The 56855-nt window shown below is 66.1% G+C and carries 55 protein-coding genes, 1 tRNA gene and 1 pseudogene (1 of these 57 running past the window's edge); 34 read left to right on the top strand and 23 right to left on the bottom strand.

Translation table 11 applies throughout. The annotated features are described in order from the left end of the window. From A6A04_RS12525 to A6A04_RS22380, 3 genes are all read left to right on the top strand, one after another. A partial coding sequence (locus A6A04_RS12525) for a hypothetical protein (RefSeq protein WP_216636107.1) occupies positions 1–411 on the top strand: 411 nt, incomplete at its 5' end. A gap of 13 nt (positions 412–424) precedes the next feature. Beyond that, the gene (locus A6A04_RS12530) at positions 425–1939 is read left to right on the top strand and encodes a VWA domain-containing protein (protein WP_068493376.1); all 1515 of its coding nucleotides are present in this window, start codon (positions 425–427) and stop codon (positions 1937–1939) included. Between the two features lie 61 nt (positions 1940–2000). Next, positions 2001–2450, top strand: coding sequence for a hypothetical protein (locus A6A04_RS22380; RefSeq protein WP_156612591.1), 450 nt, complete (start codon positions 2001–2003; stop codon positions 2448–2450). Between the two features lie 103 nt (positions 2451–2553). On the opposite strand, the gene A6A04_RS12540 is transcribed toward A6A04_RS22380, so the two are convergent. The 3 genes from A6A04_RS12540 to A6A04_RS12550 form a co-directional block, all read right to left on the bottom strand. Next, a complete protein-coding gene (locus tag A6A04_RS12540; protein WP_068493380.1) occupies positions 2554–3969 on the bottom strand; it encodes a plasmid recombination protein in 1416 nt (471 codons plus the stop codon). A 469-nt stretch (positions 3970–4438) separates the two neighbouring features. After that, positions 4439–4750 (bottom strand): hypothetical protein, encoded by a 312-nt coding sequence (locus A6A04_RS12545; RefSeq protein WP_068493381.1) that lies wholly within the window; start codon positions 4748–4750, stop codon positions 4439–4441. Between the two features lie 11 nt (positions 4751–4761). Beyond that, positions 4762–6297, bottom strand: coding sequence for a virulence-associated E family protein (locus A6A04_RS12550; RefSeq protein ID WP_068493383.1), 1536 nt, complete (start codon positions 6295–6297; stop codon positions 4762–4764). A 224-nt stretch (positions 6298–6521) separates the two neighbouring features. Here A6A04_RS12550 and A6A04_RS12555 point away from each other — a divergent pair, with 224 nt between their 5' ends. From A6A04_RS12555 to A6A04_RS12575, 5 genes are all read left to right on the top strand, one after another. Next, the gene (locus A6A04_RS12555; protein WP_068493385.1) at positions 6522–7397 is read left to right on the top strand and encodes a PD-(D/E)XK nuclease-like domain-containing protein; all 876 of its coding nucleotides are present in this window, start codon (positions 6522–6524) and stop codon (positions 7395–7397) included. 13 nt (positions 7398–7410) lie between these two features. Next, entirely contained in the window at positions 7411–8169 is a 759-nt protein-coding gene (locus A6A04_RS12560; protein WP_068493386.1) for an RAD52 family DNA repair protein, read from the top strand. 58 nt (positions 8170–8227) lie between these two features. Continuing rightward, positions 8228–8482 carry a hypothetical protein gene (locus A6A04_RS12565; RefSeq protein ID WP_068493388.1) on the top strand — a complete coding sequence of 85 codons (255 nt, stop codon included), beginning with the start codon at positions 8228–8230 and terminating at the stop codon, positions 8480–8482. Positions 8483–8572: 90 nt separating this feature from the next. Then, complete coding sequence (locus A6A04_RS22700) at positions 8573–8788, top strand: helix-turn-helix transcriptional regulator (protein ID WP_068493389.1); 216 nt, start codon at positions 8573–8575, stop codon at positions 8786–8788. After that, positions 8785–9198 carry an HIRAN domain-containing protein gene (locus tag A6A04_RS12575; RefSeq protein WP_068493391.1) on the top strand — a complete coding sequence of 138 codons (414 nt, stop codon included), beginning with the start codon at positions 8785–8787 and terminating at the stop codon, positions 9196–9198. The genes A6A04_RS22700 and A6A04_RS12575 overlap by 4 nt, the downstream gene beginning before the upstream one ends. Positions 9199–9533: 335 nt before the next feature. Here the strand turns inward: A6A04_RS12575 and A6A04_RS12580 are convergent. From A6A04_RS12580 to rsmI, 6 genes and pseudogenes are all read right to left on the bottom strand, one after another. Continuing rightward, a pseudogene (locus A6A04_RS12580) lies at positions 9534–10178 on the bottom strand (magnesium chelatase domain-containing protein); the annotation flags it as partial. A gap of 714 nt (positions 10179–10892) precedes the next feature. Then, positions 10893–11837, bottom strand: coding sequence for a glutathione synthase (gene gshB, locus A6A04_RS12585; RefSeq protein WP_068493394.1), 945 nt, complete (start codon positions 11835–11837; stop codon positions 10893–10895). Between the two features lie 18 nt (positions 11838–11855). Next, positions 11856–12695: a transglutaminase family protein gene (locus A6A04_RS12590; RefSeq protein WP_245651191.1), complete on the bottom strand. Its 840-nt coding sequence runs from the start codon at positions 12693–12695 to the stop codon at positions 11856–11858. After that, positions 12692–13300 (bottom strand): BON domain-containing protein, encoded by a 609-nt coding sequence (locus tag A6A04_RS12595; protein ID WP_068493398.1) that lies wholly within the window; start codon positions 13298–13300, stop codon positions 12692–12694. Before A6A04_RS12595 ends, A6A04_RS12590 begins: the two co-directional genes overlap by 4 nt. Before the next feature lie 61 nt (positions 13301–13361). Continuing rightward, positions 13362–13754 (bottom strand): YraN family protein, encoded by a 393-nt coding sequence (locus A6A04_RS12600; RefSeq protein ID WP_068493400.1) that lies wholly within the window; start codon positions 13752–13754, stop codon positions 13362–13364. After that, positions 13751–14572: a 16S rRNA (cytidine(1402)-2'-O)-methyltransferase gene (gene rsmI / locus A6A04_RS12605; RefSeq protein WP_245651192.1), complete on the bottom strand. Its 822-nt coding sequence runs from the start codon at positions 14570–14572 to the stop codon at positions 13751–13753. The genes A6A04_RS12600 and rsmI overlap by 4 nt, the downstream gene beginning before the upstream one ends. A gap of 251 nt (positions 14573–14823) precedes the next feature. Here rsmI and A6A04_RS12610 point away from each other — a divergent pair, with 251 nt between their 5' ends. Continuing rightward, on the top strand, positions 14824–16008 hold the full coding sequence (locus A6A04_RS12610) for a penicillin-binding protein activator (protein WP_068493402.1): 1185 nt from the start codon (positions 14824–14826) through the stop codon (positions 16006–16008). Between the two features lie 132 nt (positions 16009–16140). On the opposite strand, the gene hemW is transcribed toward A6A04_RS12610, so the two are convergent. The 4 genes from hemW to A6A04_RS12630 form a co-directional block, all read right to left on the bottom strand. Continuing rightward, positions 16141–17253 carry a radical SAM family heme chaperone HemW gene (gene hemW, locus A6A04_RS12615; protein ID WP_068493405.1) on the bottom strand — a complete coding sequence of 371 codons (1113 nt, stop codon included), beginning with the start codon at positions 17251–17253 and terminating at the stop codon, positions 16141–16143. Further along, positions 17241–17837, bottom strand: a complete 597-nt coding sequence (rdgB, locus tag A6A04_RS12620) for an RdgB/HAM1 family non-canonical purine NTP pyrophosphatase (protein WP_068493407.1) — start codon at positions 17835–17837, stop codon at positions 17241–17243. The genes hemW and rdgB overlap by 13 nt, the downstream gene beginning before the upstream one ends. Continuing rightward, positions 17834–18553: a ribonuclease PH gene (gene rph / locus A6A04_RS12625; protein ID WP_068493408.1), complete on the bottom strand. Its 720-nt coding sequence runs from the start codon at positions 18551–18553 to the stop codon at positions 17834–17836. The genes rdgB and rph overlap by 4 nt, the downstream gene beginning before the upstream one ends. Before the next feature lie 140 nt (positions 18554–18693). Then, on the bottom strand, positions 18694–19152 hold the full coding sequence (locus A6A04_RS12630) for a hypothetical protein (RefSeq protein WP_068493410.1): 459 nt from the start codon (positions 19150–19152) through the stop codon (positions 18694–18696). Between the two features lie 114 nt (positions 19153–19266). On the opposite strand from A6A04_RS12630, the gene hrcA reads away from it, so the two are divergent. Beyond that, complete coding sequence (gene hrcA, locus A6A04_RS12635) at positions 19267–20325, top strand: heat-inducible transcriptional repressor HrcA (RefSeq protein WP_068493412.1); 1059 nt, start codon at positions 19267–19269, stop codon at positions 20323–20325. A 19-nt stretch (positions 20326–20344) separates the two neighbouring features. Continuing rightward, a complete protein-coding gene (gene grpE, locus A6A04_RS12640) occupies positions 20345–20974 on the top strand; it encodes a nucleotide exchange factor GrpE (RefSeq protein WP_068493414.1) in 630 nt (209 codons plus the stop codon). A gap of 61 nt (positions 20975–21035) precedes the next feature. Here the strand turns inward: grpE and A6A04_RS12645 are convergent, their stop codons facing one another. From A6A04_RS12645 to tsaD, 4 genes are all read right to left on the bottom strand, one after another. Further along, positions 21036–21485 carry a helix-turn-helix domain-containing protein gene (locus tag A6A04_RS12645; protein ID WP_068493416.1) on the bottom strand — a complete coding sequence of 150 codons (450 nt, stop codon included), beginning with the start codon at positions 21483–21485 and terminating at the stop codon, positions 21036–21038. An 87-nt stretch (positions 21486–21572) separates the two neighbouring features. After that, positions 21573–22370: a 4-hydroxy-tetrahydrodipicolinate reductase gene (gene dapB / locus A6A04_RS12650; protein ID WP_068493418.1), complete on the bottom strand. Its 798-nt coding sequence runs from the start codon at positions 22368–22370 to the stop codon at positions 21573–21575. Positions 22371–22474: 104 nt separating this feature from the next. After that, positions 22475–23023 (bottom strand): transcription elongation factor GreB, encoded by a 549-nt coding sequence (gene greB / locus A6A04_RS12655; RefSeq protein ID WP_068493420.1) that lies wholly within the window; start codon positions 23021–23023, stop codon positions 22475–22477. Between the two features lie 100 nt (positions 23024–23123). Then, entirely contained in the window at positions 23124–24179 is a 1056-nt protein-coding gene (gene tsaD, locus A6A04_RS12660) for a tRNA (adenosine(37)-N6)-threonylcarbamoyltransferase complex transferase subunit TsaD (protein ID WP_068493422.1), read from the bottom strand. A gap of 51 nt (positions 24180–24230) precedes the next feature. On the opposite strand from tsaD, the gene hemC reads away from it, so the two are divergent. From hemC to cobN, 8 genes are all read left to right on the top strand, one after another. Next, positions 24231–25175 carry a hydroxymethylbilane synthase gene (hemC, locus tag A6A04_RS12665; protein ID WP_068493424.1) on the top strand — a complete coding sequence of 315 codons (945 nt, stop codon included), beginning with the start codon at positions 24231–24233 and terminating at the stop codon, positions 25173–25175. Positions 25176–25300: 125 nt separating this feature from the next. Continuing rightward, positions 25301–26050 carry a uroporphyrinogen-III synthase gene (locus A6A04_RS12670; protein WP_068493426.1) on the top strand — a complete coding sequence of 250 codons (750 nt, stop codon included), beginning with the start codon at positions 25301–25303 and terminating at the stop codon, positions 26048–26050. Beyond that, complete coding sequence (locus tag A6A04_RS12675; RefSeq protein ID WP_068493429.1) at positions 26047–27072, top strand: COG4223 family protein; 1026 nt, start codon at positions 26047–26049, stop codon at positions 27070–27072. Before A6A04_RS12670 ends, A6A04_RS12675 begins: the two co-directional genes overlap by 4 nt. Then, entirely contained in the window at positions 27069–28346 is a 1278-nt protein-coding gene (locus A6A04_RS12680) for a heme biosynthesis protein HemY (protein ID WP_068493431.1), read from the top strand. The genes A6A04_RS12675 and A6A04_RS12680 overlap by 4 nt, the downstream gene beginning before the upstream one ends. Further along, positions 28343–28948 carry a c-type cytochrome gene (locus A6A04_RS12685; protein ID WP_068493433.1) on the top strand — a complete coding sequence of 202 codons (606 nt, stop codon included), beginning with the start codon at positions 28343–28345 and terminating at the stop codon, positions 28946–28948. The genes A6A04_RS12680 and A6A04_RS12685 overlap by 4 nt, the downstream gene beginning before the upstream one ends. After that, positions 28945–29478, top strand: a complete 534-nt coding sequence (gene cobU, locus A6A04_RS12690; RefSeq protein WP_068493435.1) for a bifunctional adenosylcobinamide kinase/adenosylcobinamide-phosphate guanylyltransferase — start codon at positions 28945–28947, stop codon at positions 29476–29478. The genes A6A04_RS12685 and cobU overlap by 4 nt, the downstream gene beginning before the upstream one ends. 2 nt (positions 29479–29480) lie before the next feature. After that, entirely contained in the window at positions 29481–30485 is a 1005-nt protein-coding gene (gene cobW / locus A6A04_RS12695) for a cobalamin biosynthesis protein CobW (protein WP_068493437.1), read from the top strand. A 7-nt stretch (positions 30486–30492) separates the two neighbouring features. Further along, a complete protein-coding gene (gene cobN, locus A6A04_RS12700) occupies positions 30493–34185 on the top strand; it encodes a cobaltochelatase subunit CobN (protein WP_068493439.1) in 3693 nt (1230 codons plus the stop codon). 66 nt (positions 34186–34251) lie between these two features. Here cobN and A6A04_RS12705 read toward each other — a convergent pair whose 3' ends face one another. Together A6A04_RS12705 and A6A04_RS12710 are read right to left on the bottom strand one after the other, a co-directional pair. Further along, positions 34252–34587 carry a PilZ domain-containing protein gene (locus A6A04_RS12705; protein WP_068493441.1) on the bottom strand — a complete coding sequence of 112 codons (336 nt, stop codon included), beginning with the start codon at positions 34585–34587 and terminating at the stop codon, positions 34252–34254. Between the two features lie 165 nt (positions 34588–34752). Continuing rightward, positions 34753–34829, bottom strand: a tRNA-Pro gene (locus A6A04_RS12710). Between the two features lie 194 nt (positions 34830–35023). On the opposite strand from A6A04_RS12710, the gene A6A04_RS12715 reads away from it, so the two are divergent. Then, the gene (locus A6A04_RS12715) at positions 35024–35314 is read left to right on the top strand and encodes a hypothetical protein (protein WP_068493443.1); all 291 of its coding nucleotides are present in this window, start codon (positions 35024–35026) and stop codon (positions 35312–35314) included. 138 nt (positions 35315–35452) lie between these two features. On the opposite strand, the gene glnA is transcribed toward A6A04_RS12715, so the two are convergent. Together glnA and A6A04_RS12725 are read right to left on the bottom strand one after the other, a co-directional pair. After that, positions 35453–36865 carry a type I glutamate--ammonia ligase gene (glnA, locus tag A6A04_RS12720; protein WP_068493445.1) on the bottom strand — a complete coding sequence of 471 codons (1413 nt, stop codon included), beginning with the start codon at positions 36863–36865 and terminating at the stop codon, positions 35453–35455. A gap of 71 nt (positions 36866–36936) precedes the next feature. After that, on the bottom strand, positions 36937–37275 hold the full coding sequence (locus A6A04_RS12725) for a P-II family nitrogen regulator (protein ID WP_068493447.1): 339 nt from the start codon (positions 37273–37275) through the stop codon (positions 36937–36939). Between the two features lie 303 nt (positions 37276–37578). Here A6A04_RS12725 and A6A04_RS12730 point away from each other — a divergent pair, with 303 nt between their 5' ends. Together A6A04_RS12730 and A6A04_RS12735 are read left to right on the top strand one after the other, a co-directional pair. Continuing rightward, complete coding sequence (locus A6A04_RS12730; RefSeq protein WP_068493449.1) at positions 37579–39606, top strand: elongation factor G; 2028 nt, start codon at positions 37579–37581, stop codon at positions 39604–39606. Positions 39607–39817: 211 nt separating this feature from the next. After that, positions 39818–41509: a methyl-accepting chemotaxis protein gene (locus A6A04_RS12735; protein WP_068493451.1), complete on the top strand. Its 1692-nt coding sequence runs from the start codon at positions 39818–39820 to the stop codon at positions 41507–41509. 15 nt (positions 41510–41524) lie between these two features. Here A6A04_RS12735 and A6A04_RS12740 read toward each other — a convergent pair whose 3' ends face one another. Beyond that, the gene (locus A6A04_RS12740; RefSeq protein ID WP_068493453.1) at positions 41525–42448 is read right to left on the bottom strand and encodes an adenylate/guanylate cyclase domain-containing protein; all 924 of its coding nucleotides are present in this window, start codon (positions 42446–42448) and stop codon (positions 41525–41527) included. A gap of 116 nt (positions 42449–42564) precedes the next feature. Between A6A04_RS12740 and trpS the strand changes: the two genes are divergently transcribed. The 12 genes from trpS (at position 42565) to A6A04_RS22930 (ending at position 56164) form a co-directional block, all read left to right on the top strand. Next, positions 42565–43563, top strand: coding sequence for a tryptophan--tRNA ligase (trpS, locus tag A6A04_RS12745; protein ID WP_068493455.1), 999 nt, complete (start codon positions 42565–42567; stop codon positions 43561–43563). Then, the gene (locus A6A04_RS12750) at positions 43560–44555 is read left to right on the top strand and encodes a DUF2333 family protein (protein WP_245651193.1); all 996 of its coding nucleotides are present in this window, start codon (positions 43560–43562) and stop codon (positions 44553–44555) included. Before trpS ends, A6A04_RS12750 begins: the two co-directional genes overlap by 4 nt. A gap of 96 nt (positions 44556–44651) precedes the next feature. Further along, the gene (locus A6A04_RS12755; RefSeq protein ID WP_068493457.1) at positions 44652–45587 is read left to right on the top strand and encodes a sulfite exporter TauE/SafE family protein; all 936 of its coding nucleotides are present in this window, start codon (positions 44652–44654) and stop codon (positions 45585–45587) included. After that, a complete protein-coding gene (locus A6A04_RS12760) occupies positions 45587–46348 on the top strand; it encodes a TIGR02186 family protein (protein ID WP_068493458.1) in 762 nt (253 codons plus the stop codon). The genes A6A04_RS12755 and A6A04_RS12760 overlap by 1 nt, the downstream gene beginning before the upstream one ends. Before the next feature lie 12 nt (positions 46349–46360). After that, positions 46361–46828: a universal stress protein gene (locus A6A04_RS12765; RefSeq protein WP_068493460.1), complete on the top strand. Its 468-nt coding sequence runs from the start codon at positions 46361–46363 to the stop codon at positions 46826–46828. A gap of 242 nt (positions 46829–47070) precedes the next feature. After that, positions 47071–47619, top strand: coding sequence for a NifU family protein (locus A6A04_RS12770; protein WP_068493462.1), 549 nt, complete (start codon positions 47071–47073; stop codon positions 47617–47619). A gap of 235 nt (positions 47620–47854) precedes the next feature. Continuing rightward, positions 47855–48715, top strand: a complete 861-nt coding sequence (locus A6A04_RS12775; RefSeq protein ID WP_245651194.1) for a glucosaminidase domain-containing protein — start codon at positions 47855–47857, stop codon at positions 48713–48715. Positions 48716–48778: 63 nt separating this feature from the next. Next, a complete protein-coding gene (locus tag A6A04_RS12780) occupies positions 48779–50296 on the top strand; it encodes an Lcl C-terminal domain-containing protein (RefSeq protein ID WP_068493464.1) in 1518 nt (505 codons plus the stop codon). Positions 50297–50298: 2 nt separating this feature from the next. Further along, positions 50299–53325 carry a CHAT domain-containing tetratricopeptide repeat protein gene (locus tag A6A04_RS12785; protein ID WP_068493467.1) on the top strand — a complete coding sequence of 1009 codons (3027 nt, stop codon included), beginning with the start codon at positions 50299–50301 and terminating at the stop codon, positions 53323–53325. A gap of 60 nt (positions 53326–53385) precedes the next feature. Next, positions 53386–54321, top strand: a complete 936-nt coding sequence (locus tag A6A04_RS12790; RefSeq protein WP_068493469.1) for a glycosyltransferase family 2 protein — start codon at positions 53386–53388, stop codon at positions 54319–54321. After that, the gene (gene mtnA / locus A6A04_RS12795; RefSeq protein ID WP_068493471.1) at positions 54318–55406 is read left to right on the top strand and encodes an S-methyl-5-thioribose-1-phosphate isomerase; all 1089 of its coding nucleotides are present in this window, start codon (positions 54318–54320) and stop codon (positions 55404–55406) included. Before A6A04_RS12790 ends, mtnA begins: the two co-directional genes overlap by 4 nt. Before the next feature lie 143 nt (positions 55407–55549). Beyond that, positions 55550–56164 carry a hypothetical protein gene (locus tag A6A04_RS22930; RefSeq protein WP_068493473.1) on the top strand — a complete coding sequence of 205 codons (615 nt, stop codon included), beginning with the start codon at positions 55550–55552 and terminating at the stop codon, positions 56162–56164. An 80-nt stretch (positions 56165–56244) separates the two neighbouring features. Here the strand turns inward: A6A04_RS22930 and typA are convergent, their stop codons facing one another. Further along, positions 56245–56855, bottom strand: the final stretch of a protein-coding gene (gene typA, locus A6A04_RS12805) for a translational GTPase TypA (protein WP_068493475.1). 1210 nt of this gene lie beyond the right edge of the window; 611 of the gene's 1821 nt are visible here — the last part of the coding sequence; the start codon falls outside the window, past its right edge; its stop codon occupies positions 56245–56247.

Genomic DNA, 56855 nt, shown 5'->3' on the forward strand with positions numbered 1-56855 from the left:
GATCTCACCCGGACCAAGGACGCTCTCGACGAGAGCATCACCACTCTCTTGTCTCGGCAGCGTGAGATTGAGGCGGATATGGCCGAACTGGATCGGGACATCGACGAGCGTCGCCGGGAAAGGGTGGCGGAAATGGAAGCGGCGGTAGCCGCGCAGAAGGAATTGGCGCTGTCCAAGATCATGGCGTGGACGGAGTCCGAGAAGTCGCGGCTTCAGGAACGGTTCGAGAGCAGTTACCAATCCGAGGTCACCGACCTGCGGCGTCAGTTGATCGAAAAAGTTACTGCCGAATTCGACAGCATCCATGAATACTTTTCGGCCTTTGCCTCGGAGCGCAAGCTCATGGCCGAGACTGAAATCAAGGAGTTCCTAGCGGAGAAGCGTTCGACCATCCTGTCCAACCTCGAATAGACGGGAGGCGAACATGCTTGCTCGCACCATCCGAACTGTCGCCTTGATTGTCTGTGTTCTGGTTGGTTCGGTCGGATCGGGTTCGGCCCAGGAACAACCGGACATCATGATCCTGTTCGATCAATCGGGGTCGGTTGGAAAGCATGATCCAAAGCTTGCCTCAAAGGCTTGGCTTTTGACCTTCCTAAAAACGTTCGACAATCCCTATAAAATCGAAGTCGTCGGCTTTGATGAAGCCCTATACCGTAACCTTGCAGTTGAGCGCGATACCGCCACCGACATCAAGGCCCTGAACCAGGCGATCGACGAAATCGAGATGGTCGGCAAGGCGACCGACCTGGAGATGCCATTTCGGTATCTTCTGAATTTTGCCAAACCCATGACCAAATTGGCGATCATCATATCCGATGGCGAGCCAGAAATTTGGGATGCCAAGCTGGGCTATCTCAGCAAGGAAGTCCAGGGCGATGCCCGCTATGATGACCTGAACCGCCAGTATCGGCAGATGAAGGATGCCGGGGTCTCTAAGCGGAAGCGGTTTGAGAAACTCGGCGCACTTTACCACGCCCGCAATATCGAACTGATCGAAGGCCAGTTGCCGGGCATCGCCAAGTTGATCGGAGATAGGCTTATCATCTGGGATTTGTCGGGAACCTCCTACTATCTCAAAACCTGGGCCAAGGCTGCGGGAGCCCAGTATCTGCCCATGCGTGTTGCCGCTCAGGAAAACCCTGTCGAGCAGTTGCAGAAGGCCATGACGGCCTTACAGCAGCATTCCAGCGCCATCGTCAAGGAGGCTCTGCCTGACGACCATGAGCACCGGGCGGCAGTCGCCTTGACTGCTATTCCCGAGATCGCGGCAAAGGTTCAGCCCAAGGAGATTCCAGCCCCCAGGCCGCCAGATCCACCCGTTGAAACGAAAGCACCAGAACCGGCACCGCTACAACCCGTGGCTCCGTCACCTTCAAAAGACGACCAGCCCTCATCCTGGTTGATCGTGCTGGTGCTGCTGGGAGGAGCCGCCGGGGTTTATGCTTTCTTCCGTCGGCGAGCGCCGGTTGCTTCGTCGGCCAAGGCTGGTCCCGCCATACCCTTGGACCTTGCATCTCAATATATCGACACCAAAGTCAAGAACGCGCTCGATGATGCAGAGAAACTGCGGCGTAAGCTGCTCGTCAATGAGAGCGGCGCGGTCAATGTCGAGCGACGGTTTTCATTGCGCGTATCTGTTCCGCCCGGAGCCATGGAGGTTCAATGGATCAGTGAGGATGGCGACAAGCGGGAAACCCCCGCAATCGACATCTCCATGCATGGCGTCAAATTCGAAACATATGGAGCCGGGATAGCCTCGGTCACCGCAATCATCTGTCCGAAGATGGAGGTGGTGCTGGCCGTGAAGAAATTCGAGGAAATCCGCCGTGACGGAAGCCGCGCTGTAGCCCTGCTGATCGAGTTCGATAACAATCTCGACGACTGGATGCGGTGGGTGGAAATCATCACCCGGATTGATCAGGCTGTCACGAAGTGATTGGACCACGACCGTGGCGGAAACCCGCCCTAAACCTGTGGCCACCAAACAGGAGATTTCCATGAGCAATCTGATTGATGACACTCTGGATTTCGTGGGGCATGAGCTTCAGATTGCTCGTGATCGGGTTGAAGGTCTTGCCCATGCCCTTGGCGCTTCCGTCCTGCCCTCCCCTCCGGAACCAAAACAGAAGCCGCCAACAGCGAAACAGGTTCATGAGCTTGAAATGCGCCTCCATGAGATTGAGGTCAAGCTCAGGGCAACCCAGCGCGAACTAGGGCTGAAGAAAGCCGCAAACGAAGGTCTGATGGCCCAGGCAAACGTCCTGAAAGACGCATTGAAAGCTGCTTACCCGAAAAGCCCACTGTTGGGATCGAGTGGAAAAACTTGGAAATCTGGACCGATGGCAGGAAAGCAAAAGTCCCAGTTACGTGTTGTCTGGGAAAAAGCTTTCGACAAAGAAGCCAAGCGCCTTGGGGCAGTCGATCCTCAGAAGATCCGGCTTTCCTGATTTGGGAGAAATTTCACGCATCGAATGCCTCTTCTGGGTCATGAAGGACCGATGGACGAGAACCTGTTGGACGGCCGCAATGTATGAAAGCGGCCATCTGCCGCTATCTTTCCCGCCCCCTCTCCCTTTCCGGCTCCGTCATGGCCATGTCTTGGACAGTGAGCAACGTGTCACGGAGCCATCGAACAGCCTGCCGGTGACGCTGATGGAGAGCGACGCCGCCATGAAGGCGGATCCAAGCCCCAATTCCCTCGGACACAAGCCGGGAGGGATTGACCAGGATGGAAACATGCCCCAGCAACTTGGCGCCAACCTCCATGAGATACAGCATGCGTTTGCGCGCCCGCGTCACCATGGCGGCCTGCCAGCCGCCAAATTCCTTCAATTCATCGGCATATTCACCGAGATGCCGTTCGTACTTGGCCCATTCTTCGTCGCCTTTGCCATTGCGCAGAGCTTCCACGGCCCGCGTGTCAGACTTCCACGACTCGAATTCCTGCCTGAGGCCGTGGCGCTCCAAGAATGTCCCAAGATCCTTCTTTTGCGCCGTGAGAATATCGCGCTGGGCTTCCAAATCAGCGAGGACAACCAAGTGCTTTTGCACCGCTTCCTCGCCCCGGTCGCGCACCTCCTGGGCTGCGGCTTCGGCGGCCTGCGCCTTGGCGCGTGACACGACCGCCTCCTGTTCGGCGGTCTTGGCGGTAAGGGCGGCCAGTTCGGCGGCATGTCGCAATGCCTGCATTTTTGCCTTCTCCATGATTGCGATGTTGCGGGCGTGATGGGCCTCCACTAGCCTCTCGACGGCGGAAGCTTCGTGCTCCCTGATTCGTGCATAGAATTCACGGATCGGCTGATGGTGAGCCCGGCTGTGACGCTGGCCTCGATTCAACCCGAGTGGCGCCATGACATCGGCATAGCGATCCTGCCGGGCGGCGAAGGCCTCCTTGCCGCCTCCCATGACCTTGTCATGGTTGAGAGTCCAGCCGGTGGTGGTCGCCGCCTTCGTCCCGTCCTTGCGGGGTCGGCCCCGGCCTTTCTTTTCCACCTCGACGGCGGTGGCGCACCAGACATGGGCGTGACAAACAGACTCGTCGTGGTGAACAACGACGGTGACCAGATTGTCACCGAATTCAGCACGTAGAAAATCCAGCGTTACCGACCGCCACATCGCCAGCCGATCTGGATCGCAGTCTCCGTCGCGCCCAGAATGGCCGTTGCCGGCGAAATATGTGCTGGAAGCCGTGAGGAGCAGTTCCCGAGCCACCACCTGGCCGGGCTTCGGCTCCAGCCCCACGGTGGCGAGACGGGTCCGAACGTCCTCGACCACGTCGCCGCGGCCGACCAACACCTCGTTCAGCGGGGAACGATCCGGGGCGATGTTGGCACCCAGCCATGGCGCATCGCGCATGGTGTGCTGGGCAGCTTGGCGCAGTTCCCCCCAGGTGTGGCTCTTTCGACCATGCCGCAAGATGCAAAATGGCCCCTTATCGCCGTCGTTGTCATTTGCCTCTATTGCCATGGCTTCCCCCGCAAAACCTCCCCGCCGTCGACATCGGGCGAAAAATGAAACTGGCAAGGGGAAAAATGTAGCTCGCCTAAAAGGCGGCACCTACGCCGTCGGGATTCGCTTCACGAATGCCGACCGTAGGCCAAGGGGAACCCTGGACCTGTAAAAACCGAAACATCCAGCGGCGCCGATCCATCTCCCAATCGGCGATGGAAGAATGCGGAGAGCGCGAACATCGCGCCCATGCCCAGCGCGCCGGGTGTCACCGGTCACCACATGGCAGGGGCGGTTTTGGGACTACCAGAGAGGTTGATCGAATTTATCGACACTGAATTCGTCCTTACGAATATAAAAATACTAGTGACAGTGGTGACAGGACTGAAATCGCACGTTTTTTCGTCACCACTCTGTCACCAGTCGGGGGATGGACTGGTGACGCGAAAAGGGCCTCGAAAGCGGCCCTCTGTCCGGCCCGTCGCTCTCAAAGACCGCAGTCAATCACTGCTTCAACCCTTTGATGGGCGGAGGCGCCCTCCGTAAGAAGTGCGAAGGCCAAGCGTCGTGCTTCCATCTCGCCCCCGGCGATAAGCTCGGCCAGATCAAACCATATCAGCCTATCTTTGGTATCAAGGCATTCCGGCATGGCGGCCACGTGGCCGAAGATGTCCGCGTCGGTCTCGTCGAACTCGATGTCTCCGACAGGACGGACGGTGACCAGCCACTGCCAGGGGCCGTCTCGGTCAACTGACACATGGAACCGGCCATTTGCGGCCACTGCGTTGATGATGGACATGGTCATTCTCCTCAAGCGCGGATGACGGTGGGGTTCAGTGAGACGACATTGGTGGCGCCGTCCGGCCAAGCATAGACCCAGGTCCGCCCGCCGCTCGGCGTCCGCCGCTGTTTCCTGACCATGCCGATGCGCTTGAGGATACGGGCCACGCGATTTTGATCGACCTGAGTTATTTCGCGATCAACCTTCATGACAGCATTGCGCAGGATGTCATGAACCGAAACTTCGCCCATGCCGGGGTCCGCGACATGGTTGGCCACGACCTCGTGCCAAGCGTCCCGGTCCATCCGCTCGTCCTGCTGCTCGCGGGCGAACTCCTCTTCCGACTTTGTGAGGTGTGCCTGCTCGCCGGTCTCCATGAGAATGACCGCTTCGGCCAGGAGCTGCGGGAGCGCCTCCCGAAATCCGTCGATATCGAGATGGCCCTCGGCGGTTACCGCCCGGCACACCACCGGCCAAAACCGACGCCCGCCGGTCTGGTCCTTGATGTAGCCGACACCGTCGGGATTGAATGTCCCGAGAAACACGCATCGGCGCTGAAATTCGGTGTCCCGGCGGCCATAAGCACGCCGGAAGCGATCGGTCTCGGTGGCGAGAAACGCCTTGGCGGTGCTGCTGTCCTTGCGGGTCATGGCGTCCAGTTCGGCAACCTCGACGATCCAGGAACCCCGGAGCCCTTCGCGGCTATCCTTGCTGCCCATGTCCGCCAGCGTGCCGTTGAAGAAGGCGCCGTCACCGCCAAGGACGCGGGCGAAGGTCGATTTGCGTAGGCCTTGGTCCCCTTCCAGCACGAGCATGGTGTCAAACTTGGTGCCCGGCCGCAGCGCCCGGCTGACCGCGCCGATGAGGAATCGGCGCGCCACCGCCCGCGTGTAGATGGAGTCCTCGACGCCGCAATATCGGGTGAGCCAGCCGTCGATACGGCTTTCGCCATCCCAATCGGTGGTACGGATCCAGTCGGCCAGGCTATCGAATTTGAAGTCCTCGGCCACGGCTTCGACCGCCTTGGCCACGACCTCGGCATTGGCGAAGATGTCCATGGATTGCACCCAGCTCGTTGCCTTCAAGTCATCGCCATCGGTCCATGGCCGGGGCTTGAACCCATCGACAGCAACCCAAGGCGCAGCCCGCATCATCATGATCGTATCGCGGAATTCGTCACGGGCGATGGCTCTGGCCATGGCATCGTCATGTTTGAGCGCCAGTTCGACATTGTACTGCACCGCGCGGGCTTCGCCGGTGACCGTCCTCTTCAAGTCGGCGCGCCAATCGCCGGACTCAAAGACCGGGGCAGCCGCAACGGGCTTCGCGGCCATGGCCTTGCAACTCGCCATCACGGCGACCTTGAAGTCACGGGTCTCTACCCGACGCCCGATGACGTTGACCAGCATGTCGTAGGCTTGGCGGCTTTGATTGCGGATCAGGACCGCCCGTTGGATACATTCCGGACTATCGAGATATTCCCGGCCGCTCACAATATCGCGGGCGAGATCCAAGGCGGCTTGGTCGGCATCGGATGGGGGCGCTTGTTGGGGCATGGAATTCATCGGCTGTCTCCTTGGGGATTTTTCGCTCGGCTCGCACCTCGCACGATGAAGATGTGTCCCTATCGACGCCATCGAGTCCCACGGCGTCGATTTTTGTGCCCTCGCGTCTAAAAAAATTCGCGCCGAGTGATCGCCATTGCGCCGACGAACCCATTGTTCTGATGCGCGATGAAGCGCCTGCCTTGGATACCTCTGGGGCAGCACCTGATCACCAGGAGTCGGATATGACCAATCCCCTCATCACCACTCCCGGCCTCGTAGCCGGAATCGCAATGGACGCCTATCACCGTAACATCTGCGACGCGCCATCGCTGTCCAGCAGCATGGCCCGCACAATCGTCAACGAATGCCCTGCGTTCCTGCACGCAAACAGCTACCTCAATCCGAACTTCACGCCCGAGCCGAAGGAGCATTTTGAGTTCGGTACTGCCGCGCACCTGATGTTCATGGAGCCGGATCAGTTGGCTGAGCGCCTCGAGATCATCAACGCCCCGGACTGGCGCAAGAAGGACGCCCAGGAGGCCCGCGCCGTCGCCCGGACCAACGGCAAGGTACCGATGCTCATCGGCCAGATGGCAGAGTTGGAGGCCATGCGCGCGGCGCTGTTCGCCCACTCCATTGCGTCCAAGGCGTTCGTGGGCGGCCAAGCGGAGATGTCGGCCTTCGTCCGTGACGGCAACATCTGGCTCAAGGCCCGCCCTGACTACCTGCGCCCCGAGTCCCTCGTCGATTACAAGACCAGCACAACCGCGAACCCTAAGGAATTCGCCCGCAGGGCCTTCGCCCTGGGCTACTACCAGCAGGCGGCGTGGTATCTCGACGTCCTGAAGGCTGCCACCGGCGAAGTCCGGAGCGACTTCTGGTTCGTCACCCAGGCCAAGGTTGCGCCCTATCTGGTCACGGTGACCCGCTTCGACGACGACGCCATCGAAGCCGGCCGTACCCTGAACCGCAAGGCCATCGAAGCCTTCAAGCGGTGCGTCGATACCGGCGACTGGCCCGGCTACCGCGCTCCCGAGACCCCGGGCCAAGACACCGCCTTCATCCTCACCCTGCCGACCTTCGCCCAGCGCGAAGTCGACCAACTCATCGCCGCCTAAGGAGGGCACGACCATGACCGGTTTCACAGACAAGCAAAACCGCACCCTCGCCGACGTCCTCGACGCCGGTGTGGTGAAGAAGCGTCAGCAGGCTGGCCAGACGCTGTCCTACATCGAGGCGTGGCGCGCCATCGACGAGGCCAATCGCATCTTCGGCTTTGACTGCTGGAAGCGCGAAACGATCCTGCTTGACCGGACTGTCTTGGAGTCCTGCATCAAAACCCGATACAACGAGCGCACCGGCAAGAAGGAAGTCGTCCGCGGTCCTGACGGCGAGCCCGTGACGATGACCCGTGTCGGTTATCTGGCCAAGGTCCGCGTCACCGTCATTGCCGGTGATCAGATGGTTGTCCGCGAGGGCACCGGCTACGGCTCCGGCTTCGCCGAGGATCCGAACATGGCGTTCGAGGGAGCCGCCAAGCAGGCCGAATCCGACGCCATGAAGCGCGCCCTGATGACCTTCGGCAATCCGTTCGGTCTGGCGCTCTACGACAAAAGCTTGACGGCGGTCGGCATCCCGGATCGCGCTACCGAAGATCGATTGGCCAGGGCCAAGCCGATCGCCGATGCCCTGATCGCCGCCATGACGAAGGCCAAAACCCTCGAACAGCTAGCCGGAGCGTTTCGCGCAGCAACGGCACGGTTCGACGAACTTCCGGAAAGCCTCCGCGAGACAATCATCGCTCGCAAGGATGATCTCAAGGCTGCCCTGACAGGAGCAAGAAAGCCCAGAGCCAGTCTTGCCGACCCATTCGGATCTAAGGCCGCCTGAACAACTGAAGCCCACGGCGAGGCGTGGTGTCCCGCCGTCCAGACATTAGGAGACTGACATGACCAATCGCTTCGATTTGACTGTTCCGCGCCCAGGCCGCGATGGCAAGACCCGCTTCGTTCGCATCGGCACCGGCTGGCAAAACACCAAAGGCTTCAGCCTGGAATTCGATGCACTGCCGATTGCCGACCACGAAGGCAAGACCAAGGTAGTGATGTTCCCGGCAACGGACCGGAGTCCGGCCGCCGAGACAGCGCCCCCGACGGCGACGCCTACCGCCTCGCCGTTGTCTGATGACGTCCCTATCTTCTGAGTGGTGTCGGGGGAGGAGGATGCCGCGCTATGGCAGCCCTCTCCCCGTACCCCTGGCGGCGGCGCCGTCATTTGAACGAGGAGTAGCCCCATGGACGACACACCCCGCATGATTGATCTGGCCTCGGTCGCCCGGCGAATGGGTCGGTCGCGGTCTTGGATTTACCGAAAGATGGATGACCTCAATCGGCTGGGATTTCCGGCGCCCCATCCTGTGATCGGCCGGTGGGATTCAGCATTGGTCGAAGGTTGGCTCGACCAGCAAGCCGCCAATGTGGTCTCGTCACAAGATTCCGGTCTCTCGTGAGCGGCCATGACAAACTGGCGCGAACCAGCGCCATCGTTGACGGCAAGGACTGGCGGGCAGCGAACAGGCCGCCCCTCACCTACCGCGGCCGCGTTGCCGGAGCCTACTTCTATGACGGAGCGTTTGACTGGTTGCAGCAGACCGCCCGACAAGGCGCCAGAGAGGGTGATGTTCTGGCCGCGCTCAGGGAGCCCGACAATCCCTATGACCGCCACGCCATCGCTTTGTGGACCATTGACGCTCAGGTCGGTCATGTTCCGGCGGTCGTGGCCTGTGATCTCGCTCCTCTCATGGACGCTGGCTTTCCGCTCTGGGTCCAGGTATGGCGCGAGGCGATCACGGATGAGCCATCCGAGATCGAGATTGCCTATTTCGGCCCTGCAATCAATGCGTGGCAAAATGTTAGATGATCTACCGTTAAAGATTTAATCACTGTTTTTGGGGACTTCTGAACAACGATACGGATTGGGCCTGGAAATGCATCTGGCCACGGTCGGTTGATGGATCGAGATACTCGCATTCAGTCCCGCTGCCTACTTTGATCCGGCTAATCATTTCGTTACCAAGATAATCCAGTAAATCCAACGGCCCAAGGAGTGTTTTGCCTGAAAGAAGCTGGGCACTGGCACACCCCCTTGGCAGGGCTGAAAGATGATCGACACGATCTAGATTTCCACCGTGTTTGAATATGACACCTAGCATATGGCAATTGAAGACGACAAAATTTTCATTGTAGAATTGGCTATATCGTGAACAGGTTGTGCCCCCCTGCGGCGGCCACTTCCAGGGCGCGCTTGGCCGATTCCTGGCCCTTGATGTCCCGGAGGTCGGGCAGCGGGCCATCGTCCTCGGCGATCCTCGGGGTGGGGGCGCCCAGCACCTGGGTCCCCTTGAAATGATTGATCAGGCCCAGCAGCGAGGCCGGGGCCAGCACCTCGACGCCCCCGGCCCAGGCGGCCTCGCCGCCTTGTGGTCCCGGGCAAATCAGGCCCTTGTCGGCGGCCCTGGCGGCGATGGCGGCGGGCAGCACCCCCGCCACCGGGGCGATGGAGCCGTCCAGGCCCAATTCACCCAGCGAGACATAGCCGATGATTTCATCGGCGGGAATCACTCCCATGCCCGCCAGCAGACCGAGCGCGATGGGCAGGTCGAAATGGCTGCCTTCCTTCAGCAGATCGGCGGGGGCTAGGTTGACGGTGATTCGTTTCGGCGGCAGCGCCAGGCCGATGGCGTTGAAGGCGGCCCGCACCCGCTCGCGGCTTTCGCCCACCGCCTTGTCGGGCAGTCCGACGATGGTGAAAGCGGGCAGCCCTGCCGCCACCTGGACCTGGACATCGATGTCCAGGCAGTCGATGCCGGAAAAAGCGACGGTGGGGGCGTGGGTGGTCATGGCATCCGCGACAGGTTGAATCGCGGGCAAGCATAGCGGCTGTATGCAATCGAGGCTAGTAGGCTGAATCCGAGGCCGAAGCCTCTGGAAAATCGATCTTCGATGCCTTGGGCCACCCTCACCGGAGCAGAACGATTCACCCGACGGGGTGGGCTCGCCAGTCCGTCGCTCTCCTCCCCCTGGCGTCCCGCGATACAACTTAAGAAAGAACGGTGCGGACGGAGCCAGTTTTCCCTTTCGTCACCCTCGGGCTTGACCCGAGGGTCCTGGTCTGGCCGGTTCACCCTCGGACTTGATCCGGGGCCAGCCATGACGAGGTGAGAGGGGGGCTGTGTCCCGCCACGCGGAACAGACCCCAAGAGCGAGTCGCCTGGGCGGGAATGACGGGAGAGGCAGGCTCTGGCGGAAGGAGTGTCGGGCTTGGCCGGGATGGCGTTCCGTCGACGCCCAAGCCTTCATGATGACGGTGCCGACGAGGGGAGAGGCGGCAATTATAGGAATAAAAACCAAGGCGGCGATGAGGGGCGGGACGCTGAGTTCTGATCACTGAGGCGGTGGGGTGGCGAGAGCGAGGAGGGTGTCATGGTGATTACTGCGAATGCAGTTATAGCGCTCCCACCGCCCGACTCCCTCAACCACAAACGCAGTTAAATAACAGGGCCTCAACTGCGATCGTGGTAAGACACTAGCCTATCCCATTGAAATATATGCTGTTCAACCCGCCCGCTTGGCCTCGATGGCATCCCAGATCAGCGCCTCGATGCATACGTCATCGAACCGATCAATCTGCTGGATGCCGGTGGGCGAGGTCACATTGATCTCGGTGAGATAGTCGCCGATGACGTCGATGCCCACGAAGATCAGGCCCTTGGCCTTCAGGGTCGGGCCGATGGCAGCGCAGATGTCCTTGTCGCGCGCCGTCAGCGGGCTTTTGACCGCCTGGCCGCCCACATGCAGGTTGGAGCGGGCTTCCCCCGCCGCCGGGACGCGGTTGACCGCGCCCGCCGCCTCGCCATCCACCAGGATGATACGCTTGTCGCCCTGGCGCACCTCGGGCAGGTAGCGCTGCACCATCACCGGCTCGCGGTAGAGCTGGGTGAACATCTCCAGCAGCGAGTTCAGGTTCTCGTCGCCCGGCATGATGTGGAACACCCCGGCACCGCCATTGCCGAACAGCGGCTTGACGATGATGTCTGAGTGCTCGGCGCGGAAATCCAGGATCTGCTCGCGGTCCGAGGTGATCAGGGTCGGCGGCATCAACTGGCCGAAATGGGTGACCAGCAACTTTTCCGGGGCGTTGCGCACCTCGGTGGGGTCATTGACCACCAGCGTCTTGGGGTGGATATGGTCGAGCAGATGGGTGGCTGTGATATAGGCCATGTCGAAAGGCGGGTCCTGGCGCATCAGCACCACGTCCTGGGAGGAAAGATCTATCAGTCGGGGCTCGCCCAGGGTGAAGTGATCGCCCTTGGCTCGGCGCACCGACAGTGGCCGCACCCGCGCCAGCACCCTTCCATCGCGGAAGGCAAGGTCGCGCGGCAGGTAGTGGACCAGGACATGGCCGCGCTTTTGGGCTTCCAGCGCCAGCACGAAGGTGGAATCGGCGTCGATGTCGATGCTCTCGATGGGGTCCATCTGGATGGCGACGGCGAGGCTCATGGACTTATCCCTTTCGTGTCAGCGCAGGCGGGTCTTGAGATCGGCCAGCAGCGCAATTGTCTTGGCGCGGGCCACCGCGTTGCAGGTGCGGGCGACGAACTGTTCCAACGCCGCCACGGCACCGCCGGGATTGTCGAGGCGAAGATGCATCAGCCCGGCTTCCCGCCACAGCATGGCGGCGCATGGCGCCACCAGCAAGGTGGCTTCCACCACCGCCAGGGCCTGTTCCAGCCGTCCGCAGCGCAGCAGTCGCAGTTTGACATCGTTGCGTAGCCTGATGACCAGATCGCGGTTGCCCATGACGCCGTAATGGGCGGGGTCCAGTTCGGCGGACAGACCGGCGCTGGCCTTGACCAGGGCGCGCAGGTCCCAGGCCTCGACCCCTTGCCCGCCTAGGGCGGGGTCGAAAATGCCGCGCCGCCCGGCGCTGTCCTCCAGCCGCAACAGGACATGGCTGGGAAAGGCCAGGATATGGGCCATCAGTCCCGCCTGGCGGGCGGCATCCATGGCCAGCAGCCCCAGCAGTCCTTCGACGCCGCATCGCTGGTCGATCACTCGTCCCAGATCGGCATTGCTGACATCGTCATCATCGCCATCGTCCAGATGAAAGCGGTGGTGATGGGTGATCATCCGGAACAGGGAGGCGGCCAATTCCTCTACCGGCGCGGCCTCCTCCAGGGAGGCGGCCAACTCGGCGCCAAGGGTGTCGAGAAACTCGAGATGGGACGCACTGCCTGCCGCCCCGCGGTCCAGGGCAGCCAGTGCCAGCATGATCTCGGCCGGTCGCAGCCGGTCGTCTTCCAGCCGCCCCAGCGCCGTCAACTCCGAACGCAGTTTGGCGGGACTCCGCACCATCATCCGTTCCGGCGGGGATCGCTCTTGAGGCGGATATGGTTGATCACCCGTTTGACGCCGCTGACATCGCGGGCATGGGCGATCACCCGGTCCATCTCATTGGCGCTTTGTGCGATTCCAAGGACATAGATGACGGAATCGGTCACGTCGATCACATAGTTGATGTTCTTGATCTCGCCATCGGTCAGCAACCGGGCCTTCAACTTCTGTTGAATCCAGAGGTCGTTGGCCTGGTCCAGGCCGGCCTCGCCACTGGCGCGCACCAGGATTTCGTTCAACACTTCCCGAACCCCGGTCACCTGCCAGCACAGCCGCACCGCATCGGCGCGGGCCTGGTCGGTCTGGACCACGCCGGTCAGCATGACCCGGCCCTCATGGATGTTCAGGGTGACCTTGCGGTACATCTCCACATCGCGGTCGAACCACAGGCGGTTGATCTCGACGCGGAGTTTGGTGTCGTCGATGGCGCCTTCCAGGCCGCGCTCCTCGGCGGCGGCGACACCGGCCGTGGCGCCGGCGCCGATCAGGGTGGCGGCACAACCGGACAGCACGCCGCTGCCAGCGGCCAGGATCAAGGCGGTCAGCACGGGACGAAGGCGACGTCTCACGGCGGGGCTCCTCTACGGCAATGTCGCGGGCAGTGTAAGGCGAGGCATGAGGCCGCGTCCATTATTGATCGGGCCGCCAGGCGTCGGGGATATGGCGGGGCCAGCGTCCCGGCGCCACCAGGATCGCATCGAAGCGCAGGTCGCAGGCGGCAAGATCGGGACGCCGCGCCACGAAGGCGGCGGCGGCACGCTGGATGCGTCCACGCTGGGCCGCCGAGATGGCCTGGGCGGCGCGGTCCAGATCGGCACGGTGCTTGACCTCGACAAAGGCCAGCACCCGTCCCCGCTTGGCCACGATATCCACCTCTCCCGCCCCCGATCCTCGGCCCCGGACCAGTCCCCGGGCCAGGATGCGGTAGAGTTTCAGGCGCAGCCACGCCACCGCCAGGGCTTCGGCCAGCCGTCCCCGGTGATGCGCCTCCCGTCGGGCGTTAGGGGGCGTAGAGGAATTCATTCCTCGTTACCGCCTCGGAACAGTCGCAGGGCCAGGGCATAGACCTCGCGGCGGGCAGAGCCGGTTTCGGCGGCCACCAGGGCGCTGGCATCCTTGATGGACAGCCCGTCCTCCACCGCCCGGCGCAGGCGGGCATCCAGCTGGTCGGCGGCGGCGGCCGGGGCCTCGCCCGGCGGCGCCACCACCACCACCACCTCGCCCCGGGGTGGGGTCTGGGCATAGCGGGCGGCCAGCTCGGCCAGGGAGCCGCGCACAACCTCCTCGTGCATTTTCGTCAGTTCGCGGGCAACGGCGGCCTGTCGTTCACCCAGCACCTGGACCATGTCGGCAAGGGATTCGGCCACCCGATGGGGTGACTCATAGAAGATCAGGCTGGCGGGGACCGACTCCAGTTCCTTGAGGGCGGCGCGGCGCGCCACCGCCTTGGCGGGCAGGAAGCCGCCGAACAGGAAGCGGTCGGCGGGGAGCCCTGAAAGTTGCAAAGCCATCAGGGTGGCCGAGGCTCCGGGAATGGCGGTGACGGCGATTCCGGCCTCGATGCAGGCCGCCACCAGCCGGAAGCCGGGATCGGAGACCAGGGGGGTTCCGGCATCGGACACCAGCGCCACCACTTCGCCCTGGGCCAGACGCGCCATCAGGGCGGGGCGGGCCAGTTCGGCATTATGGTCGTGATAGGGCGTCAGCGGCGCCTTCAGTCCCAGCAGACGCAACAGCTTGCCGGTGACGCGGGTGTCCTCGCAGGCCACCAGGTCGGCATGGGCCAGCACGTCCAGCGCCCTGAGGCTGATGTCGCGCAGATTGCCGATGGGCGTGGCCACCAGATACAGACCGGCGGCCGGTTTACTTCCCGGCCCCCAGGGTCTACCCTCCGGCGGCGGGGCGGAGTCGTCCGCGCCCCGTGGGTCTTCCGAGGAGGAATCGCTTGCGCCGGTCCGCGTTCCGGTGGCGCTCCGTCGCTGCCTTGCCATTGATTGCCGCTGCCTTGGTGATGACGGGATGTCAACAGACGCCAGAGGTATCATCTTGGCCCGGCGGAACCAAGCCCGCATCCCCGCCGCTGGCCCAGCCGGTGCCGCCACCCGTCGCCAAGGACAAGGCGCCGCTGCCGCCCGCGCCGCCGCCGGCAGTGGCGTCGCTCCCAACAGTCGTTCCGGCTCCGGCCGAGGTTCTTCCGGCCCAGCCCTTGCGCTCCACCCTGCCCAAGTCCGAGGTGCGGGCCGCCCTGCTGCTGCCGCTGTCGGGTCCCCAGGCGGCCATGGGTCAGGTTCTGTCCAATGCGGCGCAACTGGCGCTGTTCGAGGTGGCCGACGCCAAGTTCAACCTGCTGCCCCTGGACACCAAGGGCACCGCCGAGGGCGCTGCCGCCGCCGCGCAGCAGGCCCTGGCCCAGGGCGCCGATATCATCCTGGGTCCGGTGTTCAGCTTCGAGGTCAAGGCGGCGGCCCCGGTCATCCGCGAACAGGGGATTCCGCTGCTGGCCTTCACCACCGACCGCTCGGTGGCGGGGACCAATGTCTATGCTATGGGCTTCCTGCCCGGCGCCCAGGTGGCACGCGTCCTGGCCCATGCCCGCGACCAGGGCCGCACCCGTATCGGCGTGCTGGTGCGTTCCGACGATTACGGCCGCGCCGTGGCCGAGGCCGCCAAGGAAAGCATCACCGCCCTGGGCATGGAACTGGTGGCGCTGGACTATTACGACCCGGCGGCCACCGAATTCACCGCCGTGGTCAAGCGTTTCACCAATCGCCGCCCGCCGCCTGGGGCCAAGACTCCGTTCGACGCGGTGCTGGTGCCCGATGACGGCACCAGGCTGCGCAACATCGCCTCGCTGCTGACCTATTTTCTGACCGAGAACAACATGCCGCCGCCCAAGCTGCTGGGGACCCTGCTGTGGGACGATCCCCGGCTGATCTCGGAACCGGCCCTGGAAGGCGGTTGGTATCCGGCGCCGCCCTTGGCCGGGCATGGCGAGTTCGAGCAGCGCTACGCCAAGGCCTTCGGACCGGTGCCGCCGCGCAGTGGCGGGCTGGCGGGCATCGCCTATGACGCCGCCGCTTTGGCCGCCGCCCTGGCCCGCAACGGCCAGGGCGACTATGCCAGCGCCACGTTGCAGAACCCCAACGGTTTCGCCGGGGTGGACGGCATTTTCCGGTTGCTGCCCAGCGGCATGGCCGAACGCGGCCTGACCATCAAGGAAATCAGCCCCCAGGGCTCGCGCGAGGTGGCGCCCGCCCCCACCGCCTTCGGGCGTTAGAGTTTATCCGATTTAGGCGGAAGCTTTCTCGCTCCTCGTCATGGCCGGACTTGATCCGGCCATCCATGGACCCTCGGGTCAGGCCCGAGGGTGACGAAAGGGAATGTTGATTCCACCAAACTCGGACAGACTCTAGGCCAGCAGTTCCACCAGTACGGCGTTGAGCACCAGCCGCCCTTTCGGTGTGGTGCGCAGCCCGTTGGTATCGCGGATCAGGAAGCCGCCCTCCACTAGATCGGCGACTTTGCCATCTTCCAGCGTGTCGGCCAGCTCCGGCCCGATGCCGGAGGCGAGGCGCAGGCCCATCATCACCCGTTCCTCGGCCAGGGCGGCGGGGTCCAGGCGCTCGCGGCTCATGGTGCCGTGGCCCTGGGCCTCCACCGCCGCCAGCCACTGGCCGGGCGCGGCGTGCTGGGCGATGGCCTCGCCCCGCAAGCGGCCATGGGCGCCGGGGCCGATGCCCAGCCAGTGGCCGCCGCGCCAATAGGTCAGGTTGTGACGGCATTCGGCGCCGGGACGGGCATGGTTGGAGATTTCATAGGCGGGCAGCCCGGCGGCGGTCGTCATGTCCTGGGTCAGGTGGAACAGGGCGGCGGCCAGATCCTCGTCGGGCAGGGCGATGTCGCGCCCGGCGAAGGCGGTGCCCTCCTCGATGGTCAGCTGGTAGAGCGACAGATGCTCATCCGCCAGCTCCAGGGCGCGGGACAGTTCGGCCCGCCAGGCCGCGAGAGTCTGGCCGGGCCGGGCATAGATCAGGTCGAAACTGACCCGATTCACCGTGGCCTTGGCGATGTCCAGGGCGGCGACGGCCTCGGCGGCGCTGTGGCGGCGCCCGAGAAAACGCAAGGACTCGTCGTCCAGCGCCTGCAGCCCCAAGGACAGGCGGTTGATTCCCGCCTGGGCGAAGGCGCGGAAGCGCCCGGCCTCGACGCTGGTGGGATTGGCTTCCAGGCTGATTTCCAGGTCAAGGGCAGCGGGCCAGTGGCGGCGAATGGCCTCGATCAGGGCGGCGACGGTTTCGGGCGCCATCAGCGACGGCGTGCCACCGCCGAAAAACACGCTGGTGGGGACCAGATCACGGCTTTCGGCGGCGAAATGATCCAGTTCGGCCAGCAGGGCGGCCCGCCAGCGGCCATGGTCGACGGTCTGACCGGCATGGCTGTTGAAGTCGCAATAGGGACATTTGGACAGGCAGAACGGCCAGTGGATATAGATGCCGAAGCCGGGGGCCTCTACCGGAAGCACGCCGCCACCAGCTTGGCGAAGGCATCGGCGCGGTGGCTGATCTCGTGCTTGGCCGCCGGGTCCATTTCGCCGAAGGTCAGGCCGCCACCCCGGGGCAGGAAGAACGGGTCATAGCCGAATCCCTGGGTCCCGCGCGGCGGCCAGACGATCTCGCCTTCCACCACGCCCTCGAAACTGTCGCAATGCCCGTCGGGCCAGGCCAGGGACAGGGCGCAGACGAAACGGGCCGAACGGTCCTTCTCGGCGCCCATGGCCTCGTGCACCTTGGCCATGGCGAAGGCGAAATCCTTGGATTCGCCCGCCCAGCGCGCCGAATAGATCCCCGGCGCGCCGCCCAATGCCTCCACCGCCAGGCCGGAATCATCGGCCAGGGCGGGCAGGCCCGAGGCCTTGGCCGCCGCCAGGGCCTTCAGCTCGGCATTGGCCACGAAGGTCTCGCCGGTCTCTTCCGGCTCGGCCAAGCCCAGGGTTCCGGCCGAAACCACCGCGACTCCGAACGGGGCCAGCAATTCGCCGATCTCGCGGACCTTGCCCGCGTTGTGGCTGGCGATCACCAGCCTTTCGCCGGAAAAAATCCTGCTCATGCCAACCCCAAGGCCTTTTTCTGGGCCGCCACCAGTTCGGCGACGCCCTTGTCGGCCAGGGCCAGCAATTCGAGAAGCTGGACATGGCTGAACGGGCGCTCCTCGGCGGTGCCCTGGACTTCGACGATGCCGCCATTGCCGGTCAGCACGAAATTGGCGTCGGCCTGGGCGGTGGAGTCCTCGGGATAGTCGAGATCGGCCACCGCGACGCCTTCGTAAATGCCGCAAGAGATGGCGGCGACGTGGTCGGTCAGCGGAATGGCGGCCAGCTTGCCCTCGGCCACCAGCTTCTGGAAGGCCAGATGCAGGGCGACGAAGGCGCCGGTGATGGAGGCGGTCCGGGTGCCGCCATCGGCCTGCAGCACGTCGCAATCCACCTTGATCTGGCGTTCGCCCATGGCGACGAGATCGGTAACCGAGCGTAACGAACGGCCGATCAGGCGCTGGATTTCATGGGTGCGGCCCGACTGCTTGCCCTTGGCCGCCTCGCGGTCGGTGCGGGTATGGGTGGAACGGGGCAGCATGCCGTATTCGGCGGTGACCCAGCCCTTGCCGGTATTGCGCAGGAAGGGCGGCACCCGCTCCTCGATGGAGGCAGTGCACAGCACATGGGTATCGCCGAACTTGGCCAGGCACGAGCCCTCGGCATGGCGCGAGACGCCGGTTTCCAGGACGATGGTGCGAAGCTGGTCGGGGGCGCGGCCGGACGGTCTCATGGGGCGGTTCCTGTGGCGAGAATAACGGGCGCGCACCCTAGCCTGGATCAGCGCCGCTGTCACGGGGACCTAAAGCTGGATGAGAGGGCGATTCAGACATTTGATCACGGCGCGACGCGCCGATACAATGTCATCGCGCTCTATCGCAGGATGAAGGCGCCGTACAGCACCACCCCCTGGCTGGATAGATGGCGATAGAACAGCACCTTGTCCACCCGGGCGCCGTCCCGACCGGTGTCGTGGGTGACGTATTGTCCCAGGGCGCCCTTGCCCGCCACGGCGGCGGCGATCATGGCCTTCATGAAATTGGTGGCGGCGCCGTCGCCGAACGACTCGACCGCGCGCCCCACCAGGGACGGATCGTCGGGGGAAATGAGCCAGCGGGCCTGCAAATCCATGGCCTTCACGTCATGGCCGCCGCAATGGATGGTGGCTTCCTCAGCGGTCATGGCGGCGCGGGCGCCCGCCACGCCCAGGCGCTGCACCAGATCGGCCGCCGCCGCCATGGCCCGCTCTCCCTCGGCAAGACTGCAGGGCAGCGGCTCCGCCAGGCTTGGCGTCGCGGCCAGGATCAGAAGGATTGCCCATGAAACCGCCATGCCTCGCATTTTTCACCCCCGCCCCGTCCGTTCCAGCATACTCTTCCCCCGCGTTGACGGCACGTCATTGCGCCATTAGATAATGGCGGCAGAGTTCCGAAGGGTAGCAAGACCGTGCGTGGCAAAAGCCCCGTCATCACCGAGCTGAACGACCGTTCGCGCGAAATCTTTCGCCATATCGTCGAGGCCTATGTGGCCACCGGCGAGCCCATCGGCTCGCGCACCCTGTCGCGGCGGCTCACCGTGTCGCTCTCGCCCGCCACCATCCGCAATGTCATGGCCGATCTGGAAGATTTCGGCCTGCTTTACGCGCCGCATACCTCTGCCGGGCGGCTGCCCACCCAGGCGGGCATGCGCCTGTTCGTCAACGGCCTGCTGGAAGTGGGCCGCATGGCGGAGGAAGAGCGCTCGGCCATCGACGTCCAGTGCCGCGCCGTCGGCAAGAGCATGGAACAGGCCATGACCGAGGCGCTGTCGGCGCTGTCGGGCCTGTCGCGCTGCGCCGGGGTGGTGCTGGCGCCCAAGATCCAAAGAACGCTCAAGCATGTGGAATTCGTCTGGTTGGGCCGCAACCGCGCCCTGGTGGTGCTGGTCACCGAGGACGGCATGGTGGAGAACCGCATCCTCGACCTGCCCGACGGGGTCGAGATGTCCACCCTGGTGGAAGCGGGCAACTATCTCAACGCCCGTTTGGCCGGGCGCTCGCTGGACGAAGTCAAGGACGAGATCGCCACCGAGCTGGAACAGCAACGCTCGCTGCTCGATTCGCTGACGAAACGGGTGGTGGAAGCCGGGCTGGCCACCTGGGCCGGGGGCGAAAGCCAATCGGCCCTGATCGTGCGCGGCCAGTCGCATCTGTTGGAAGACGTCACCGCCGTCGAGGATTTGGAGCGCATCCGCGCCCTGTTCGAGGCGTTGGAAACCTCGGAGCAGTTCCTGCGGCTGGTGGACATGACCCAGACCGCCGACGGGGTGCAGATCTTCATCGGCGCCGAGAACGACCTGTTCGGCGTCACCGGCTGCTCCATGATCGTGGCGCCCTATCGCGATTCCCGTGAACGGATCGTCGGCGCCATCGGGGTGATCGGGCCGCAGCGCATCAATTACGCCCGCATCATCCCCATGGTCGATTACACCGCCAAGGTGATCGGCCGCCTTATCGGACAACCCTAGGACCATTGAAGGCAGACCCATGACCCAGGACCAGACCAGCGACCAGACGGTTGACCAGGCCCCCACCCCGGATGCCGAGCCCGCCGCCCCGCCGTCCGCCGAATCCGGCAGCCCCGAATCCGGTGCTACCGAGTCCGGTGCTGCCGAGCGGATCGCGGCGCTGGAAGCCGAGGTGGCGAAGCTGAAGAACGACGTGCTCTACGCCAAGGCCGATACCGAGAACACCCGGCGGCGACTGGAACAACAGGCCGAGGATCGCGGCAAATACGCCGTGGCCAATTTCGCCAAGGATGTGCTGAACGTGGCCGACAATCTGCGCCGGGCGCTGGACGCGGTTCCGGTGGCGGCGCGGGAAGGCGACGACAATCTCAACACCCTGACCATCGGCGTCGAGATGACCGAACGCGAGCTGCTGGCCACCATGGAACGCTACGGCATCAAGCCGGTGGCGGCGCAAGGGGCGCGCTTCGACCCCAACCTGCATCAGGCCATGATGGAAATGGAAGACCCCACCCAGCCGGAAGGCACGGTGGTGCTGGTGATGCAGGCGGGCTACACCCTGCACGATCGCCTGCTGCGTCCGGCCCTGGTGGGCGTGTCCAAGGGCGGCCCCAAATCGGCCGGGTCCAACCTGGATACCAGCGCCTGATCCGAAAGCAATGGTTCCCCCTCCCCCGGCGTCGTGTGTTGACCGGGGAGGGGGATATGGTTCAGCCCGCCGCCGGGGGTGACGGCCGCCGTTGCGACAGCGCCATGATGGCCAGGGGCACGCCCCAGCCGATGGCGGGATAGATCACCCACAGATGCTCGGGATTGTGGACCAGATTGAGGATGGTCAGGCCGGTCATCACCCCGGTGAAGGCCAGGAGGTGGCGACGAAAGCTCCGCGCCGGGTCGCGGGCCGGAACAGTGGGGCAGGTGGTATCGGTCATGATGGTGTCATCCTGGGAAGAGGGAATGGACCCGTCCCGCAGGTCGCCGACCGATAGCTCCAACGCCGCCGCCAGGGCCTTCAACGTCTCCAGCGAGGCGGTCTGGCCCTGCTCGATGCGCTGGACGGTGCGGGCGCTGAGCCCCGCGATCTCGGCCAGTTGTTCCTGGGACCAGGCGCGGTCCAGGCGAAGGCTGCGGATGCGGTCGGCGGTGGTCTGTACGGTCATGCTTCACCCTTGGGATCAGGTCGGGCCAGCATGGCGGGAGCGACCCGACAGCGCCACGACACCAGGACGACAGCGGTACTGTAAGCCTTAAATCCCCAGGACATCACGCATGGAATAGAGGCCGGGCTTCTGGCCCTTGGCCCACAGGGCGGCGCGCACCGCGCCCTTGGCGAAGACGGCGCGCGACGAGGCCTTGTGGGTCAGCTCCACCCGCTCGCCCTCGGCGGCGAACATGACGGTATGGTCGCCGACCACATCGCCGCCGCGCAGGGTGGCAAAGCCGATCTCCCCCTTGGGCCGGGCGCCGGTATGGCCGTCGCGGCTCTTGCACCAGACCTGATCCAGGGCCACGGCGCGGCCCTTGGCAGCGGAGCGGCCCAGGCCCAGGGCGGTGCCGCTGGGGGCGTCCACCTTGTGGCGGTGGTGCATCTCGACGATCTCGATATCGTAGTCGTCGGCCAGGATGGCGGCTGCCCGCTCGGTCAGCGCCATCAGCAGATTGACGCCCACGCTGAAATTGGGGGCATAGACCACGGGGCAGCGCTCGGCGGCCTTGGCCAGGGCGGCTTCGTCGTCGCGCGACAGACCGGTGGTGCCCACCACCAGCACACGGCCCAGCTCGGCGGCCAGTTCGGCATGGGCGAGGGTGGCGACCGGGGCGGTGAAGTCGATGACGGCGTCGGAGCGCTTGAACAGGGCGCGGGCGTCGGATTCGATCACGGCCCCGGCATGGTCGCGGCCCACCAGCTCGCCCATGTCGCGGTCCAGCGCGTCATTGCCCATGCGCTCGGTGCCGCCCGACAGGGCACAGCCCTCGGCATCCAGCACGGCATTGATCAGCATCCGCCCCATGCGCCCGGCGCAGCCGACGATTCCGATCTTCATGAGGGGGGTCCTTTCTCTCTCAGATACCGGTGAACAGGAAATCCAGCGCGGCGACCATATCATGACGGCGGGCGGCAAGCGAGGCGACGGGCGCTTGCAGCGCATCATCCCTCATAGGCAATGGCCACCACCTCGATGCTTTCCAGGCCGGTGGGGGTGCGCACCCCGACCACGTCGCCCTCGGAGGCCTTGAGCAGGGCACGGGCCACCGGCGAAATCCAGCTGATCAGGCCCCGTTCCATATCCGCTTCGTCGATGCCGACGATGGTGATGGTGATTTCCTCGTCGCGGGCATTGGCATAGGTGACGGTGGCACCGAAATAGACCCGGTCGCGGGCCTTTTGCTGGGCGGGATCAACCACATGGGCGGATTCAAGGCGCTTGGTCAGGAAGCGAATGCGACGGTCGATCTCGCGCAGCCGCTTCTTGCCGTAGAGATAGTCGCCGTTCTCGGAGCGGTCGCCATTGCCCGCCGCCCAGGAGACCACCTCCACCACCTTGGGCCGCTCGACCCGCAGCAGCTGGGTCAGCTCGTCCTTCAGGGCCTGGTATCCCTGGGGCCGCATGTAATTCTTGGTGCCCGGCGGCAGGCCCTTGGGCTCGGCGCCTTCGTCCTCGTCGCCGTCGCCTTCCTTGGTGAACGCCTTGCTCATGGTTCATGCCCCTCAAGCGCCGGGCGGGGCCTCGCGGCCCCTTGGCTCCTCCGCTGCGCTCCGGGCGCCTCAACGGCGCCGCGCTTCGGCTTCGCCTTGCTCATGCCTTCACCCCGGCGAAGCCGACTTTTTTCGCGCTAGGGTCCAGCGGCCAGCGCGGGCGCGGCGCGAAGGTCAGGTCGTCCACCAGCCCCAGGCGCAGCCGCTCCACCCCGGCCCAGGCGATCATGGCGGCGTTGTCGGTGCACAGCTTGAGCGGCGGGGCCAGGAATTCCAGCCCGGTCTCGGCGCCGAGAGTGATCAGGGTCTGGCGCAAGGCGGTATTGGCGGCGACGCCGCCCGCCACCACCAGATGGCGGCCATCGGGCCGGGTGCGGCGGAACTCCCTGATGGCGCGGCGGGTGCGGTCGGCGATGGACTCCGCCACCGCCAGTTGGAAAGCGGCGCAGACATCCGCCGCGTCCTGCCCGGACAGCGGCTTGGGCAGGCTCTCGATCAGCAGGCGGGTGGCGTTCTTCAGGCCGGAAAAGCTGAAATCGCAGCCGGGCTTGCCCTTCATGGGCCGGGGCAGGCTGAACCGCTTGGGATCACCCAGGGCGGCGGCCTGTTCCACCGCCGGGCCGCCGGGATAGCCCAGCCCCGCCATCTTGGCCACCTTGTCGAAGGCCTCGCCCGCCGCGTCGTCGATGGTGGTCCCCAGGCGGGAATAGCGGCCGACTCCGTCCACCGCCAGCAACTGGCAATGCCCGCCCGAGGCCAGCAGTAGCAGATAGGGAAAGTCGATGCCGTGGGTCAATCGCGCGGTCAGGGCATGGCCTTCCAGGTGGTTGATGGCCAGAAAGGGCTTGCCCGAGGCCAGGGCCAGGGCCTTGCCGGTCATGACCCCGACGATGACGCCGCCGATCAGGCCGGGGCCGCCGGTAGCCGCCACGGCATCAAGTTGAGCGAAGCCGATGCCCGCCCGCTTCATGGCCTCGGCCACCAGCCGGTCCATATGCTGGAGATGGGAGCGCGCCGCCACTTCCGGCACGATGCCGCCGAAGGGGCGGTGTTCCTCCAACTGCGACAGCACCACCTCGCCCAGGATGCGGCGCTGGTCGTCCACCACGGCGGCGGCGGTCTCGTCGCAACTGCTCTCGATCCCTAGAACAAGCAAAATGGAAATCCCTTTGCGGAACGGCTCCGGACTTACTACAACAGCCGGACCATGACCGCAAAGCATCCCATCCTCCGCATCGGCACCCGGGGCTCGCCTTTGGCCCTGGCCCAGACCCATGAGACCCGCGATCGCCTGGCCGCCGCCTGGCCCGAACTGGCGGCCGCTGGCGCCATCGAGATCGAGGTGATCAAGACCACCGGCGATCTGGTACAGGACCGCCCGCTGGCCGAGATCGGCGGCAAGGGCCTGTTCACCAAGGAGCTGGACGAGGCCATGCTGTCGGGCCGCATCCATCTGGCGGTGCACTCCATGAAGGATGTGCCCACGCTGCTGCCCGACGGCATCGATCTGCCCTGCATTCTGCCGCGCGAGGATGTGCGCGACGCCTTCATCAGCCTGAAGGCCAAAAGCTTGGCCGACCTGCCCGAGGGCGCGGTGATCGGCAGCGCGTCCTTGCGCCGTGCCGCCCAGATCCTCAACCGTCGCCCCGATTTGAAGCTGGTGAACTTCCGCGGCAATGTCCAGACCCGGCTGCGCAAGCTGGAAGAGGGCGTGGTCGACGCCACGCTGCTGGCCATGGCCGGTCTGCGTCGTCTGGGCCTCGCCCATCACGTCACCTCGGCCCTGGACACCTCGGACATGCTGCCCGCCGTGGCCCAGGGCGCCATTGGCATCACCTGCCGCTCCGATGATGCCGCCTCGCTGCGTTATCTGGCGGCGCTGAACTGCCTCGATTCCCAGGTGCGGGTGAGCGCGGAACGCGCCTTCCTCGCCCGGCTCGACGGCTCTTGCCGGACCCCCATCGCCGCCCTGGCCGAGTTGGAGGGCGACAGCCTGTCCTTCCGGGGCCTGATCATCAGCCCCGATGGCGCCACCGTTCATCAGACCGCGCGGAGCGGCTTGCGTGCCGAGGCCGAAGCCCTGGGCCGCGACGCCGCCGAGGAACTGGCGGCCAAGGCCGGGCCGGGCTTCTTCGACGTCCTCAAGACCTAAGGTTTGTCCACGGATGAACACGAATAAACACGAATGAAATTCATGGCCGACGATTGAATCTCCTTATCCGTGTTCATTGGTGTTCATTCGTGGATTCCTGATCAATCGCAAGATCGTTCCCGACCATGCCCCTGACCGCATCGTCCCTTCGCGCCCTGGTCACCCGCCCTCGCGAGGATTCCGAGGCGGTGGCCGCCGCCCTAGTCCAGCGCGGCCTCGAGGTCATGATCGAGCCGTTGCTGGATATCGAGCCGGTACCCGGCGCCGTGGTGGAGGCCGAGGGGACCCAGGGCATCCTGGTGACCAGCGCCAACGGCATCCGCGCCCTGGCTCGCCTCCATTCCGATCGCGCCCTGCCGGTCTGGACGGTGGGCGACGCCTCGGCCCGCGTCGCCCGCGACCTGGGATATGCCCAAGTGGAAAGCGCCGGCGGCGATGTGGATACCCTGGCCGATCTGGTGGCCGCAAAGGTGGATCCGGCCAAGGGGGTGCTGCTGCATGCAGCGGGAACCGTCAATGCCGGGGATCTGGCCGGGCGGCTGGGCGCCCTGGGCTTCCAGGTGCGGCGTCAGGTGCTGTATCAGGCGGTGACCGCCACCGCCCTGACCCCCGATCTGTCCGAGGCGCTAAAGCAAGGTCGTCTCGATCTCGCGCTGTTTTTCTCTCCCCGCACCGCCGCCACCTTTGTTAGGCTGGCGCGGGCTGCCGGGTTGGGGGACACTTGCGCCCGGATCAAAGCCTATGGCTTGTCCGCCAATGTCTCGGCGCAACTGGCACCGCTGCCCTGGGCCGTCCTGCGCCAGGCGGCGGAACCGACCCAGGCGGCGCTTCTCGCCCTGCTCGACGACGACCTTTCACGAAGGACGCCTGCATGACCACCGACTCCGCCGATCCGATCCTCCCGACGCCGTCCCCGGTCCCGCCCACAAGTTCGGGCTCGCGCGGCGTGGTTGCCGTGCTGCTGTTGGGCATGGCGGCGGCGGCGGGGGTGCTGAGCTTCCCCTTATGGCGGGACAAGGTCGGTCTTCCCGTCCAGCCGACAGGCTTCGAGGTGGAGGATTTGCGGGCCGAGGTTTCGGGCCTGGCCCTGCGGCTCGCCCAGGTGGAAGCGCGCCCCACGGTTTCTTCGGCGGCTCCGGCTGCCGCGACACCCGGTGACGACGGCCGCCTCAACGCCCTGGAACAGGCGCTGAAAGCGGTCCAGGCCCAGCCCGCCGTGCCCGCCACCCTGACCGCAGAGGTCGATTCGATTTCGAAACAGCTTGCCGATCTCCGGCGGACATCGGCCGATGCCGCCGCCCTGATGCGCCTCGCCGACCGGCTGGAACAGGTGGATGCCGGATTGCGGGACTTGCAGGCCAAGCGGAGCTCGGCCGCCGTGCTGCTGCTGGGCGTGGGGCAATTGCGCGAGGCGGTGGAGCTGGGTCGCGGCTTCGACGCCGAGTGGCGGGCGGTCAAGGTTCTGGCCGGTGACGAGTCCGCCCTGGCCGCCGTGCTGGAGCCCCTGAAGGACAAGGCTGTGACGGGTATCCGCACCCGGAGCGCCCTGACCGACTCCTTCCAGGCGCTGGCCCCGGCGGTGATCCGCGCCGAGGTCCTGCCCGAGGGCGAGGGGTGGCAGCGCCGGGTGGTCGACAAGATGCTGTCCCTGGTCACCATTCGCCGCGAGGACGGTAGTGCCGCCGGAGCCAATGCCGCCGCCGTGGTGGGCCGGGCCCAGGCGGCGCTGGCCCGTGCCGATCTGGCCGCCGCCGCCGCCGAGCTGGAGGCGCTGGGTACCGGTCCGGCCGAGACGGCGGCGCCCTGGCTGGCCGAGGCCCGCGCCCGGCTCGCCGCCGAGAAGGCGGTCTCGGAACTGACCGCCCAGGTGCTGGCTCTGGCGGGAGCCAAGCCATGAGGCGGCTGCTCGCCTTTCTGCTGGTCACCGCCCTGGTGGTGGCCGGAGCCGTCTGGCTGGCCGACCGGCCGGGCGAGGTGGTGATCCGCTGGCAGGGCTGGCGCATCGATACCACCGTGCCGGTGCTGCTGGGCGCCCTGGTGGTGGTGTTCGCGCTGCTGGCCGGGCTCAATCGCGTGATCCGGCTGGTGTTCGGCGCCCCCGGCCGGATGCTGGCGGCGCGGCGCGCCAAGCGCACCCGCAAAGGCTATGTCGCCCTGTCTGATGGGCTGGCGGCGGTGGCCTCGGGCGATTCCCGCCGGGCCGCCCGGCTGGCCAAGACCGCCGACAAGCTGTTGCAGGACAAGGCGGTGACCGGCCTGCTGACGGTGCAGGCGGCGCAGATGAGCGGCGATGACGAGCAATTGCGCGACCGCTACCGGGCTATGACCGAGCGGCCGGAAACCGCCTTTCTTGGCCATAAGGGCTTGCTGGACCTCGCCTTGAAGCATGGTGACTCCACCACCGCCCTGGAGGCGGCGATCCAGGCCTTCGCCCTCCAGCCCGGCGCCGACGGTCTGGCCGTCACCGTATTCGATCTGCAGCTGCAGGCCGGGCAATGGGCCGAGGCCGAGATGACCCTGGGAGTGGCCAGGCGTCACGGCGCCCTGGCCGGGGCCGATCTCGACCGACGCCGCGCCCTGGTGCTGTTCGCCCGGGCCGAGTCCGCCCGCGCCGCTGGCGACGACGGCCGCGCCCTGACCCTGGCCCTGGAATCCCGCGACCGCGATCCCGGCTTTGTTCCGGCGGTGGCGCTGGCCGCCACCCTTTACGGTGCCAAGGGACGCGAGCGCAAGGCGGCGTCGCTGATCCTGTCCGCCTTCAAGGTGTCGCCCCATCCCGCCCTGGTGGCGGCCTGGATCGGCCTGCAGCCGGGCGAGGCGCCGCTGGAGCGGGTCAAGCGCCTGCACAAGCTGATGGAGGCCAATCCCCAGGCGCCGGACGGCCATGTCGCCTTGGCCGAGGCTGCCCTGTCCGCCAAGCTGTGGGGTCAGGCCCGCACCCATCTGGACACCGCCCAAGCCCAGCGTCCGACCCTGAAAGTGCTGACCCTGCTGGCCCGGCTGGAACGGGACGAGACGCATGACGAGGCCGCTGCCCTGGCCTGGCTGGCCAAGGCGGGCGACGCCGTGGCCGATCCGGTCTGGCGCTGCGGCGCCTGTCACGCCGCCACCCCGGCCTTCGCGGTGTGCTGCCCCGCCTGCGGTGCCCCCGGCCGTCTGGAGTGGGCATGATGCTCCGTCCCCTCGTGCTTGCTCTGCTGTGCCTGCTGCCGGTGTCCGCCCTGGCCGCCGATGGCAAGGCGCTCTATGCCGCCAAGGGCTGTGTCGCCTGTCATGGCGTCGACGGTCGCAAGGCGCTGGCCGCTACGCCCCATCTGGCCGGGCAGAACGCCGCCTATCTGGTGCGCCAGATGACCGAGATCGCCGATGGCGTCCGGTCCTCGCCCGCCACCAAGCCCATGAAGCCGGTGATCGACAAGACCACGCCCGACGAGCGCAAGGCCCTGGCCGAGTGGCTGGCCGCCCAGCCTGCCGCCGACAGCGCCGTGGGCGACACCGCCAAGGCGGTCAAGGGCGAGGAGTTGTTCGACGAGCAGGGCTGCATCGGCTGTCACGGCGCCAATGGCGCCAAGCCCCTGGCCGACTATCCGGTGCTGGCCGGGCAGCGCAAGGACTACCTGATGGCCCAGATCAAGGCCATCCGCGACGAAATCCGCTCCACCCGCCGGGCCCGGCTGATGGTGGCCAATGTCCGGCCACTGAAGGACGATCAGGTCGAGCAGATCGCCGAGTTCCTGACGCAGTCGAAACGGCTTCCGGGCAAGGCGCGGTGAGCCCTCCCTCTTTCACCCCCCCCTCTCCCACGACCCTGGTGCTGGGCGGCGCCCGCTCGGGCAAGTCCAGCTTCGCCGAATCCCTGCTGGACGGCGCGCCCGCGCTCTATCTCGCCACCGGCCAGGCCTTGGACGGCGAGATGGCCGAGCGCATCGAGCATCACCGCCGCCGCCGGGGCTCCGACTGGAGCACCCTGGAGGAGCCACTGGAGTTGGCCGAGACGCTGGAAGGCGTAATGCGGCCCGACCGGCCGGTGCTGGTGGACTGCCTGACGCTGTGGATTTCCAACCTGATGCATGCCGACCGCGATGTCGACGCCGCCACGGCGCGGCTATGCACGGTGCTGGGTGCCGCCACCGGGCCGGTGGTACTGGTCTCCAACGAGGTCGGACTGGGGCTGGTGCCCGACAACCGGCTGGCGCGCGACTTCCGCGACCATCAGGGCCGGGTCAACCAACGGGTGGCCGCAATCTGCGCCAAGGTGGTGTTCGTCGCCGCCGGATTGCCGCTCGTTCTCAAGGAACCATGACAATGCGCAAGATTCCCGCCACCGTCATCACCGGCTTCCTGGGCGCGGGCAAGACCACCCTGGTCCGCCATCTCATGGCCAATGCCGCCGGGCGCCGCATCGCCCTGATCATCAACGAATTCGGCGATCTCGGCGTCGATGGCGATTTGCTGGCCGCCTGTGGCGTGGCGGGCTGTAACGAGGACGACATCATCGAACTGGCCAATGGCTGCCTGTGCTGCACCGTGGCCGACGAATTCCTGCCCACCATTCAGGCGCTGCTGGACCGCGCCAATCCGCCGGATCATATCGTGATCGAGACGTCGGGTCTGGCCCTGCCCAAGCCGCTGGTCAAGGCCTTCCACTGGCCGGATATCCGCTCGCGCGTCACCGTCGACGGGGTGGTGGCGGTGGTGGATAGTCCCGCCGCCGCCGCCGGGCGCTTCCAGTCCACCGACGAGGAACGGGCGCGGCCCGACCACGACAATCCGCTGGAAGAGGTGTTCGAGGACCAGCTGGCCTGCGCCGACCTGATCCTGCTGAACAAGTCCGACCTGCTGGACCCGGCCGCCTTGGCGGATTTGCGGACGGGGATCGAGGCACGGCTGCGTCCCGGCGTCAAGGTTCTGCCCACCCGTCATAGCGCGGCCGAGCCGCTGGTGCTGCTGGGCCTGGATGCGGCGGCCGAGGAGGATCTGGCGGCGCGCCCCTCCCACCACGACGCCGAGGACGGCCACGACCACGACGATTTCGAGAGCTTCGCCGTCCGCCTGGCCGAGATCATCGATCCCGACGCGCTGGAGGCGCGGCTGGTGGCGGCCATTGCCGCCCACGACATCCTGCGGCTGAAAGGCTTTGTCGCCGTGGCGGGCAAACCCGCCCGCCAAGTGGTCCAGGCGGTTGGTACGCGCCTGGAACGATATTTCGACCGGCCGTGGAAGCCGGGTGAGGCACGGGTCTCCAATCTGGTGGTGATCGGCCGCAAGGGCCTGGATCGCGCCGCCATCGAGGCGCTGGTGAGGGGGTAGGTCCTAGATGCATCTTCTCGCCGCCCAGGCCGGCAGCATCGAGGATGGAAGCGAAGCCATCGACCTGGGCCAGGACCCCGCCGATCTGGTGGTGCTGTCCGCCGCCGACAGCGATCTGGCCTGTCTGGCCGCCGCCCATGCGGAAGGCGGCCTGTCGCTCCGCCTCGCCAATCTGCTGCGGCTGTCCCATCCCATGTCGGTGGACCTTTATGTCGAGCGGGTGATCGGTCCGGCCCGGATGGTGGTGGTGCGGTTGCTGGGCGGGCGTGGCTATTGGCCCTATGGGGTGGAACAGATCGTCGCCACCTGCCGCCGCAAGGGCATCAGCCTGGCGCTGCTGCCCGGCGCCGACGAGCCTGACCCCGACCTGTCCGCCGAGTCCACCCTGGCGCCCGAGGCGGTGGAACGGCTGTGGCGCTATCTGCTCCATGGCGGCAGCGACAATGCCCGCCAGTTCCTGGCCTATGCCGCCAGCCTGCTGGGCGGCGGGACCGACTGGCTGGAGCCCCGGCCGCTGCCCCAGGCGGGGCTGTTCGGCGATGTCGATCCGGCGGAAGGGCGGCCCCGCGCCCTGCTGGTGTTCTACCGCGCCCTGGTGCTGGCGGGCGATCATGCTCCGGTGGACGCCCTGGCGGCGGCTTTGCGGGGGCAAGGCATGGCGGTCGCCGCCGTCTTTGTCCACAGCCTGAAGGACCCGGTCAGCGCCGGAGTGCTGGACTCGGTGCTGGCGGACCACCCCGCCGACGTCATCCTCAACCTGACCGGCTTCGCGGTCTCCGCCCCCGGCCGCGCCGTGGATGGTCCCTTCGCCGCCGCCGACTGCCCGGTGTTGCAGGTGGTGCTGGCCTCGGGCTCGGAAGGCGCGTGGCGAAGCGGCACGCACGGTCTGGGGCCGCGCGACATCGCCATGAATGTGGCGCTGCCCGAGGTGGATGGCCGCATCCTGTCCCGCGCCGTCTCGTTCAAGGCGGCACGGCGCGACGATGCCACCCAATGCGACCTCGCCCGCCATGCCCCCTTGGCCGATCGGGTGGAGTTCGTCGCCCGGCTGGCGGCCAACTGGGCGCGGCTGCGGCGCAAACCACCCGCCGAGCGCCGGATCGCCCTGGTGCTGGCCAATTATCCCAACCGCGATGCCCGGCTGGGCAATGGCGTCGGCCTCGACACCCCGGCGGCGACGGTGGAGGTGCTGCGCGCCCTGGGTGCGGCGGGTTATGACGTGGGCCTTGTGCCCGAAAGCGGCAACGCCCTGATGGACACACTGCTGGCGGGCGCCACCAACGACTGGCGGGCCTTGGCGGGGCGCGAGCATCGCGAAACCCTGTCGCTGCCCGATTACTATAGTTTCTTCAATGCCTTGCCCGCTTCGGTGCAAGACAAGGTCGGCCAGCGCTGGGGATCGCCGGAAGCTGATCCCTTTTTCGTCAGGGGCGAGCTGCATTGCGGTGATTTCGTGCTTTCCGCCACCCGTTTCGGTAAGATAACGATCGCGGTGCAGCCGGCGCGCGGCTACAATATCGACCCGGCCAGCAGCTATCACGACCCCGATCTGCCGCCACCCCATAATTACCTGGCCTTCCATGCCTGGCTTCAATTGGGCTTTCGCGCCGATGCGGTGGTGCATATGGGCAAGCACGGCAATCTGGAATGGCTGCCGGGCAAGGGCCTGGCCCTGTCGGAGGAGTGCTTCCCCGAGGCGGCATTGGGGCCGCTGCCCAATCTCTATCCCTTCATCGTCAACGATCCCGGCGAGGGCACCCAGGCCAAGCGGCGGACGGCCGCGGTGATCATCGACCATCTGACGCCGCCGCTGACCCGCGCCGAAAGCTATGGCCCGCTGCGCGAGCTGGAGCGGTTGGTGGACGAATATTATGACGCCGCCGGGGTGGACCCCCGCCGCCTCGCCCTGCTGCGCCGCGAAATCCTCAGCCTGACCGCCGTGGCCGGGCTGGACGTGGATCTGGGCATTCGTCCCGACGACGCCCCCGATCAAGCCCTGGCCAAGCTGGACAACCATCTGTGCGAGCTGAAGGAACTGCAGATCAGGGACGGGCTGCACATCTTCGGCCGCTCGCCCGGCGGCGAGCAGCTGGTGGACCTGCTGGTGGCGCTGGCGCGGGTGCGGCGAGGGTCCCGGCCGGAAGACGAGTCGCTGCTGCACGCGCTTTCCGCTGATCTGGGGCTGGACTTCGATCCGCTGGATTGCGTGCTGGGAGAGGCCTGGACCGGTCCCCGCCCCGCCGCCCTGGACGGCGATGCGCCCTGGCGGAGCCAGGGCGACACGGTGGAGCGGCTGGAGAGCCTTGCCAAGGCGCTGATTGCGGGCAACCGCGCGCCATTGGCCGAGTGGAGCCGCACCCAAGCAGTGCTGGACTGGATCGAGACCACCCTGCGTCCGGCGGTGGAGGCCTGCGGCGCCGCCGAGATCGAAGGCCTGCTGAAGGGGCTCGATGGCCGCTTCGTGCCGCCCGGCCCCTCGGGGGCGCCGACACGGGGGCGGCCCGACGTGCTGCCCACCGGGCGCAATTTCTATTCGGTGGATACCAGGGCGGTGCCGACCCCGGCAGCCTGGAGCCTGGGCTGGAAATCGGCGCAATTGCTGCTGGAACGCCATTTCCAGGACCAGGGCGACTGGCCCAAATCCCTGGCCCTGACCGCCTGGGGCACCTCGAACATGCGCACCGGCGGCGACGACATCGCCCAGGGCCTGGCCCTGATGGGGGTGCGGCCGCAATGGGAGGTGGGATCGGGGCGGGTGACCGGCTTCGAGATCATTCCCGCCGGGCTGCTGGACCGGCCCCGGGTGGACGTGACCTTGCGGGTCTCGGGCTTTTTCCGCGATGCCTTTCCCGGCCTGATCGACCTGTTCGATTCGGCGGCCCGCGCCGTGGCGGCCCTGGCCGAACCGCCCGAGGTCAATCCGCTGGCGCAGCGGGTGGCGGAGGAGCGTGCCCGGCTGGAGGCATCGGGCGTGGCGTCGTCGGAAGCGGCGCGCCGGGCCGGGTTCCGGGTGTTCGGTTCCAAGCCGGGGGCCTATGGCGCGGGCCTGCAGGCGCTGATCGACGAAAAGGGCTGGACCGATCGCGCCGATCTGGCCCAGGCCTATCTCGCCTGGGGCGGCTGGGCCTATGGTGCCGGGGCCGAGGGCGAGGCCGAACAGGGGCTGCTGCGCCAGCGTCTGGCCCGGGTCGAGGCGGTGGTGCACAACCAGGACAACCGCGAGCACGACCTGTTGGATTCCGACGACTACTACCAGTTCGAGGGCGGGCTGTCGGCGGCGGTGGAACTGGCTTCGGGCCAGGCGCCGGTGGTCTATCATTCCGACCATTCCCGCCCGGAAAGCCCGCGCATCCGCACCCTGGAGGAAGAAATCGCCCGGGTGGTGCGGGCCCGGGTGGTCAATCCCAAATGGATCAAGGGGGTGATGCGCCACGGCTACAAGGGCGCCTTCGAGATGGCGGCCAGCGTCGACTATCTGTTCGCCTTCGCCGCCAGCACCCATGCGGTCAAGGACCATCACTTCGATCTGGTGGCCGAGGCCTATCTGGAGGACGAGGCGGTAAGATCGTTCCTAGAGCAAAACAATCCCGCCGCCCTGGCTGATATCCGGGCGCGGCTGAGGGAAGCGCTGGAGCGCGGTCTGTGGCATCCCCGGCGCAACTGGGTATTCGATCTGCTCAATAACGGAGATACGCCATGACGCCGCGCGCCATGCTCCTGGTCCTGCTGGCCCTGGCCGCCACCATGGGCGGCTACTGGCTGCGGATCAAGCTGGGCTCGGGGTTTTGAGTCGGATGCCGAGATGCTCCAGATCGGCCTCGGTCAGGACATGGTCGAAGGCGCAGCCCAGGGCGGACATATTGGGCGTCGCCCAGCGCATGATCGCCTGGAAGGTATAGCCTTCCATCTCGATCCGCAGCGGCGTGCCGGTCCGCAAATCCAGGGATTTCAGCGGCGCCAGATCGCTGGGCAGCAGCTTGCAGCCCCCAAGGGACAAATCCGCGACCTGGGCGGGCTGGGTCATCTCGCCCAGGAACAACTGCGCGGGATGAGCCCAGGATAGGCGCGGATAGGCACGGTGTTCGGCACTGTCGACCGGCATCAAGGAGGCTCCGCAAGCTAGGATAAACTCAATACTTTAGTATAGAGGACATGGCGAAGACCGCAATCGCTGGTGGGGAATTGCAGATGCAACATTTCCGCAACCCTGTTTGGGCGGTGCAAAAGCCAAGGGCCAGTCGGTCCCTTGGGACTAACTGGCCCTGATTGGTCGGAGTGAGAGGATTCGAACCTCCGGCCCCTGCCTCCCGAAGACAGTGCTCTACCAGGCTGAGCTACACTCCGGTCGCCTGCGAGGCGCCTCTTATAGCGCCAAGAGGCTTGGTTCGCAAAAGGAATTTGTGATCGCCGCCATGCTGGCGCGGTGGGCGGCAATGCCAAGTTGGAAGCCCAGCCATTCGAAGATGGACTGAAATGACGATTCGCACTGCGGCGCCGGGTGTGCAATACTTTCAGCATAGACCGAGGGGGAGGTGAAGATGCAGGTATGCCTCACTTGCGACAAGCGCGCCGAGTGCCGGGTTCCCAAGGATTTCGCCCGTTTCCAACGGGTCTATGACCATTTGCAGGCCCATGACGGCCTGGAATTCCTGCGCCAGCGCCTGCGGGTCTTCCTGCATATCAATCATTGCATTGCCGAGGGCGAGATGGATTTGATCCACAACATGGTGGTGGAGCATTTCGGTCCCGAGCATGAGCACGTCAATGCCTGGGGTATTCCCGATGACGCCCGCCAGCATATGATCGAGCTGCGGCGGCATTCGGCCTAGACTAGGCCCAAGTCACCGTTCAATGCCCTTCCCCGCCAAGCCTGCTTGGCGGGGATTTTGGTGTTGGGGGCCTGCTTAACGAAAAACCCCCGCCGGTTGCCCGGCGGGGGTCGTACGTTCGAAGAGATGCGTCCCGGATCAGACCGAGTAGTACATCTGGAATTCGACCGGATGCGGGGTGTGCTCGAAGCGGTAGACTTCCTCGTATTTGAGCTCGATGTAGCTCTCGATGAATTCCTTCGAGAACACGTCGCCCTTGCACAGGAAGTCGTGGTTGGCCCGCAGGCTTTCCAGGGCTTCGCGCAGGGAACCACACACGGTCGGGACCTGCGACAGCTCTTCCGGGGGAAGGTCGTACAGGTTCTTGTCCATGGGCTCGCCGGGATGGATCTTGTTGGCGATACCGTCGAGGCCGGCCATCAGCATGGCCGAGAAGGCCAGGTAGGGGTTCGCGCCCGGATCGGGGAAGCGGACCTCGACGCGCTTGCCCTTCGGCGAGGCCGAGTAGGGGATACGGCAGGAGGCCGAACGGTTGCGGGCCGAGTAGGCCAGCAGAACCGGGGCTTCGAAGCCGGGGATCAGGCGCTTGTAGCTGTTGGTCAGCGGGTTGGTGAAGGCGTTGATGGCCTTGGCGTGCTTGATGATACCGCCGATGTAGTAGAGAGCGGTGTCGCTGAGGTCGGCATAGCCCGAACCGGCGAACAGGGGCTTGCCGGCCTTCCAGATGGACTGGTGGACATGCATGCCCGAGCCGTTATCGCCATAGATGGGCTTCGGCATGAAGGTCGCGGTCTTGCCATAGGAGGCGGCGACGTTGTGGACCACATACTTGTATATCTGGATCCAGTCGGCGGCCTGCACCAGGCTGCCGAACTTGATGCCCAGTTCGTGCTGCGACGAGGCCACTTCGTGGTGATGCTTCTCGATGGGCAGGCCCATCTCGCCCATGACGGTCAGCATCTCGGCGCGCATGTCCACATGGCCGTCCACCGGCGGAACCGGGAAGTAGCCGCCCTTGACGCCCGGGCGGTGGCCCAGATTGCCCTCGGCGAAGTCGCGGCCCTGGGCCTCGACACCGTCTTCCGAGCGCAGCTCGTAATAGCCCTTGTTCATGCCGAGTTCGTACTTGACGTCGTCGAACACGAAGAATTCGGCCTCGGGGCCGAAATAGGTGGCGTCACCCACGCCCGACGACTTCACGAAAGCCTCGGCGCGCTTGGCGATGGAGCGCGGATCGCGGTCATAGAGCTGGCCGGTGGCGGGCTCGACGATGTCGCAGTTGATGATCATCTGCGGCTGGGCGGCGAAGGGGTCCATGACGGCGGAAGCCGGATCGGGCTTCAGGATCATGTCGGACTCGTTGATGCTCTTCCAGCCCGCGATGGACGAGCCGTCGAACATGATGCCTTCGTTCAGCATCTCGGCGTCGACGGTGGAGACGTGCTGGGCGGTGTGCTGCCACTTGCCACGGGGATCGGTGAAACGGAAATCGACGTACTTGACGTCGTTTTCCTGGATCATTTCGAGGACCTTCTTGACGTCGTCAGACATGGTCACGTTCCTGATAGTTGGAAGTTGGTTGGCTTGGTACGAAACAGGCGAAATCTAAGGCCGGACCGACGTCAGATGGCGTCGTTGCCGCGCTCGCCGGTGCGGATGCGGATGGCTTCCTCCACCGTCGAGATGAAAATCTTGCCGTCGCCGATGCGGCCCGTATGGGCGGCCTGCTGGATGGCCTCGACGGCGCGCTCCACCAGGTTGTCCTCGATGACCAGCTCGATCTTGACCTTGGGCAGGAAGTCCACCACGTACTCGGCGCCGCGATAGAGCTCGGTATGCCCCTTTTGCCGACCGAAACCCTTGGCTTCGGTGACGGTGAGGCCCTGGAGGCCGACCTCGTGAAGGGCTTCCTTCACCTCGTCGAGCTTGAAGGGCTTAATGATCGCTTCGATCTTCTTCATGAAACCGCCGTCTAAAGGAGTGGCGTTGAACCCGCGTCAAACGCGCGACTCATTTAGCACGCCTCGTGCCAGTTCCGCCATCCGGAAAAGTGGGTGATATCAGCATGCTTGCGCGCGACTCTGCCGTAATTTCGGGCAAATCAGCCTAATTCTTAAGCATTGGCAGCAGGGCTGGTTTGCCGTCATGTGACGATTTCGCTGTTGCCAGCCGATGATTCACCTGGAACCATGGCATCAGCGCGGCCGAGGGGAATTTCAGGCCGCGCCGGAAACAATGCCCATAGCTGAATGTCCGGAGGGTTCATGACCGCCAAGTCTCCTTCGTCTCCGCGTGCCTGCGCCCTGGTTGGGCCATTCGCCGGCGGCAAGACCAGCCTGCTCGAAGCCCTGCTGTTGGCCTCGGGGGCCATTTCCCGCCAGGGCCGCATCAAGGACGGCAGCACCGTGGGCGATTCCGCGCCCGAGGCCCGCGCCCGCTTCATGAGCGTGGAACCCAATATCGCCACCACCACCTATCTGGGCGAGACCTGGACCTTCATCGATTGTCCCGGTTCGGTGGAGTTCCAGCAGGACGGCTATAACGCCCTGATGGCGGTGGATGCCGCCATCGTGGTCTGCGAGCCCGATCCGGCCCGCGCCGTCATGGTGGCCCCCATCCTGAAATTCCTCGACGAGCGCAAGATTCCGCATCTGCTGTTCGTCAACAAGATCGACGCCGCCGGCACCCGGCTGAGGGAAACCCTGGAGGCGCTGCAGGCGGTTTCGGACCGGCCGCTGATCATGCGCGAGATTCCCATCCGCGAGGGCGAAGCCGTTACCGGCTATATCGATCTGGTCAGCGAGCGGGCCTACAAGTACCGCCCCGGCCAGACCTCGCAGATGATCAAGATTCCCGATGCGCTGAAGGGCGAGGAATCGGCCGCCCGTCAGGAGATGCTGGAGCATCTGGCCGATTTCGACGACCATCTGATGGAAGAACTGCTGGAAGACATCCAGCCTCCCACCGACGAGGTCTATGCCGATCTGGGCAAGGATCTGGCCGAGGATTTGATCGTGCCGGTGTTCTTCGGCTCGGCCGAGAATGACGGCGGCATCCATCGCCTGTTCAAGGCGCTGCGCCATGAAGTGCCGGACGTGACCACCACCGCCGCCCGGCTTGGCATCGCGCCGTCCGGCGCGGCCCTGGCCAGCGTGTTCAAGACCGTGCATGCCGCCCATACCGGCAAGCTCAGCTTCGTCCGGGTGTGGCGGGGCGAATTCGCCGACAACCAGGTGGTGGATGGCAATCGTATCGGCGGCGTCTACGCCATGACCGGCGGCACCGCCGCCAAGACTCCCAAGGCCGGGCCGGGTGAGGTGGTCGCCTTCGGCCGCCTGGACCCGGTGGCCACCGGCGCGACCTTGGGCGGGGCCGATGCGGGCATGGCGCCCTGGCCGCTTCCGTTGGCGCCGCTGTTCGCGGTGGCGGTGGCGGCCGAGAAGAAGGGCGACGACGTCAAGCTGAGTGGGGCCCTGACCAAGCTGTCGGAGGAAGACCCCTCCCTGCAGCTGGACCACGGTGAATTCGGCGAGCTGGTGCTGCGCGGCCAGGGCGAGATTCACCTGCAGGTGGCCCTGGACCGGCTGAAGAGCCGCTTCAACATGCAGGTGGCGACCCGCAAGCCGACGGTGCCCTATAAGGAAACCATCCGCAAATCCATCTCGGTGCATGGCCGCCACAAGAAACAGTCGGGCGGCCACGGCCAGTTCGGCGACGTCCATCTCGACATCGCGCCGCTGCCGCGCGGTTCGGGCTTCCAGTTCGTCGACAAGATCGTCGGCGGCGTGGTGCCGCGCCAGTACATTCCCTCGGTGGAGCACGGCGTGGCGGAATTCCTGGCCCAGGGGCCGTTCGGCTTCCCGGTGGTGGACCTGTCGGTGACGCTCACCAGCGGCAGCTATCACACCGTCGACAGTTCCGACATGGCGTTCAAGACCGCGGCGCGCATCGCCATGACCGAGGGCATGCCCCAATGCGATCCGGTGCTGCTGGAACCCATCCTGCTGGTGGAAATCTCGGTACCCAGCGACTTCACCGCCAAGGCCCAGCGCATCGTGTCGGGGCGGCGCGGCCAGATTCTCGGCTATGACGCCAAGGCGGGCTGGGCCGGTTGGGATACGGTCAACGCCTATCTGCCCCAGGCGGAAATGGACGACCTGATTGTGGAACTGCGCTCGCTGACCATGGGGGTGGGGACCTTCTCCTGGACCTTCGACCATCTGCAGGAACTGACCGGCCGGGTGGCCGACAAGGTGGTGGAGGAACGCAAGCAGGTGCTTGAGAACAGTTAGACCCTGCCCAGAGGGCATAAGGCAGATGGCGCGCCCGTGAGGGCGCGCCTTTTTGTTTTCCATCCCCGCAGATCAATCAACCATAGGCAAGTCGCGAAAAATCCATCTGATACACTCACGACGCCTTTACTGAACAACGACTTTGGTCGTATTGTATATGTGCCATATAGCATATAGAGCCGATCGGTCTCGGCCATTGGGGAGAAAGACCATGTTCGCCAATATGCGGATCGCCTCCCGCCTGCTGATCCAGGTCGTCATCAGCGCCGTCCTGGTCGCAATCATTGCCTTCATGGGGTTCAATGGCATGGCCACCATGGAAGCCCGGATGAAGTCCATGTACGAGGATCGGGTGGTCAGTCTCGGTGAGTTGTCCAAGATGCTGGACAGCCTGCATCGTATCCGGGTGCGCATGCTGTGGGCGGAAGATGCGCCCGATCAGGCGGCGCGCGAGGTCCATTTGACCAAGGTTGCTGAATACGACGCGGTCATCGCCAAGGAGTTCAAGGCTTACAGCACCACCGTACTGACTCCGGAGGAGAAGGTGCTGGCCGATCGCTTTGCGGCCCAAATGGAAGCGCTGCGCAACGACCAGGTGACTTTCGTGACGGCTTTATCGGTGGGCGACCGGGCCAAGGCCGATGCAATCATCGCGTCGGCGGGCGAACCCGCCAAGCGCATGGTCGCGGTGACCGACACGGTCAAGACTCTGATGGAATTGCAGGTCCGGGTGTCAAGGGACGACTACGGTTCGGCCGAGGCCACCTATGACAAGACCCGGGATTCATCCCTGCTGATCATCGTGATCGGCCTGGCCGCGGCGGGTGGTTTGGCCTGGGCGATCATCCGCTCCATCACCGTGCCGGTGGCGGCGTCCATCCAGGTGATGGACCGTCTGGCCCGGGACGACACCTCGGTGGAGGTCACGGGCCAGGACCGCCGTGACGAGGTCGGCGACATTGCCCGCGCGGTGCAGGTGTTCAAGCAGAATGCCCTGGACAAGAAGCGCATGGAGGCCGAGGCCGCCGAGGCCAAGCGACGGGCGGAAGAGGCCCATCGCGCCGACATGCAGCAGATGGCGGCGGCGTTCGAATCGTCGGTCGGTCAGGTGGTCAGCGGCGTTGCCGGGGCCTCCGCCGAGATGGAACACACGGCGCAAAGCATGTCGGCCCTGGCGGGACAGGTGTCGTCCCAGGCCGCCGCCGTGGCCGCCGCCTCGGAAGAGGCCGCCGCCAATGTCCAGACCGTGGCCGCCGCCACCGAGGAACTGTCCAGTTCGGTCTCGGAAATCGGTCGCCAGGTCAGCGAATCCGCCCGTGTCGCCCGCAACGCGGTGGACGAAACCGCCCATACCGACGCCATCGTGCGTGGTCTGGCGGAAGCGGCCGGCCGCATCGGCGAGGTGATCGGCCTGATCAACGACATCGCCGCCCAAACCAATCTGCTGGCGCTCAACGCCACCATCGAGGCGGCGCGGGCGGGCGAGGCCGGCAAGGGCTTCGCCGTGGTGGCGGGCGAGGTCAAGAATCTGGCCAACCAGACGGCACGGGCCACCGACGAGATCGCCCAGCAGATCAATTCGGTGCAAAGCGAAACCAACCGGGCGGTGGACGCCATTCGCAGCGTCAGCAGCACCATCGGCCGCATCGATGAAATTGCTTCGGCCATCGCCTCGGCGGTGGAGGAACAATCGGCCGCCACCCAGGAAATCGCCCGTAATGTGGAAGAGGCGGCGCGCGGCACCCAGGAAGTCTCCAGCAATATCGCGGGGGTGACCCAGGCGGCGGCGGAGACCGGCCAGGCCTCGGCCACGGTGCTGGAAGCCGCCCGCGGCCTGTCGGTCCAGTCCGGCATCCTGGGACGCACCGTCGGCGACTTTGTCGCCAAGGTCAGGAACGGCTGAGGCGGCGGGCCTTCGTTATCCGAGCCGGTCGAGGGCGTGCACTTCTACCGGCTCGGACCGGCCCTTCAGCGATACAAGCTGCACGGTATCGTCCCCTAGGCTGACCCCCGCCAGTCGGGCGGCTCGCCGCGACACCACCACGGCGCATTCCAGCTCCTTGGTCAGGCCTTCCAGCCGGGCGGCGGTGTTGACGGTATCGCCGATGGCGCTGACGATCTGCGCCCCCGGCGGCCCCATGGAGCCGACGATGGCCTCGCCCGCATGGATGCCGATGCCCATGCGCAAGGGCTGCGGCAGTTCGGTGGCGAGGTCGCGGTTGATCCGCTCCAGCCCCGCCAGCATCAGCCCGGCGCCGTTCAGGGCGTCGCGGGCCGCCTGGGCCGGATCGCGTCCATCCTGGCCGTACAGCGCCATCAAGCCGTCACCGGTGAAATTGGAATAGTGGCCGCCGCTGGCCGCCAACGCCCGGGTCATCTCCAGGAAGAAGCGGTTGAGGATGAACAGCACGTCATAGGGCAACCGGCTTTCCCCCAGGGCGGTGGAACCGCGCAGGTCGATGAACATCACCGTCACCAGGGCCTCATGGCCGTCCAATCCACCCCCGCCGATCACGTCCTCGGCGGTGGCGTCGGCGGGCAGCAGCGGCATCACCGTCAGGTCGCAAGCCGGGCGGAGCTGGCAGGCGAGCCGCACCTCGGGTGGGGCGCCGATGCGTGACAGCGCCTCGATCTCCAAGGGCTCGGGCGGCGCCACCGACTCGACACCATCCAGCACCCGGACCCGGCAGGTGGTGCAGCGCCCCTTGCCGCCGCAGACCGAGGCATGGGGAATGCCGTGGGCCCGAAAGGTCTCCAGCACGCTTTCACCCGCCGCCAACAAGACGGTGGTGCCGCAAGAGCGGGTCAGGCGGAAGACGGGCTTGGGCGGATCGACGATCATGACCCTGCTAATGTCGGGGGCGCCGGGCGGAACGGCAAGGGGTTTGGCGACTTGACGCTTTGCCCTCGCAGGGTATACCTGAGCCGGACAAAATCCTCGCGGAGCCCCGATCAGCCATGCAGCGCATTTTTTCCGGCGTCCAGCCGACCGGAAACCTCCATCTCGGCAACTATCTCGGTGCCATCCGCAACTGGGTGCGCCTGCAATCCGAGTACGAGTGCATCTTCTGCATCGTCGACATGCACGCCATCACCCTGTGGCAGGATCCCAAGGAACTGGTCAAGAACACCCGCGAGGTGGCGGCCGGCATGATCGCCGCCGGGGTGGACGCGTCCAAGCATATCGTCTTCAACCAGTCCATGGTGCCCGCCCACGCCCAGTTGGCCTGGATCTTCAACTGCGTCGCCCGCATGGGCTGGCTGAACCGCATGACCCAGTTCAAGGACAAGGCGGGCAAGCACAAGGAGAACGCCTCGGTCGGGCTGTTCGCCTATCCCAATCTGATGAGCGCCGACATCCTGGCCTACAAGGCCACCCATGTGCCGGTGGGCGAGGACCAGAAGCAGCATCTGGAACTGGCCCGCGACACCGCCCAGAAGTTCAACAACGACTACGGCGTCGAGTTCTTTCCGCTGCCCGAGCCGCTGATCTTCGGCGCCGCCGCCCGGGTGATGTCCTTGCGCGACGGGTCCAAGAAGATGAGCAAGTCGGACGAATCCGACTATTCGCGCATCAACATGACCGATGACGCCGACGCCATCGCGCTGAAGATCCGCAAGGCCAAGACCGACCTGGAACCGCTGCCCGCCAGCGCCGAGGGCCTTGACGGCCGCCCGGAAGCCTCCAATCTTCTGGGCATCTACGCCGCCCTGGCGGACAGGGAGAAGGCCGAGGTGATCAGCCAGTTCGCCGGTCGCCAGTTCTCCGACTTCAAGAAGGAGCTGGTGGATCTGGCGGTGTCGGTGCTGGGCCCCATCAATGCCGAGATGAAGCGGCTGATGGAAGACACCAGCCATATCGACGCCGTGCTGCGCTCGGGCGCCGAACGGGCCGATTCCATCGCCCGGCCCATCATCAAGGACGTCTACGACATCGTGGGATTCCATCACCCGTGACCGCCAAGCAGATCACCGAAACCATCTGGTTCGCCGCCCTGGGCCTGCTGAAGCTGGCGGGAGCGGCGTTGCGCCATCCCTCGCGCCGTTTCGTGCTGTGGGCGCTGGCGGCGGTGGTGCTGCTGGGTTTTCCGGTGGCCATGCTGGTGATCAGCAAGATCGACGATAACCCCGACTTCGCTTCGCCCGCCGTCAATGGCGGCCGCTCGCGGGCGGTGGCGGTCTCGGCCGCCCTGATCACCCGCGAGCTGGAAGGCAGTCGCTGGCGGGCCAACGATCCCTTCTTCCTGCCCGGTGGCTGGTTGCGCGACATGCCGGCCTTCCAGTTGGGACTGGTGGGTGGCCTGGCCAAGCTCAGCGCCGCCATGGTGGCCGAACGCGGCCCCGGCTATGGCTCGCTCGGCCCCGACAGCGACCTCAATAATGCCGCCGGCCTGCTGAAATATCCCGGCACGGTGTGGAAATTCGATACCCGCACCACCTGGCTGCCCACTGCCTCGGCGGAAAAGCAGTATCGCAACGCCCAGCGCTCGCTCGACCGCTACAACGACTATCTGGCGGCGGGCACCGCCAGTTTCGAACGCCGCGCCGAGTCCCTGGCGGTGGTGCTGGAAGCGGTGATCCGCGAATTGGACGACTGCACCGCTGCCATCGACCACCATCTGGCCCTGGACCCGTCGCCGCTGCTGGATTTCGGCGTCAACAAGGTGTTCTACGGCAACAAGGGGCGGCTTTACGCCCATTCCATCGTGCTGCGCGAACTGGGCCGCGATTTCGAGGCGGTGCTGGCGGAGCGTCGCCAGGCCGAGGCCTGGACCCGCATGGTGGAGCAGATCGCCGTCGCCGCCCGGTTGCGGCCCTGGATGGTGTGGAGCGGCCAGCCCGATTCCAGCCTTTTGCCCAATCATCTGACGGCCCAGGGCTACCTGACCCTGCGGGCCAGGATGCAGGCGGCGGAATTGCTGGCCGGACTAAATATTAGAAAACCATAAAATTCCTGTTGCCTTACATCCCGGTTTGGAGCGAAAACCGATTGTGCCCGAAACGCGCCACAACAGAGCGCGGCGGGCCAGGGGGGAACGGAAGGCATGCAGATTTACCTTCCCATAGCCGAAATGTCGGTCAACGTCTTCGTCATCCTGGGACTGGGCGGCGGAGTCGGCTTCATGTCCGGCCTGTTCGGAGTGGGTGGCGGCTTCCTGATGACGCCGCTTCTCATATTCCTGGGCGTCCCGCCCGCCGTGGCGGTGGGGACCGAGGCCAACCAGATCGTCGCCTCGTCGGTATCCGGCGTGCTGGCCCATTGGCGGCGCGGCAATGTGGACATCAAGATGGGGCTGATCCTGACGGCGGGCGGCTTCGTCGGCTCGACGCTCGGCGTCTATCTGTTCCGCTGGCTGCGTGGCCTGGGGCAGATCGACCTGGTGATCTCGCTGTGCTACGTGGTGTTCCTCGGTATCGTCGGCGGGCTGATGCTGGTGGAAAGCCTCCAGTCGCTGCGCGCCACCCGCAAGCACGCCAATGCCGGGACCACCGCGCCGCGGCGCAAGCTGCACCAGCACAGCTGGCTGCACCGCCTGCCCTTCAAGATGCGCTTCCGCCGCTCCAAGCTCTATATCAGCGCGGTGACCCCCGCCCTGATCGGCCTCTTCGTCGGTATCCTGGCCGCCATCATGGGTGTGGGCGGCGGCTTCATCATGGTTCCGGCCATGATCTATCTGCTGGGCATGCCCACCGCCGTGGTGGTGGGAACCTCGCTGTTCCAGATCATCTTCGTGACGGCAAACGCCACCTTCCTCCAATCCACCATGAACCACACCGTCGACGTGGTGCTGGCGCTGCTGCTGTTGCTGGGGGGTGTGATCGGCGCCCAGATCGGCGCCCGCTTCGGCGCCAAGCTCAAGGGCGAGCAACTGCGCTCGCTGCTGGCGCTGATCGTGCTGGGGGTCTGCCTGAAGCTGCTGGTGGACATGGTCAGCACTCCGGGCGAGCTGTTCGTCATGGGCGCGGGGGGGAAGCATTGATGCGCTTCCGCCTCGCCCTTCTTCTCGCCCTGTGCGCCGCACTGTCCTGGTCGCCGCCCGCCCGCGCCGCCGAGCCATTGGTGGCGGACCTGTCCAACCATCTGGTCGCCATCACCACCGGTTTCGCCGGGACCGATGTGCTGCTGTTCGGCGCCATCGAGGATGTGGATGGCAAGGGCGGCGGCGACGTGGTGGTGGTGGTGCGTGGCCCCAACCGCGCCGAGACCCTGCGGCGCAAGGCGCGCAACACCGGCATCTGGGTCAATTCCGGAACCGGCAAGCTGGACGGCGCGCCCTCGTTCTACTGGGTGGCGGCGACTCGGCCGCTGGAGGAGATCGCCCCCGAGGTGATCCTGGACCGCCATCAGATCGGGCTGGAGCATCTCGACCTGGACATCCGGGTCAAGGACGGCGAGATGGACCCGGCGGAATACCGCAAGGCCCTGATCCGCCTGAAGCAGAAGCAGGGACTGTTCGGCGACAAGGTCCATCAGATCGGCATGCTCAGCCAGCGTCTGTTCCGCACCGACATGCATTTTCCCGCCAATGTGCCGGTGGGAACCTACATGGTGGAGGTCTATCTATTGGTGGCGGGCCAGGTGGTCAGCGCCCAGACCACGCCGCTGGTGGTGAGCAAGATCGGCATCGGCGCCGACGTTTTCGACTTCGCCCATCAGCAGGCGGCGGCCTATGGCCTCATCGCCATCGCCCTGGCGGCCCTGGCCGGCTGGTTGGCCGCCGTGGCCTTCAAAAAGGGATAAGGAGGACGGATCATGCCTTCCGGTCGGACATTCCTGGTGGTGGTCGACGACTCCCCCGAAATGAAGGCGGCGTTGCGTTTCGCCTGCCGCCGGGCCAAGGCCTCGAGCGGGCAGGTGGCGCTGCTCCGGGTGATCGAGCCCGCCGAGTACCAGCATTTCGCCTCCATCGGCAATCTGATGCGGGCCGAGGCCCGCCAGGCCGCCGAGGAGCTGCTCAATCGGCTGGCGGGGGACGTCAACGCCCTGTCCGGCCATCTGCCGGTGCTCTATGTGCGTGAAGGCGACCCGCGCGAGGAGCTGATCGCGGTGATCAGCGAGGAACCCGCCATCTCGGTGCTGGTGCTGGGCGCCGATACCGGCTCCAAGGGCCCGGGTCCGCTGGTCTCGGCGCTCACCGGCAAATATGTGGGAAAGCTTCGTGTGCCCATCACCATCGTGCCCGGCAGCCTGACCGACGCGCAGATCGATCAGATTACTTGATATATGTCCCTCAGGCGTCCTGCGGCGCATGCGCCGCCCGGACCTAGGGGCCGGGCGGGCGCGTCCCGCGCCCTTGGCTTTCGCTCGCACGGACGAGCGGGGCCGCAATGGCCCAGTCGCTGCGCTCCGTTATTCATGTCCCTCGGGCGTCTGGCGGCGCGTCCCTTGGTGTCATCCTTGACTCGACGGACGGGGATCGCCATTTGTAGACGTCAGTGAGCGCCGCGACGAAAAGGACCATCATGTTCATCCAGACCGAACCCACGCCCAACCCCGCCACCTTGAAGTTCCTGCCCGGAACCGTGGTGATGACCCATGGCACCGCTGACTTCGCCGAAGCCTCGCGGGCCGCCCGCTCTCCGCTCGCCACCCGTCTGTTCGCGGTGGACGGTGTATCCAGCGTGTTCCTGGGAACCGACTTCATCACCGTGGCCAAGGTCGATTCCGCCGATTGGCAGGTGGTCAAGCCGCAGATCCTGGCCGCCATCATGGAGCATTTCTCCTCGGGCCAGCCGGTCCTCAACGACGATGGTGCCGATGCCGATGCCTCCGGTGACGACGACGGCATCGTCATGCAGATCAAGGAGCTGCTGGAAACCCGCGTGCGTCCGGCCGTGGCCCAGGACGGCGGCGACATCATCTTCCGCAGCTTCGAGGATGGTATCGTCTATCTGCATTTGCAGGGTGCCTGTTCCGGTTGCCCCAGTTCCAGCGCCACCTTGAAGCATGGCATCGAGAACATGCTGAAGTACTATGTGCCCGAGGTGATGGCGGTACAGGCCGTCGACTAAATATTTGGAACCAAAGGCGATATTTGCACCCTCCGGGACTGGTCCCGGAGGGTGTTTTTGTTGCGTTCCATACCCCGAACCTTCATAGGGTTGCATTTTCGCAAACAAGCCGTTACGGTACAGCTTAATATTGCACTGCAACATCGTGGAGGTGAGCCGAATGGCGCACGGGTCGATCGGATCCCGACTTTTCATAGCCCTTTGCCTGACGGCCGTTATCGGCGCCGTCGGCGGCTTGTTCACCCTGGTTCTCCAGGGCTCGCGTCCCCCGGTCCTGATGGCCGAGCGCGAGGTCTCCCCCGTGGCGGAAACCGCCACTCTTTCCCGCGAAGACATTTCCAGCGCCGCCCGGCTTGACCAGGCGTTCCGGCGCTTGGGCTACCATCTCGACCATGTGGGCGAGGGTGGCGCCGACGTGCCGCCGCTGTTCCTGACTCAGGTCCCCGACGACCTGGACGATCTTCCCGACACCGACACCAAGAAGGCGGTGTTCCTGCGGGTCATGCTGCCGCTGGTTCTGGCGGCGGACGAGGAAATCGCCAATGACCGCGCCCGCCTGCTGGAGCTTGCCGCCCGCAAGTCGGCCGGACAGGCCCTGTCCGCGTCGGAAGCGCGCTGGCTTGACGCCCTGGCACGGCGCTACGAGGTCGAGGACGGCAATCTGAAGAAGCTGCTGACCCGGGTCGACGTGGTGCCGCCGTCGCTGGCCCTGGCCCAATCGGCCGAGGAATCCGGCTGGGGCACCTCGGCCCTGGTGCGCCGCAGCCAGAATCTGTTCGGCCATACCGTCGAGGTGTCGCGCGACGGCACCGGCATGCGCAACTTCACCTCGCTCTACGAAGCGGTGCGGGCCTATGTCCATAACCTGAATACCCACCGCGCCTATGAGGACCTGCGCAAGGCGCGGGCGACGGCGCGGGCTCGCGGCATGGCGCCCGATGGCCCGGCCCTGGCCGCCGCCCTGCACAGCTATTCGGAACGGGGCGACGCCTATGTCAGCACCATCCGGGCGCTGATGCGGCGTAACGACCTCGGCCGGTTCGACCGCGCCCGGCTGGGCCGCTCCTTGCCCACCCGCCTGGCCGCGGCCAGCTGACGCTTTTCTTGACGACAACCACGGCGTAGCATCCATGGACCCCGATCCCGATGGGAGGTGTCCATGGATCGCCGCGTCATTGTGTCCCTGCTGGTCCTGCCGCTGATTTCAGTCTCCGCCGGGGCGGAGCCGTCCCGTCCCTACACGGTGGTCGATACCGGCCAAAGCCGCTGCTATGACGACCACGGCGCCATGGCCTGCCCGGCCCGCGAGGGGGATGCCTTCCATGGCCAGGATGCCCAATATGGCGGCAATCCCGCCCGCTACCGCGACAATGGCGACGGCACAGTCACCGACCTGACCACCGGGCTGGTCTGGCAGAAGGAGTTCCGCCGGGTCGGCTTCGCCGATGCACCGGCCGATGCCGCCGCCAGCCGGGTGGGCGGCTTTTCCGACTGGCGGGTTCCCTCGGTCAAGGAACTCTATTCCCTGATCAATTTCGACGGCTCCACCGGCTCGGCCCGGCCCGAGACCACCGGGGCGCCCGCCGATGCCCGCCCCTATCTCGATACCCGCGCCTTCGCCTTCGAATATCCCGCCCAGGGCCGCTTCATCGACGCCCAATATGTTTCACGCACCCCCTATCTCGGCACCACCATGGGCCGCGACCGCGCCTTCTTCGGGGTCAATTTCGCCGATGGCCGCATCAAGGCCTATCCCCAGGACGGCGGCCCCGGCCGTCGGCTGTGGTATGCCCGCTATGTGCGCGGCAATCCCGCCTATGGCCGCAACGACTTCGTCGACAACGGCGATGGCACCGTGCTCGACCGCGCTACCGGCCTGACATGGAGCAAGGCCGACAGCGGCGATCCCGCCTTCCGCCCCCGGCTGGTCGCCGTCCGCTTTGGCGACGGCCGCCTCGACTGGCGGGAGGCCTTGGCCTTCTGCGACGGCCTGAGCCTTGCCGGGCATTCCGACTGGCGGCTGCCCGACGCCAAGGAGCTCCACTCCATCCTCGATTATTCCCGGGCCCCCGACGTCACCGGATCGGCGGCGCTTGACCCGGTTTTCGCCATCACCGCCATTACCGATGACGATGGCAAGCGGGACTGGCCCTATGCCTGGTCCTCGACCACCCATCTCGATGGACGGGTGATGGGTGATTTCGCGGTCTATGTCGCCTTTGGCCGGGCGGGCGGACATGTGCGGGCCGGTGGTCCCCAAGGCATGGGCGGCCCCCAAGGCATGGGCGGTCCTCAGGGCATGGGCGGTCCTCAGGGCATGGGTGGTCCTCAGGGCATGGGTGGCCCCCCTGGCATGGGCGGTCCTCAGGGCATGGGTGGTCCTCAGGGCATGGGTGGTCCTCAGGGCATGGGTGGCCCCCCTGGCATGGGGCCTCCTCCCGGCATGGGACCTCCGCCTGGTGGCGGTCGCTTCGGGGGCGAGGGCAGGGGGGGCGGGCCACCCGGGATGGGCGGTTTCGCCTCCGGCACCGCCGCCATGACCCTGCTGGATGTCCATGGCGCGGGCGCCCAGCGCAGCAGCCCGAAAAGCGGTGATGAATCCCGCCTGCCCAAGGGGGCGGGACCACAGGGAGACGTATTGCGGATCTATAATTTCGCCCGTTGCGTCCGGGGATGAGGGTGACCCGAGTCGCCCTCGCCTTGGCCTTGGCCGCCGTGATGCTTTGGCCCGCCACCGTCCTGGCGCAGCAGGACCCCGCCCCCATGCAGCGCAGGGTCACCGAGGCCTCGGCCGAGAGGCTGCTGGACGAGTCCTTGCTGAACAGCCCGGAACGGCGGGCCCGCAACCAGGAACGACTGGCGGCTCCCTTGCCGTCCGAGGACGACAGGGAAGCGCTGGGTGAGGCGCTCTACCAGCGTGGGCTGGCGGCCATCGAGCTGGGGCGGCAGTCCCAGGCCGTGGATGACCTGAAGCGGGCATCGGGCCTGCTGGGCAGCCAGGACCGCGCCGAAGCGCTGTTCATGCTGGGCCAGGCCTATCTCAACCTGGGGCATGTCTCGCGCGCCATTGCCGCCCTGGCCGAGGCCTCCCGGCTGGAGACCGGCCCGGGCTCGCAGTTGCGCAACCTGGCCCTGATGGCCGAACAGCACGCCAAGCTGGGCGATGTGGCGGCCACCACCGCCTTGCTCAAGGAATGCCAGGGCATCGCCCAGAAGATCCAGGCATCCAAGGCCGATACCAATCCGAATGTTTCGCTGTGGCGGCGCACCAATAGCCTGCGCTGCGAGATGGCACTGGCCCATGCCCAGGGTCGCCTGGGCGAGGTCGAAACCCTGAGCCGCCAGATCATCAAGGGGTTCGAGGACGCGCCCAAGGCCCGCAACAGCTATGTTCTCGGCAACCGGTATCAGTTGTTGGCCGAGAACCTGCGGGCCCAGGGTCGTCTGGCCGATGCCGAGACCGAGGCCCGCACCGCCCTGTCCGTGTACCAGAAGACCGTCGGTCCCACCTCGCAACGCACAGGCACCGCCTTGCAGGGTCTGGGGCGGATCATCGCCGAGCAGGGCCGCATCAAGGAAGGCGAAACCCTGGTCCGCAAGGGCATGGAGCTGATCCAGGCCCAGGGCATGGCCGGCAATGGCGGCGGCCGTCTGGTCCTGGCCGACATCCTGGCGCTGGACTACCGCTGGGCCGAGGCCCGCGAGCAGTTCGAGCTGGCGCGCCAAGTCTACGCCGACCAGCCCGATCTGGTCGACGGCATCATGCGGCGCAACCCCAACATCACCCTGGCCATGGTGAAAACCGGCAAGGCGGCCGAGGCCCTGCCCCTGCTCCAGCGTCATGTCGAGATTCTGACGGTCAAGCTGGACGCGCAGGACTACGCCTTGGCCCAGGCGCGCGGACTGCTGGGCATTGCCCTGCAGGCACTGGGTCGACACGACGAGGCCAGGACGGAATTCACCGCCGCCCTGCCGGTGCTGCTGGCCCAGATCAACGACGAGGACCAGGAGACCGGCAATCTGGCCCGCGACCAGAAACTTCGCCTGATCCTGGAAGCCTATATGGAAAACCTGGTCGGCAAGCCCACGGGACGGATCACGGCCACGCCGGACGCGATCGCCGAAAGCTTTCGCGTCGCCGAGGCCGCTCGCGGCCGCAGCGTACAACGTGCCCTGGCTGCCTCGGCCACCCGCGCCGCCGCCGCCAACCCGGCCATCGCCGCTCTGGTGCGTCAGGTCCAGGACACCGAGAAACAGGCCGCCGCCCTGACCAGTCTGCTGGCCAATGCCATCAGCGCCCGCGCCGAGGATCAGACCGCCGCCGCCATCGACGCCCTGAAATCCCGCATCGGCGATCTGAAAAGCGAGCGGGCCATGATCATGGCCCGGATCGGCGAGCAGTTCCCCGATTATGCCCGCCTGCTCAACCCCAAGCCCCTGTCGCTGGAGGAGGTCCGTCCCTCCTTGCGCGGCGGCGAGGCCTTGCTGAGCTTCTACAGCGCCGAGGACCGGCTGTATGCCTGGGCGGTGTCGGGCACCGGCCCGGCCGCCATGAGCGTCAGCCCCATCGGGCGGCTGGACCTGGAGGCACGAATCCGCAAGCTGCGCGACGGCCTCGACATGACGGTGGCCGAGGTGGACGAGTTCCCCGATTTCGACGTCAAGACCGCCGCCGAGCTTTACGCCGCCGCCATCGCCCCCATCGAACCCGCCTGGGCCGGAGCCGAGATTCTGTTCACCATCCCCCATGGGCCGCTGGGACAGATTCCCCTGGCGGTACTTCCCACCGCCCTGCCGAAGCCGCCCGCCGCCAAATCGGCATCACCGCCCGCCCCCCTGTTCGCCAAGTATCGCGAGGTCCCGTGGCTGGCCCGCAAGGTGGCGGTGGCGCAACTGCCCTCGTCCGGGGCGCTGGGGCTGCTGCGTTCGACACCGCCGCGCCAGACGCCACGCCGGGCCTTCGTCGCCTTTGGCGATCCCCTGTTCAACAAGCAGCAGGTGAGCGGCCAGGACCTCATCTCCGCCGCCCTGACCGGCCGTGGCGTCGGCCGCCGCAGCGTTGTCGCCTCCAGGGCCGACTTCACCGCCGAACTGGGCCAGTTGCCCCGTCTGCGCGATACCGCCGACGAGGTGAAAGGCATCGCCCAGGTCCTGGGTGCCGATCCCGAGCAGGACCTGTTCCTGCAGGCGCGGGCCTCGGTCGGCATGGTACGCCAGCTTGACCTCGCCCGATGGCGGGTGGTGATGTTCGCCACCCATGGCCTGATTCCCGGTGACCTGGCCGGTCTGGACCAGCCCGCCCTGGCTCTGTCGTCCCCCGCCGTCACCGGCGACGGCTCGTCCGGCCTGCTGACCATGGAAGCCATCATGGGCCTGAAGCTGGATGCCGACTGGGTGGTGCTGTCGGCCTGCAACACCGCCGCCGGGGACGGATCGGGTTCGGAAGCGGTGTCGGGGCTGGGCCGCGCCTTCTTCTATGCCGGGACCCGTGCCCTGCTGGTGACCAACTGGCCGGTGGAGACGGTTTCGGCCCGGCTGCTGACCACCGATCTGTTCCGCCGTCAGGCCGAGGACCCCGCCCTGAGCCGGGCCCAGGCGCTGCGTCGCGCCATGCTGGGGCTGATGGACGGGCCGGGCACGGGAAGCTTCACCTATGCCCATCCCACCTTCTGGGCGCCCTATTCCCTGGTGGGTGACGGCGGTTGAGGGGTTTTCCACCCAACATCTTCCGGCTATGGTACCGGCCGCGCCCATCCGGGGAAGTCGATGACCGCCGTTTCCTACGTTACCACCGTCTATAACAAGATCAGCGAGATCGAGGCCTGCGCCCGCGCCCAGTGGCGCCAGGCGGGTGAGTTCGAGCGCGAATTCATCTTTGTCGATGACAGCTCCACCGATGGATCCTTCGAGTTCCTGCAAAGCCTGGCGGAGCAGGAGCCGCGCATGCGGGTGCTGCGCAAGCCAAACGGCGGTCCCGCCCGTGCCCTCAATCTGGGGGTGCGCGAAGCCCGCTTTCCCCTGGTCAAGTTCTGCGATGGCGACGACATCCTGACCGAGGACGCCACATCGGTGCTGCTGGACGGCTTCGCCCAGGGCGCCCGGCTGGTGATCGGGCGCAAGGAGCCGGTGGGCTGGACCGCCACCCCCGAGACCTTCCGCCGCACCGAGCCGGTGGTGTTTCGCACCCTGCCCGGCGATGCCCTGTCCGAGGCCATCGACCATTCCCTGTCGGGCTGTTCCGAGGTGCTGGTGGAGCGCGACGCCTTCCTGGCGGCGGGCGGCTGCGACGAGCGCCTGTTCATCCAGGACCAGAGCTATATCCGCCGCCTGCTGGCACTGGGCACCCCCCATCTGCTGACCGAGGCGCTGGTGGTGTTCTCGCCGCCCAGCGAGGCCGGGGCGCTGTGCAACAACAGCCCGCAGATCGACCACGACAACAATGCCGCGCTGATGTGGCTGGTGCTGGACAATCCTCATCTGCCCGCCGCCGTCAAACGCCTCGCCCTGCAGAAATGCGCCAGCCGGGGCTGGAAATACGCCCGCCGGGTCCAGGGCCGCAAGACCGGCCTCGACCCCGCCTTCTGGGCCTATGCCGCCTCGTACCTTCCCATGATCCCGGTCACACGGGGGCTGTTCCAGGCCACCCTGGAGCCCTATCTGCGCACCGGCCGGGTCCGCCAACCGGAGAAACCCGCCCCATGAAGATCAACGGCACCGCCTTTCGCACCATCTGGCTGGCCAAGGACGGCATCGGCGTCGAGATCATCGATCAGACCCGCCTGCCCCACGAATTCGTTACGATCACGTTGCGAAGCATGGCGGACGCGGCTTTGGCCATCAAGGACATGTGGGTGAGGGGGGCGCCGCTGATCGGGGCCACCGCCGCCTATGGCATGGCGCTGGCGGCGCGGGAAGACGCGACGGATGCCGGGCTCAAGCGCGCCTATCAGCTGCTGCACGCCACCAGGCCCACCGCCATCAACCTGAAATGGGCGCTGGACGAGATGCTGGCGGTGCTGCTGCCCCTGCCCGAAACCGCCCGCGTCGCCGCCGCCTATGGCCGCGCCGCCGCCATCTGCGACGAGGATTCCGCCCAGAACGCCGCCCTCGGCGAGCACGGCGCCGCCCTGATCAAGGCGCAGCACCAGGCCAAGCAGCGCACCATCAACGTGCTGACCCATTGCAATGCCGGTTGGCTGGCCACGGTGGATTGGGGCACCGCCCTGGCGCCGGTCTACAAGGCCTTCGATGCCGGGATTCCCCTGCATGTCTGGGTGGACGAGACCCGGCCGCGCAACCAGGGCGCCTCCCTGACCGCCCGCGAGCTGAACTGGCACGGCGTGCCCCATACGGTGATCGCCGACAATACCGGCGGCCATCTCATGCAGCACGGCATGGTGGATCTGTGCATCGTCGGCACCGACCGCACCACCAGGAACGGCGATGTCTGCAACAAGATCGGCACCTATCTCAAGGCCCTGGCCGCCAAGGACAACAATGTGCCGTTCTATGTGGGCCTGCCCAGCCCGACCATCGACTGGACCGTGGCCGACGGGGTCAAGGAAATCCCCATCGAGGAACGTTCCGCTCGCGAACAGACCCATATTTTCGGCAAGGATGCAGACGGCAAGGTGACAGAGGTCCAGGTGACCCCCGATGGCTCGCCCGCCGTCAATTACGGCTTCGACGTCACCCCCGCCCGCCTGGTCACCGGCCTGATCACCGAACGCGGCGTCTGCGCCGCGTCGTATAAGGGGCTGCGGGGGCTGTTTCCCGAACGGGGGTAAAAGGATCGCTGCGCGAGCGGGCCTTGCCCGCACCCTTGCTTGGGGGCGAGGCCCCCAAACCCTATCCCCTTTCTCGGATTTTCCCGGTCGGGGCTTGATTGGCCAATACCTTATGCATACCTCTCACTGGAGAGGTATGCTAAATGTCGCTACGCCCCATCGTCACTGCCCTGAGTCTGACCGTCCTGGCGGGCTGGCTGTGCATGCCAGTGGCACGGGCGGCCCAGATCACCGTGACGGCGGATGGCCGGACCCTGCTGCTGCGCGGCACGATCCAGGAATGGGATCACTGCATCGCCGCCCGGGTGCTGGCGGCTCATCCGAAAATCCGTCAGGCCCGCATCGATTCCCCCGGCGGCAATGCCTGGGCCGGGGCCTTTATCGGTCGCTTGTTCGGCTGGGCCGGTCTAGAGGCGGTGGTGCCCAAGGGGGCGGTGGCGGAATCGGCGGCGGGGGTGGCGGTGCTGGGCGCGCCGCGACGCACCATCGACGGCCAGGTCGGGCTGCATGGTCCCTGGCTGTCGCGCCCGGACCCGTCGGCCCTGGCGCGGGTCATCCTGGCCGAGACCTCGGCGGAGATGTCCTCGGTGCTGGAACTGAGCGGCATGCCGCCAGATCGGATCGACCGAGCCATGCGAACCGGCCGCGATCGCCTGTATCGCATGGACGGGCAGACGGTGGCGTCCTTCCGCCATCGCGGCCAACCCGACCCGGACATGATCCAGCGCGCCGCCGCCACCTGCCGCGCGGTTTCCTGACGGCATGAAAAGGGCGCCGCCGCACGACACGGAGGCGCCCAAATTCGCGGGGTTTGGGGGCCGCGCCCCCAAAACCTGTCCTAGTCGTTCTTGGCGGCGCGGTCGGCCTTCTTGCGCTCGTTGGGGTCGAGCAGGCGCTTGCGCAAGCGGATGGACTTGGGCGTCACTTCCACCAGTTCGTCGTCCTCGATATAGGCGATGGCCTGTTCCAGGCTCATCTTGCGCGGCGGGGTCAGCTTCACCGCCTCGTCCTTGCCGGCGGCGCGGATATTGGTGAGCTGCTTGCCCTTCAGCGCGTTGACCTCGAGGTCGTTGGGGCGATTGTGCTCGCCGATGATCATGCCTTCATAGATCTTGACGCCGCCGGTGATGAACATGGCGCCGCGATCTTCCAGATTCCACAGGGCATAGGTCACCGCGTCGCCCTGGCCGTTGGAGATCAGCACGCCGTTGCGGCGGCCCTCGATGGCGCCCTTATAGGGGGCATAGCCATGGAACATGCGGTTCATCAGGCCGGTGCCACGGGTATCGGTGAGGAATTCGCCGTGATAGCCGATCAGGCCACGGGCGGGGGCCAGGAAGGTGATGCGGGTCTTGCCGCCGCCCGAGGGGCGCATGCCGGTGAGCTCGGCCTTGCGCAGGCTCATCTTTTCCACCACCGCGCCGGAATATTCGTCATCGACGTCGATGA

The sequence above is a fragment of the Paramagnetospirillum marisnigri genome (assembly GCF_001650715.1).
Classification (GTDB): Bacteria; Pseudomonadota; Alphaproteobacteria; order Rhodospirillales; family Magnetospirillaceae; genus Phaeospirillum; species Phaeospirillum marisnigri.

Bases quoted from the DNA above. Each gene is read 5' to 3' on its own strand.
- A6A04_RS12530 (WP_068493376.1), top strand. From the start codon at position 425: ATGCTTGCTCGCACCATCCGAACTGTCGCCTTGATTGTCTGTGTTCTG.
- A6A04_RS22380 (WP_156612591.1), top strand. From the start codon at position 2,001: ATGAGCAATCTGATTGATGACACTCTGGATTTCGTGGGGCATGAGCTT.
- A6A04_RS12540 (WP_068493380.1), bottom strand. From the start codon at position 3,969: ATGGCAATAGAGGCAAATGACAACGACGGCGATAAGGGGCCATTTTGC.
- A6A04_RS12545 (WP_068493381.1), bottom strand. From the start codon at position 4,750: ATGTCCATCATCAACGCAGTGGCCGCAAATGGCCGGTTCCATGTGTCA.
- A6A04_RS12550 (WP_068493383.1), bottom strand. From the start codon at position 6,297: ATGAATTCCATGCCCCAACAAGCGCCCCCATCCGATGCCGACCAAGCC.
- A6A04_RS12555 (WP_068493385.1), top strand. From the start codon at position 6,522: ATGACCAATCCCCTCATCACCACTCCCGGCCTCGTAGCCGGAATCGCA.
- A6A04_RS12560 (WP_068493386.1), top strand. From the start codon at position 7,411: ATGACCGGTTTCACAGACAAGCAAAACCGCACCCTCGCCGACGTCCTC.
- A6A04_RS12565 (WP_068493388.1), top strand. From the start codon at position 8,228: ATGACCAATCGCTTCGATTTGACTGTTCCGCGCCCAGGCCGCGATGGC.
- A6A04_RS22700 (WP_068493389.1), top strand. From the start codon at position 8,573: ATGGACGACACACCCCGCATGATTGATCTGGCCTCGGTCGCCCGGCGA.
- gshB (WP_068493394.1), bottom strand. From the start codon at position 11,837: ATGAGCCTCGCCGTCGCCATCCAGATGGACCCCATCGAGAGCATCGAC.
- A6A04_RS12590 (WP_245651191.1), bottom strand. From the start codon at position 12,695: ATGATGGTGCGGAGTCCCGCCAAACTGCGTTCGGAGTTGACGGCGCTG.
- A6A04_RS12600 (WP_068493400.1), bottom strand. From the start codon at position 13,754: ATGAATTCCTCTACGCCCCCTAACGCCCGACGGGAGGCGCATCACCGG.
- rdgB (WP_068493407.1), bottom strand. From the start codon at position 17,837: ATGAGCAGGATTTTTTCCGGCGAAAGGCTGGTGATCGCCAGCCACAAC.
- rph (WP_068493408.1), bottom strand. From the start codon at position 18,553: ATGAGACCGTCCGGCCGCGCCCCCGACCAGCTTCGCACCATCGTCCTG.
- A6A04_RS12630 (WP_068493410.1), bottom strand. From the start codon at position 19,152: ATGGCGGTTTCATGGGCAATCCTTCTGATCCTGGCCGCGACGCCAAGC.
- grpE (WP_068493414.1), top strand. From the start codon at position 20,345: ATGACCCAGGACCAGACCAGCGACCAGACGGTTGACCAGGCCCCCACC.
- A6A04_RS12645 (WP_068493416.1), bottom strand. From the start codon at position 21,485: ATGACCGTACAGACCACCGCCGACCGCATCCGCAGCCTTCGCCTGGAC.
- dapB (WP_068493418.1), bottom strand. From the start codon at position 22,370: ATGAAGATCGGAATCGTCGGCTGCGCCGGGCGCATGGGGCGGATGCTG.
- greB (WP_068493420.1), bottom strand. From the start codon at position 23,023: ATGAGCAAGGCGTTCACCAAGGAAGGCGACGGCGACGAGGACGAAGGC.
- hemC (WP_068493424.1), top strand. From the start codon at position 24,231: ATGACCGCAAAGCATCCCATCCTCCGCATCGGCACCCGGGGCTCGCCT.
- A6A04_RS12670 (WP_068493426.1), top strand. From the start codon at position 25,301: ATGCCCCTGACCGCATCGTCCCTTCGCGCCCTGGTCACCCGCCCTCGC.
- A6A04_RS12675 (WP_068493429.1), top strand. From the start codon at position 26,047: ATGACCACCGACTCCGCCGATCCGATCCTCCCGACGCCGTCCCCGGTC.
- A6A04_RS12680 (WP_068493431.1), top strand. From the start codon at position 27,069: ATGAGGCGGCTGCTCGCCTTTCTGCTGGTCACCGCCCTGGTGGTGGCC.
- A6A04_RS12685 (WP_068493433.1), top strand. From the start codon at position 28,343: ATGATGCTCCGTCCCCTCGTGCTTGCTCTGCTGTGCCTGCTGCCGGTG.
- cobW (WP_068493437.1), top strand. From the start codon at position 29,481: ATGCGCAAGATTCCCGCCACCGTCATCACCGGCTTCCTGGGCGCGGGC.
- cobN (WP_068493439.1), top strand. From the start codon at position 30,493: ATGCATCTTCTCGCCGCCCAGGCCGGCAGCATCGAGGATGGAAGCGAA.
- A6A04_RS12705 (WP_068493441.1), bottom strand. From the start codon at position 34,587: ATGCCGGTCGACAGTGCCGAACACCGTGCCTATCCGCGCCTATCCTGG.
- A6A04_RS12715 (WP_068493443.1), top strand. From the start codon at position 35,024: ATGCAGGTATGCCTCACTTGCGACAAGCGCGCCGAGTGCCGGGTTCCC.
- glnA (WP_068493445.1), bottom strand. From the start codon at position 36,865: ATGTCTGACGACGTCAAGAAGGTCCTCGAAATGATCCAGGAAAACGAC.
- A6A04_RS12725 (WP_068493447.1), bottom strand. From the start codon at position 37,275: ATGAAGAAGATCGAAGCGATCATTAAGCCCTTCAAGCTCGACGAGGTG.
- A6A04_RS12730 (WP_068493449.1), top strand. From the start codon at position 37,579: ATGACCGCCAAGTCTCCTTCGTCTCCGCGTGCCTGCGCCCTGGTTGGG.
- A6A04_RS12735 (WP_068493451.1), top strand. From the start codon at position 39,818: ATGTTCGCCAATATGCGGATCGCCTCCCGCCTGCTGATCCAGGTCGTC.
- A6A04_RS12740 (WP_068493453.1), bottom strand. From the start codon at position 42,448: ATGATCGTCGATCCGCCCAAGCCCGTCTTCCGCCTGACCCGCTCTTGC.
- trpS (WP_068493455.1), top strand. From the start codon at position 42,565: ATGCAGCGCATTTTTTCCGGCGTCCAGCCGACCGGAAACCTCCATCTC.
- A6A04_RS12755 (WP_068493457.1), top strand. From the start codon at position 44,652: ATGCAGATTTACCTTCCCATAGCCGAAATGTCGGTCAACGTCTTCGTC.
- A6A04_RS12760 (WP_068493458.1), top strand. From the start codon at position 45,587: ATGCGCTTCCGCCTCGCCCTTCTTCTCGCCCTGTGCGCCGCACTGTCC.
- A6A04_RS12765 (WP_068493460.1), top strand. From the start codon at position 46,361: ATGCCTTCCGGTCGGACATTCCTGGTGGTGGTCGACGACTCCCCCGAA.
- A6A04_RS12770 (WP_068493462.1), top strand. From the start codon at position 47,071: ATGTTCATCCAGACCGAACCCACGCCCAACCCCGCCACCTTGAAGTTC.
- A6A04_RS12780 (WP_068493464.1), top strand. From the start codon at position 48,779: ATGGATCGCCGCGTCATTGTGTCCCTGCTGGTCCTGCCGCTGATTTCA.
- A6A04_RS12790 (WP_068493469.1), top strand. From the start codon at position 53,386: ATGACCGCCGTTTCCTACGTTACCACCGTCTATAACAAGATCAGCGAG.
- mtnA (WP_068493471.1), top strand. From the start codon at position 54,318: ATGAAGATCAACGGCACCGCCTTTCGCACCATCTGGCTGGCCAAGGAC.
- A6A04_RS22930 (WP_068493473.1), top strand. From the start codon at position 55,550: ATGTCGCTACGCCCCATCGTCACTGCCCTGAGTCTGACCGTCCTGGCG.